Below are 57671 nucleotides of genomic sequence, written 5' to 3'. Positions count from 1 at the left end.
CAACAGTCTGACCCACGAGGAATGGGTGGAAGCCTATAAAAAATTGATCTATTGGGAACTATCACTGGAAAAATTGGAGGATGAAAGTATGCATGAAATTCTTACGACGCAAAAGTCAGAGGCCAACACGCTTTTTTCCAAATACATCGAGCGCAATTACCTGCAATGGATGAATGATCCGGAGACAGGTCCTATTCTTTCCCATCAGCTGTTCCGAAAGAAGGTGTTTCCCGATCTGAGTCCCGACTATCCGACATTCCTTTTTCTGGTCGACAATCTGCGTTATGACCAATGGAAACAGATAAACGATGTCATCACCGATTACTTCCATCTGGAAGAGGAGACCTGCTATTTCAGCATTCTGCCCACAGCAACGCAATATGCACGAAATGCTATTTTTAGTGGGATGACGCCCTTGGAAATGGAAAGAAGGTTCCCTGAACACTGGCAGAATGACGATGATGAAGGTGGAAAAAACATGTACGAAGACGTCTTCCTTGCGGATCAGATCAAGCGGCTCTACCGGCCGGAAATCAAACATAGCTACACGAAAATACTGACATTGGAGCAGGGAAAAGAAGTGCTTGATAATGCCAACAGATTGCTCAATAATGATCTGAATGTGCTGGTGTATAATTTTGTGGATATGCTTTCACATGCACGTACCGATATGGCTATGATTCGAGAACTGGCGAATGATGAGGCGGCCTATCGCTCGCTGACGCTCTCCTGGTTTGAACATTCGCCCCTGTTGGACCTCATTAAATGGTTATCACAGCGTCAGGTACGGGTGATCGTCACGACAGATCATGGCACTATCCGCGTAAAAAAACCTTCAAAAATTATCGGTGACCGCCACACCAATACGAATTTAAGGTACAAACAGGGCCGTAATCTCAACTATAATGATAAAGAGGTATTCGTTATAAAAAACCCACACGCTGCCCAGCTACCCAAAATCAACGTCAGTTCAACCTTTGTATTCAGCAAGGATGACTATTATTTTGTATACCCCAATAATTACAACCAGTTCGTCAACTATTACAACGGCACATTCCAGCATGGAGGCATATCATTGGAAGAAATGATTATTCCGTATGCAACTTATAGACCGAAATAGGTATTTTTGCTTTTATGACGTTAGTAGCAAAAAGTCTGTCCGACCTGCCTGATGTGGCGCAGGAAATTATCTCCACATTTCCGGAAGAACGAATCTTCTTATTTTACGGAAATATGGGGGCAGGCAAAACGACACTTATCCATGCATTATGTGTAACACTTGGTGTTCAGGAACAGACTTCCAGCCCAACCTTTTCCATTGTCAATGAATACAGCGCGGAAAAGGGCACACTTTATCATTTTGACTTCTACCGGCTGAAAAACGAATCGGAAGCATACGATCTGGGCTATGAAGAATATTTTTATTCCGGAAATTACTGTTTTGTCGAATGGCCGGAGAAAATCGCTAACCTCCTGCCGGAACAATACCTCAAAATAGCTGTGGAAGCTACAGAAAACCAACAACGGACGATCACTATCGAAACAAAAAAGTAGAGCTTATGAAACGACAAATTGCTGCCCTAACTTTCGGGATCATTTTTCTGCTCACCTACCGTGCCTCCGCACAGGAGGACAGTGTAAGCGTAGCTTATCCGCGGCTCTATGGCGGCCTTACTTTTTCCCGCATAGAATGGGGCTTCTCCAGACTGATGGATAATGGATCTTTCCAGCTGTCGGAGAACAATACATTTCTGTCTTACAAAAAAGCATCAAATTTCGGGTTTGACGTCCTACAGGCGGGTCTTCGCTTTACGGACAAATTCAAAACCTTTCTTTCTGCAGGCGTAGAATGGAACTATATCCGCCTGGAGAAAAACATCCTCTTTGATCGCAACACGTCGCCCCTGTCTTATCAAGATATTGATCCTGAAGAGATCGCTTACGAAAAGAACATACTCACTTCGACCTATTTACGGGTGCCGTTGACTTTTGAATGGCGAAGTCGGAAATATGCCAATGGCAATCGATCAAAAATCGCTTTCGGCCTCACGACGGGTGTATTATTAAAAGGTACACAACGTCTGAAAAGCGAAAAGGACGGTAAACAGAAATTCAAAAATGATTACAATTTAGCAACATTCCAATATGGACCGTTTATTCGGGTAGGATATGATAGGTTCGGCTTATTCGCCAAATATTACTTGAATGATATGTTCGAAAACAGTCCAGAGCTGAAAGGTCTGCAAAATATGGCCTTTGGGGCATCGCTTGGATTTTAACCGTGATATATTTATGAGTAATTCTTCCGCTTCCTGTACATCTATTTTTAATGACACACAACTTCAAGATGTGTCCTTAATCCATGGAAGGAATGTGACTGTGGCTTTTGAGGGAGCAAAAGAAACTGTAGCGGTCGATGGTATCGACTTTGACATAGCAGAAAATAAAATCACGGCCATCATCGGGGAGTCAGGTAGTGGCAAGAGCAGCCTGCTCCGGCTTATTTACGGTCTGCTGGAGCCCCAGTCGGGTGAGATAAGATACCGAGGGTGGTTGGTACCGACAAGAAAGGACAAACTCATTCCCGGCCACGATGCCATGAAACTGGTCTCTCAGGGGTTTGACGACCTCAATCATTATGCCAAGGTATGGGACAATATCGCGTCACAGCTCTCTAATACCGATATCGAAGGCAAAAACCGTAAAACACAAGAAGTACTGGACCGACTCCGCATTGCGCATTTGGCACAACATCGTGTGGCGGACCTGAGTGGCGGCGAGCGGCAGCGTGTAGCGATAGCGCGCGCACTTATCAACGAGCCGGAAGTGCTTTTGATGGACGAACCGTTTAATCAAGTGGATGCTGCCTTTCGGGATGCCCTACAACAGGATATCCGCAAAATAGTCGAAGACACCGGTCTTACCGTCATCTTAGTATCGCACGATCCTGCCGAAGTATTGGGTATGGCGGACGATCTGCTCGTCCTGAAAGACGGTCGGATTGTCGATTTTGGAAACCCCAAATCGCTTTATTTCCATCCCAAAAACCCATACACGGCACGTTTATTAGCTAAAAGCAATACACTCACACCTACACAGGCGAAAAAGATAGGGTTGTCTGTCAACAGTATTATCGCTGTGCATCAGGAGTGGATCAGCGTTCGTGAAAATCCACAGTCACCCTTTGAAATCAAAGATATCCGGTTTCGGGGATTCTATAGAGAGTACGTCATTGGGGACGACGAGATTGCCTTGCATGCCATCGCGCAGGAGACATCTACACTTGACCAGTATACTAAGGTAGACATCGTCGTCAAGGAATATATTTCTTTTTAGTACTCTCCAAGCGGCAGGTCATTTACCCACACCAGCATTGCATTAAACCAGTTATGGTTATCCGTTTTATTGTTTAGCCCAAATCCGTGCCCTCCCGTTTCGTATCGAAAAAGAGCAGCCGCAACACCGCTAGACTTGAGCTTATTTAGATAACGTTCGCTATTGGCGATAGGCACAGCCTTATCATCGGCTGCATGTATTAGGAATGCCGGAGGCGTATGTGAATTAATGTTCAACTCGTTGGAAAAACGACGCACATCGTCCTCCAGAAAATCGGGCCCGATAAGATTCTTTTTGGACCCCATATGAGTGATTTTATCATCCATTGAGATGACGGGATAGGCCAATATCGAAAAATCAGGACGTAAATTCATTTTTGCAGGTGCGCCTGTTCGGTAATCTGTCATAAAATGTGTCGACAACGTAGAGGCCAAATGTCCACCGGCCGAAAACCCGATAACACCGACATACCTTATATTTCCTAACTCTTCAGCATGCGCCCGGATATAAGCCAGTGCAGACTGCGCATCCTGAATGGGCGCGATACGCTTGTCTTCCTGTTGGTCTGCCTTTGGTAACCTGTATCGCAATACAAAAGAGGCGTAACCCAAATCCTGTAGCCTCTTGGCGACGTCATGCCCTTCGTGTTGTATAGCCACTTTGCCGTATCCCCCTCCCGGAATGATTAAAAAAGCAATATCGGAACTTACCTTAGCAGGTTGATAGCTATAAAATTCAGTTACGTTTTCACCCAATTCAATACCAGCCTTGTGGTTAATTACACCTCCTGGGTAGAGTTCGATTTTTTCCTGAGCTATTACTATACCTGACATACCGATACAAAGAAAGAAACAAATATACTTATACATAAAAAGGAATTTTATTGATTAGCAACGATCATTAAACTTAAATCTTTAAAAGACATGTTGAATTTTTCGGCAATATCTTTGTTCGTCAAACTTCCCTGGAAGAGATACACCGCATGACGGACTCCCTGATGTGTCCAGATCAGATTACGAAGCCCACCACAATCCCCGATCTGCAACAATATGGGCGTAAATATATTGGTCATCGCATAGGTGGCCGTACGCGCTACCCGCGATGCAATATTGGGCACGCAATAGTGTATGACATCATATTTCCGAAAGATCGGATTATCGTGTGAGGTAATTTCTGATGTTTCAAAACATCCCCCCTGATCAATGGAAACATCAATCAGCACAGAATTCGGTTTCATTCCCGACACGGTGTCTTCGGAGATTATACACGGCGAACGGCCATTCCGTGCACGCAAAGCACCAATGACGACATCACACGAACGTACGGCTTTATTGAGTATCAATGGCTGTATCACCGAGGTAAACACACGACTACCTACATTATTTTGCAGACGTCTCAATCGATAGACAGAACTATCGAACACTTTTACCTGCGCGCCTAACGCGATGGCTGTGCGTGCCGCAAACTCGCCTACAGTACCTGCTCCGATAATAACAATTTCTGTCGGTGGAACGCCGGTAACACCGCCCAGCATTAACCCCTTACCATCAAAAATGTTGGATAAATACTCCGCAGCAATCAAGATAGATGTCGCACCGACAATTTCGCTCATCGCCCGAACAACAGTGAGATGTCCACCTTCATCTTGTAAATATTCATAAGATAAAGCCGTAATTTGCTTCTTTATCATCGCCTGCAGGATACTTCTTTCCAATAAGGAAGGTTGCTGACTGGACAGCAAAATCTGCTTGTTCTTCATCAACCCCACTTCTTCCAAGGTCGGACTGGCAATCTTAATAATAATGTCCGCCTTAAATACGGCCTCGCGCTCATAAACAATCTGGGCACCCTGTTCGCTATAATGATGATCCATAAAGTTGGAAGCCGCGCCCGCCTGTGTTTCGATAATCACTTGATGTCCATGTTCGACCAACAGGGCTACAGACAAAGGCGTCAAGGCTATCCTATTTTCCTGAAAGACAATTTCTTTAGGGATTCCAATGATCAAACTATTCCTGGACGTAGCGATTGCTTGTCGCTCTTCCTTCGGCTCTCCTAGCACCTCTCCGGCCGCTTTTGACATATTATTCATGGTTACTGTAGTTACAAGACACTAAATTTACCGAATCCTATTGATATTATGGCAGATAAATCACTTCGAATAGCCAACTATTTAATTATTTCTATGTTTTTTATATTAACTTTGTTTAACAACCTTTTTTAAAACATGAAAATTCTAAAAGTTATTAACCATATAAAGATCGTCCCTCGATGGATAATCTTCGCACTAGACCTATGCATTGCGGCTGTCGCTTTTATATGTGCGTATCTTCTATTTCATAATTTTAGTTTTGTCCAATTCCGAACGCGGGACACTGCGATATTATTTTTATTCACCTTGAGTGCTACCGGAATTTCTTTTATCGCTTTTCGACTATACCGCGGCATTATCCGCTATACCAGCGCTGTAGATTCCATACGTATACTCTCCACCGTACTTTTTGCCCAGACATTACTATTTACCGCTAAATTAGTACTCGTTGCATTGGCCATCCCATCATTGATCAATACACAGTTTATCATCGTATATGGCCTACTTCTATTTTTAGCATTGATCACATATCGTACCTCTATTAAAGTTTTCTTCCAATACACGCGGACAATCAAGAAAACGAAGAAAAACGTGTTGGTATATGGGGCAGGCGATCTTGGAATAGCAGTGAAGCGAACTTTTGACCATGACCCGACTTCCAACAGAATTATTGTGGGATATCTCGATGATAATCATGATAAAATCGGCAAGTCCATTGACGGCATTAAAATTTTCAATTCCGACGAGTTGGGAAAAGTGATTAAAAAACTGGATGTAGACGAACTTATTTTTGCTTCCCATCATATCGCTCCGGACAAAAAGTCTACACTGATTGATCAGTGTCTCGAACATGATATCCATGTCCTGACCCTCCCTCCTATCAACAGAATAATGAATGGAGGATTGAACGTCAATCAAATTCAGAAGGTCAAGATTGAAGATTTACTGGAACGGTCGCAAATCATTATCAACAATGAGTGTATTCGGGAACAATTGGAAGGAAAACGCATATTAGTAACCGGTGCCGCAGGTTCGATCGGAAGTGAGATAGCTAAACAGCTGGGCAAGTACAATCCGAAGATGATCGTGTTATGTGATCAAGCCGAATCACCTTTACACAACCTACATCTCGATCTTCAGGACAACTTCAAGGATCAACTGTACCATTCCTATATCGCCGATGTTAAAAATATCGAGCGTATGAAAGCTCTTTTCGAGACATTCCGACCTCAGGTCGTTTTCCACGCTGCCGCTTACAAGCATGTGCCTATGATGGAGAATCATCCTATAGAGGGTGTCCAGACAAACGTTTGGGGGACCTATAATATAGCGACATTATCGGTAGAATATGGCGTTCAGAAATTTGTGCTGGTATCCACAGACAAAGCGGTAAATCCGACCAACATCATGGGTGCGACCAAACGGATTGCCGAAATCTATGTGCAAGCCTTAAACGCCAACCTGGCAACTACCTATGGTAAGAATGTCACCAAATTTATCACGACCCGATTTGGAAATGTATTAGGTTCCAATGGGTCGGTTATTCCCCGTTTCCGCGAACAGATTGAAAAAGGGGGACCGGTCACGGTCACTCACCCGGAAATTACCCGATATTTTATGACGATCCCCGAGGCATGCCAGCTGGTCGTCGAAGCCGGCTGCATGGGCAATGGCGGAGAGATCTATGTATTCGACATGGGGAAATCGGTCAAGATCGTCGATCTGGCCGAGAAGATGATAAAACTATCGGGGTATGTACCTTATCAGGACATCGATATTAAATTTACAGGTCTGCGACCCGGCGAAAAGTTGTATGAAGAGCTGCTGAATGATCTGGAGAACACATTGCCGACCTATCATGAAAAAATCATGGTGGCAAAAGTTCGGGAAAACGATTATAACCATGTGATGCAGCAGCTGGAAGAACTTTTCTCCTTATTGGCAACCCAGCATACCATCAACGTCGTGCGACATATGAAGTCAATAGTTCCGGAATTCAAAAGCCAAAATTCGGTTTACGAACAGCTCGACGAAGGACATATCATACAAAGCGATTCGAACGAAATAGCATAACGTTCCTTCTCATAAGCACATGTCATGGCATCACGCTACCACGCTATATGAAGTATTTTTATGCGAATAAAATATGGAAAGTATATAGAAAAGTGTATTTTTGCGTTCCGTAATTTACATTAAATATAAACTAATGCCAGCGACGAATAATAAAACAGAAAAAAAAGGCGCATTTTTCCAGGATAACCAAAAAAGCATTGTCTTTATCGTGGGGGGAATTATTGTTCTTATTTTACTCTATATCGGTTACCAGAAGCTTTATTTAGAACCGCGTGCCGGTAAAGCGGCTGATGCCATGTATAAAGCCGAGGAATTTGCTTTAATTGACTCTTTGCAGAATAAGGCCATTGAAGGCGACGGACCGTTTATCGGCTTTAAGGAAATCGCCGAGGAATACTCCAATACACCTTCTGCAAATATAGCAAACGCATACTTAGGCGGCCTTTACTTACGTCAGCAAAATTTTCAGGAAGCTATCAAATATTTGAAAAAATATAGCGATACGGGCAGTGAAATTTTAGATCCATTGGTCACTGGATTAATCGGCGACGCCTATTCGGAGAGCCAGGATTATAATAACGCAGCGAACTACTATAAAAAAGCTGTGGCTAAAGCTACAAACTCTTACACTACGCCGTTGTTCCTGAAAAAACTGGGATTAGTCTATGAGCAACTTGGTGAGCTGGATAAAGCGGAAGAAGCTTATGCACGTATAAAGAATGATTTCCCACAAAGCACAGAAGCTTCTACGATCGACGGTCCGTTAGGACGTGTACAAGCCAAGCGTTAAGGGGGGATAATATCTAAATAGCTTATTATTATGGCCAGTAGCTTAAAAAATCTATCGGACTTTTCTCATATTGATGTACAACGTGCTGCGGGTCTTAAGTTTGCAGTTGTTGTATCCCAATGGAATGCACAGGTAACTGGAGCACTCTTGAGTGGGGCCATTGATGGTCTTCTGCAGTACGGTGTTGCTGAAAATGATATTCAGGTTATTCACGTTCCAGGCAGTTACGAGCTGATATCTGGGGCAGATATGATTTTGCGCAATACGGCGTGGGATGCTGTTATATGCTTAGGTTGTGTGATCCAGGGAGAGACCAGACATTTTGACTTCATCTGTGAAGCGGTCGCCAATGGCATCGCGAATGTTTCTATAAAACATAATAAACCTGTAATTTTCGGCGTTCTAACGACAGATAACCTGCAGCAGGCTTTGGATAGAGCCGGGGGAAAACATGGCAATAAAGGTGAGGAAGCAGCCATCACAGCGATACAAATGGCGCATATCCATAAATCAAATTAATATGAGACGTTCGATCGTTCTTTTATGGTGTATATTGATTCTAGGAACAGCGATCCTCTCCTCTTGTACCCTACAGTCTGACTGCGCTGCATACAGCACCTATGTCAAGAAGAAAAGTAGAACAAAATAAATCATGAACTGGATTGATTTAAACTCATCGGCCCAATTAGATGCCATTTGGGAATCGGCAGAGATCGCGGTGATTTTCAAACACAGCACCCGATGTCCTGTAAGTGGTATGGCGAAACGGAGTCTCGAGTTCGAATCAGATCGCATTCCAAGTCATATCCCATTCTATTATCTCGACCTCCTTCAGCATCGTGATCTTTCAAACAAAATAACGGAGAAATGGCAGGTTGTTCACGAATCTCCACAGGTACTCGTTATACAGGGCAACCAATGCCTTTATCATGCGTCGCACGACAGGGTTGATATGATGGCTATCACTCCATTTTTGTCATAGCCTCTACTAAACGAGATAAACTCCTCTTATTTTTCCAAATTGTTTTGCCGTTATAAAAAAGAATTCTATATTTGCAGCACCAAATAAAAAGGCCCGTTCGTCTAGGGGTTAGGACGCAAGATTTTCATTCTTGAAACAGGGGTTCGATTCCCCTACGGGCTACAGAAAACGCATCAATCACACACGATTGGTGCTTTTTTTATGCCATAGGTCGCGAAATAGGGCGAATTAATTTGGTTTGATTTGGGCTGTTTTGGACAAAAAATAGCACAAATAATATAGACAAAGATTTAGTTTTTTACACACATTTCCCAGAATTAATCTTAAAGAAGTCGATCTGTATTTTGCTGCGCATTTTTAGTTGTAGAAGATTTATATATTTGTGAGTTCGCCCTCATTTTAAAATAAGACATAAAATATGACAACAAATCAGCAAATAATATTAAACACATTACTTGAACAGCAGAAAATATCTCTTGAATCATCGTTAAAAGAAGACGATTATTTTCATTTATTTGTCACTGAGCAAGTATTGAAAAATTTTGAACTATCGTATGATGAGCTAGAAGAAGGAATAGTTGACAATGGAGGAGATGGAGGCATAGATTCTATTTATACTTTTGTGAATACTGAATTAGTTCAAAGGGACTCAGACCTCATAGATGGCAAAAGAAATTCAATAATAGATGTTTATATCATTCAGTCAAAGAATACTAACGGATTTGGAGAGACACCTATTGAAAAATGTGTTTCATCTGCGAATGACTTATTTTGATTTGGCTTGAAATGGTCATTTTTTTAGACAAAAAATGGTGTTCGATTTTCCCTACGGGCTACAGAAAAGCAATAAAGTTGGTTTAAAGCGATACCGCTGAACACCAACTTTTTTTCGTTTAGGAGTATCATTGAGTATCGTCCAAATTAGAGGTTTTACTGGATCATTCCCGACCTTACCTTCTAATCACACCTCCCATCTGTCGTACAACTTTGTCCCTGAACAATATCCAATTTTACTTCAGGATTTGACTTCCTCCACTCCGTGAAAGATTTGGTCAATGTTTCAGAAAAAGCCTGTGTGGGCTGTGCACCTGAGACCGCGTACTTCCGGTCGAATACAAAGAAAGGCACACCCGTAACACCAAGATTACGCGCTTCCTGAATGTCTCGCTCCATGGCTTCATTGTACGTCGTATCTGTAAAAGCCTTCTGTAGTTCGCTTTCATCGAGACCGATGTCTTTACCTAATTGAGTTAGGGTCTCCAACTCAGCTATATTTTTTCCTTCGGTAAAAAATGCCTGGAATAACCGCTCTTCCGCCTGATCTCCCAAACCTTTCGTTTTGGCAAACTGTATCAGCTGATGAGCCTTCCTTGAATTAACCATAACCGATTTATCCAGATTATAATCCAGCCCTACGTGTTTAGCCGTTTGCGTCACATAAGCCAACATCTCCTTCACTTGTTCCCGACCCATCCCTTTACGCTTTATCAGATAGTCTTCCTGACTCTCTTCGGCAACTTCAGGAATTGAGGGATCCAACTGAAAGCTTTTCCAAATCACTTCAACATGATTCTTATCTACAAATTGCTCCAACGCCGTTTCAAAATTCCGTTTTCCGATGTAACAAAAAGGACACATCACATCGCTCCAGATTTCTATTTTCATATCATTTTCTTTTTAATTGTTTAATCCCACTTATGTATTGATGACAATGCGTATTTTCCAGCACCGGTAAAGGTCAGTCCTAATCCGCCGAAAAGGAATAAAGCTATCGTTTCATGGGCCCATGCACCCGATTTTCCGAGTTCAAAGAAGTTATCGAAATGTGCCATACCAAAGGCAACAATCATCACCAAGGTATACACCAACGATGCCAATTTAGTTCTATAGCCCAAAATCATCAATATCGGCGCAAGAGTCTCACCCATGTGCACGCCGTATGCCAAAAAGTGCGGTAAACCAATATCGGCCAACATCCCTTTGATGCCGCCTATACCGTTGATCAATTTATATACACCGTGAAAAAGCATCCACACACCAAAGTTCAACCGGAAAATTAACAATCCGATATTTAAATTACGTTGTTCCATTGCTTAAATAAACTATTTGACTATTATTAATCCCTTCATTCCTAATACGCTGCTGTAAACCGTTCCTGATGATGCTTCGGATTTTCAACTTCATCTAAAATCACTACGGCTACATCCTCACCCGACAATCGGGATACGTTGTTCGCGTCAAAAACCGGATGATCTTTCCCTAAACGATATTTTCCTGTTCGCCCGGTCGCGATACCGGCGTGCATTTCGATAGCAGGGCTAAAGAAGACCCAATCGAGTTCTTTTTCCTCCTTAAGAATGTTCAGATAATCCCTTGCCGCAGATGCGCCCGGTTTGTATTCCGCTGGAAAGTCAGGCGTATCTATCAATTGCAGGTCTTCGGCCACATACAGGCTGCCAGCACCACCGATAACGATCAATCGTTTGACGCCCGATTTTTTCACCGCTTGCTGAATAGCCTGAGATCCGGCAATGAAATCCCCATAGATATTCGGATTTGTCCAGCCTGCATTAAACGCACTCACGACAACATCATGTCCAGCCAAAGCCTCAGCAAGTTCATCTACATTGTTGACATCGAGAGATAGCTTGTTTACCTGATCACCTGCTACCTTATCGGCCTTACGGGCGATAGCTGTCACTTCCAAACCTCTGCTGCTGGCTTCTTTTACGAAATTGGAGCCTAAAAATCCTGTTGCTCCGATAATTGCTACTTTCATTTGTTTATATTTATATATATTTTTAATAGTTTCTTGTCACTGATTATACTTTTACTCCTATTTTGTAACAGTTTGTGTTACATTTTAGCTCAAAAAAATTAATCAAATTGCTCTACAAAACTTCTCAAAGTTCGATGTTGAAGTGCATCAAAAACAATATCGTCCGTTTCAGCAAACAAGCTTTCCAGTTCCTTGTTGATTTTTTTTCCGATCGAACATGCCGTGTTGGTACAAGGATTCTTCTTTCCCAAGATGTTCGAATTTTTTACCGCTTTGTATATATCTGCCAGCGAAATTTCACAACTTGAAACATCTAACATCGAACCACCTTCCTTTCCTTTCTTACTGATTACCCAACCCATTTCCTGCAGGACACTCAATTCCTTCCGAACAATAACCGGATTGATATGTATGCTCTGGGCAATCCAGTCCGAACTCACCCATTGACCTGGATTTTTGGCCAAAATCGTAAGGATATGTATCAACGTTGCAAATCTTGTATTGTTCATAACGGTACAAAGGTAGAAATAAATTTTAATTGTAACAAATATTATTACAATAAAGTCGCTGACTTAAAATTAATCAGCTAATTTTCATATTTTTATAACCGTGATCGAGACTTTCAAAATATTTCAGGTTGACGCCTCTGAAGCCGAAAAGATTATTGCTTCGGAAAACGAGCCCCATTACCATGATTTTGAAGAACTCATCATCAGCACGGAAGGACAACTTGAGCACTTTATAGATTTTAAGTCGACGGTGCTCCATGCACCATTTGTCAGTTTTGTAACGAAAGGGAAAGTACACCGGGTAAAACCCATTATAAAGGATGGTAAATGCCACATGTGGGTTATTCGCTTTAAAAGTGAATTTATTCCCGAGACAATTTTTCAGCTGTATTCCCTTTATCATGACAACGCCAGCATCGAACTATCCGAGAATGCCTGCTTCACGCGGTTGGATACACTCTGCGAAATGATGGATGAAGAAATCAAGCAATCCTCGCCTGATTATGCCATTATCCGGCAGCTCTTAGGAACAGTGTTTACTATGATCGAGTCTGAGCGGAGAAAATTAAAACCGGATAATGGTGACGACCAGCTCAGCACACAGAATATTACATTCAAAAACTTCTTAGCCATACTGGAAGAAAATTTTCGAAGAAATGTAGGTGTCGATTATTATGCCGAAAAACTGTTCATGTCGGCTCGCAATCTCAACAATATTTGCCACCATGTGCTGCAGCAAAGTGTGTCGGAAATCATTGAAACCCGAAAACTGATTGAAGCCAAAAACTTACTGTCCACGACAGATAAGACGGTATCCGAGATCGGTTTTGAACTGGGATACCGTGAGAAAGCCTATTTTACCAGAGTATTTAAAAAGAGAACTGGGCAGACTCCTACGGCCTTTCGTACCGAAATGAGGAGTCTCATTTCCTAAAACTACAACTCCTTTTCTGAATACTGTTACCTACTCTTCATCAATGAGGGTACCTTTGTAATAGATTATTTATTTACGCTGGCGTATCATTTATGAATCAGTTGGAATTTTTAAAAACACTAGCAGTATTACCATTAGCAGGAGCAGCAATGAAACTCAAAGAATTGAATAAAATGACTGCACCTTTAAACAGCACAGCGAAAATGCCCGTACTGTTTTTAGGTCACGGTAGCCCAATGAATGCCATTGAGGAAAACGAATTTGTAGAAGGCTTTAGAAAAATTGCCACCACCATACCTAAGCCTAATGCCATACTCTGTATTTCGGCACATTGGGAGACACGGGGTACTTTTGTGACTGCCATGCAAAATCCACCTACTATACACGATTTCGGTGGATTTCCCAAGGAATTGTTCGAGGTACAATACCCAGCACCCGGAAGCCCTGATCTGGCAAAAGCAACCCAGTCACTCATCCAGAAAACAGATGTCGGACTGGATGACAAATGGGGGCTCGACCACGGTGCCTGGTCAGTAATCCGGCACATGTATCCCCAGGCCGATATTCCGGTCATCCAGTTGAGCCTGGACTACTACCAAGGCCCGCAGTACCATTACGAGTTGGCAAAAGAATTGAAATCACTCCGCGAAAAAGGTGTGTTGATCATCGGTAGCGGGAATATGGTACACAACCTCCGCATGGTCGCCTGGCGACAATTAAACAAAACCTTTGGATTCGATTGGGCGTTAGAAGCCGACGAAAAGATGAAGCAGTTTATCTTGAACGACGACCACAAGTCCCTGATCCAATACGATCAACAAGGTAAGCCCTTTCATTTGGCCGTACCTACACCGGAGCATTACATGCCCTTACTATACGCCCTTGCCGTAAAAGACAAGAACGAAGAAACAATTTTATTTAACGACAAAGCCGTTGGCGGGTCACTGACAATGACATCCGTGAAGATCGGCTAAAATACAATCAGATTTACATTTTAAACAAAAAAAGATGAGTGAAAAAAGAGCACATGAATACGAAGTTACCTTCAAATACCTGAAGGACAACAAAGGCGAAACAGTAGATCAGGAACCTGCAGCATTTACGTTCCAAAATCACGATAATGTATTCAAGATCATTGATATCCTTACCGAAAAAGGCCTATTTAAAGAAAAAGAACAGACCCTACAATTTGCAATCGGACTCAAACTATTCGGCGATATCCTCATGAAAAACCGCGATATGGAATTATTTTCGGATCTGCAGCCCGCCTTTGTCCAGTTCATGAAGAAGTTGAAGGGGAAAAGCTCTTTAACATACTACAATAAATAATTTTTTATCACAAAAAAATGTCCGAGATTAGCTATGAAAACCAACATTAGCTTACATCCATGGACTGGATCTTATTTCTGCATGTCTTTACTGTAGTCAACAAGGTATTGCTATTCCCGTTATATTTCTTTCGGAAGAACAACTCCCGGGCCAACCGCATGCTGGCATGTTTAATCATTTTGCCAGCATTTCCGATCATATCAAACTATATCTTTTACACAAGACTTATAGCCGAGTTTCCCAATTCTCTGTTTGCCTCACAGATACTTTTTAGCTTTTTTGGGCCAATCTATTTATTCTACTGCCTAGAGATGCTGGGAAAACCCTTTACATTTACCTTTTCCAAGCTAGGACACGCTTTACCGTCCCTCTGCCTGCTGATCCTATGGTTAGTCTACATTTTTTCCAGCCCGGCGAGCCAGGTCGAATTTGCCCAATCTCTCACGAAGTATGATGATGTCACCTGGCAGATGGTCTTATCCTGCTGGATGCCTATTATACTGGTCCTTATCTACATATCTATAGCTAGCTGTAATTGTTTTCCGACATTTTAAGACCTTCAAAGAGGTATTCACCCACCTCGAAAACTTTAAGATGGGCTATATTACCGAATTTATCACCGTCATGATCGTACAGGTCCTCTTATTGTCATTCATATCCCTATTCACTTCCATGTGGTACCTCGAAATGGTATGGGTGCCCATATTTGGCAATCTGATGTATTTTTATGTGGTCTATAAAAGCTATAACTACGGGGTCATTTTTTCAGAAACCGATTATCAGAATTTTAAAAAAATGTATGCACCCCTCAACCAGTATATCGCAAACCAGGCGAATCAACGCTATGCCACATCGGGTTTATCAAGTGAGAAGCTAGAAGAGTATGCCAATTCACTGACGGAGGGTTTCGAAACCCACAAATGGTACCTTAATCCGGAATTAAACCTCCCGTTGCTTTCGCAAAAAACAACTATTCCCACTCATGTCCTTTCCCAGGTTATCAATCAACAATTTGAAAAAAACTTTTTCGATTTCGTTAACGCCTACCGTGTAGAGGCCCTTAAAATACATCTGCTCGACACACAGTATAATCATATTAAGATCGAAGAGCTTGCTTTTATGTGTGGCTTCAATTCGAAAGCTGCTTTCCAGCGGGCATTTAAAAAACATACGGGTACTACCCCGACGCTGTACCGTAAGCTGATGGAATCAGAAATGCACAATTTCACATAAAGCATTTATTATCAATACATTTACTTGTTGTCTCACTTTATAAAGTGAGCCTTTTTTATGTATACCGTCTTCTATCTTTGTTCATTATTAATCAACTCTATTATTTACACTAAATCTAGGTAACATGAAAAATTTTCTATTAACTGTATTAGGCCTATGTGGGATAACCTCACTCTCGTATTCCCAAGCCCAAAATTACAAACCCATTAAAGTCGACCTTGGCATAGGATATGCCATCCCTACCTCCGGCGGTGGAGGCACCAAAGGCGGTGTTGCTTTTGCCGTTGAGCCACATTACAGACTATCCGATGCGCTTGCTGTGGGTCTGCGCTTCGAGGGTGCGGCATTGGCGCGTGTCAGTGATCTGAATAATGAAGATGCTGATGCAAAAGTATCTATTCTGAGTTCTTACAGTGCTACGGGTGACTACTATTTTACCGATAAAGGTTTTCGGCCATTCGCCGGCGCCGGACTTGGCTTTTTCCGCTCTGCGTCCATAACCTTGGATGAAGAGACCGTACAAACGGGCAACACAGCAACGATACCTGGCGCGACCAATTTTGGTTTCTTTCCACGCATAGGTTTCGAAGCCGGACATTTCCGTGTATCCGGTGAGTACAACATCATTAAAGATGGCGGCTATATTGCTTTTAAAGTAGGTGCCTTCTTTGGCGGAGGAAGAAGAAAGTAATACACGATTAAACCACCAATTATTATATAAAGATGAACGGCATGGGCTGCCCTCCAAAACAAACTGTTGCGGCTCATGCCGGATTCATCATCAGAAACCAAGCGAACCTTATAGCTTTACTCACTACGGATATCTGTGATATTCCCGATTTCTTTCACACTAAGTTTCGATGAAAAATAAGCGACCAACAGCGACAAGATCGCCACCGTCAGGAATACCAATATAAAGTCTTCCCCACGAATGTCGATGGGGTACACATCGATCAATGAGCCGTCTTCGCTACCCGTCCGGATAAACCCATATGTTTCCTGGAGTTTACAAAAAACATACCCGACAATAATCCCCAGAATACCACCGATCAAGGCGATAAATATTCCTTCGATAAAAAAGATAGCTTCGATGGCGCGCCGCTCTGCGCCGAGACTCTGCAGTATCTTCATATCTTCTTTCTTGTCGATGACCAGCATGGTCAGCGATCCCACAATATTGAATATGGCGATGATACCGATGAACGTTAAAATAAAAAATACAATCCACTTTTCTGACTTGATCGTCTTGTACAATGTGGGATTTTGCTGCTGCCTGTTTTTTACATCGAAATCATCCCCCAGCTCCTTCTGCACCTTACGTTGAAATTTGGAGATAAGGTTTGGATCGCTCAGAAAAATCTCCACAGCCGATATACGTTCATCTTCCCCCAGGATATCGCGGACAAACGGCAACGGCGCCAACACCAGGTTATCGAATTCGGGCTGGTACGTCAGTACACCCACAGCATCGATACGCCGGATATTGAAGTCTTCGAGCGGATTGACATTATGAATAGAAACGTCTTTCCGCGGAAAATAAAGCTGCATCGTATTATAAAGCCCTGATATGGGTATTTTCAGGTTAGCCTGTATCTGGGCACCGATTAAAGCAAAAGCAGCGGTGTCTGACTGTATCATGTATCTCCCCGCTTGAAGGATATCCTCCTCACTGTAGTTGTCCAAACTCTGCGGTGTCACCCCTTTAATTAATCCCACAAACTGCTGGTTGTCATATTGCAGGAGGACCTTATCTTCGAGAACTTCCGAATAGCTTTTTATCAACGTATCGCGCTGCAACGCTGCGAAAGACGCCGTGTTCCCAGAAAACAATTTGCCCTTGACCGGTTCAATCCGCAGATGGGGCGTAAAGTTGCTGTACATGGAAAGTATAAATTTCTCCATGCCGTTGTAGAAAGAAAGAACAATAACTAATGCTGCGGTACTGACAAATACACCGACCACGCTGATCGTCGATATGATGTTGATCGCATTGACCGACTTCTTCGAAAAGAGGTACCGGGAGGCAAAGAGTAAAGGCAGACTTAGCTTTCTCATACACGGACAAAAGGATTGTTTTTCTTCTCCTCACCAACGGTTGTGGTCGGACCATGCCCAGGATAGACCAACGTCTCATCCGGTAGGGTGTATATTTTATGCCGGATACTGTCCAAAAGCGTGTCATGGTCCCCTCCCGGTAGATCGGTACGACCGATGCTGTTTCTAAAAAGCACATCCCCGCCAATCAGAAAGCCATCGGCTTCCGCATAGTAGCATAGATGCGCCGGTGAATGCCCGGGTGCCAAGATCGCTGTCAACGTATGTGCACCCAACGAGATCGTTTGTCCTTCCTCGATAAAGCTGTCTGGAATGGGCGACACTTCATAGCGGAAACCCATCTGCGGTGCATAGTTTTGCACCGAAACGAGGATGGGTACTTCTCCTTCATGAAACTGCGGCTTCAGCCCCCAACGGTCAAAGACATACCGATTGCCTAGCACATGATCAATGTGACAATGTGTATTATACAAGGCTATAGGTTTCAAAGCCTTCTCCTTGATAAAAGCAGCGAGACGCTCCTCCTCTACAGGAAGGTGCATACCCGGATCCACGATGATCGACTCGCGTGACAGCTCGTCATAGAGGACGTAGGTATTCTCCTGATAGGGGTTAAATACAAATGTCTTAATTTGAATCATAAGTCAAACTTACGGAATTATTTCCACCGAAAGGTACGAATCAAATGACGGATATCGTCTTCTATAAACTCCAATACCGGCTGTATAGAGTCCAGATTTGGTTTTTCGTTAAAATATAGCGCTCCTCGCAAGTAATGATCGGTGCTATCGGAGACATAAAACTGATAATTGGAAGCTGTATTACCGGAGATCGTATACTCCAAACCATATACCCGTGCTTCCGGTCGGTCGATCTGTTTTTGGTCAATGCCTGTTGCCTTTGCGGTATGTTTATATACAAAGGTCCGCGCATCTTCTGTCAACTGCCCGAAAGAGGCTGTCTTCCCGACGGGAAAATAGCTGATATGCAGACGCGCATTGAATTGTGGGAAATCGAGATTTTTCCAACAGGGTTGTGCATTTCGGTTCTTGTCGTCCAACATCACGCTGTATGTAGGTATCGCGAACACAAAAGGACAGCCGGTCAGCATAGTTTCCCTATAGCTTTTTTTGGGTAAGAGAATGCGATGATATCCCCGGGGTTTGGGACTATAATCAGCCTGTCGGCAAGAAAAGAGAAGGGCGGCACAAACAATCCCACCAAACACCACATTGACTATCCATCTGTTATTGCTCATTATTCCAGATCTCCCAATTTTTCTCAGCCTGAATGACCAGCATCTCAAAGCCGTTTTTGGTTGTCGCACCCCGTTCCCTACCCCGTCGCAAAAACAACGTCTCTTCAGGATTATAGATCAGGTCATAAAGCAGGTGATCTGCACCGATAAAGTCGTATGGAATATCCGGTGCCTCATCGACTTTGGGGAAGGTTCCCACCGGCGAGCAGTTGATCAAAATCTGATGTTCCCGCAGCACATCGCCACCCAGTTCCGAATAAGTGAGATCTCCCTTTTCTTTCGTGCGGCTTACCACCAAATAGGGGATATTCAGCTTCTGCAATACATAAAACACCGCCTTTGCAGCTCCACCATTTCCAAAAACAAGGGCCTTGTGGTGCTGAGGTTTTAGCAGAGGCTTTAAGGATTCTTCAAAACCAACCGTGTCTGTATTATAGCCCTTGAGGTAAGGCTTCCCATTCCGCCGGGCAACCGTGATGCAGTTTACCGCTTGTATCGCCTCTGCTTCTGCCGACAGCTCATCTAAAAAGGGCATGATAGCCTGCTTATGCGGTATGGTCACGTTGAACCCGTAGAATCGCTCATCATCCGTATACAAATGCTTGAAATCACGGACATCAGCGATGGCATATAAATCGTAATCTATATCCCGGATTTCTTCCTTCCGAAACTTATCAAGGTAATATTTTTTTGAAAAAGAATGGCCCAGCGGATAACCCAGCAACCCTAATTTTCTCATTTGTTATCCGTGTATTTGTTGATGATATCCACAATCATCCGATTGTCTTGCAGTTTGGGCAAATATTCAAATAAAATATCATGTTTGGCGGGGTCCATGGCTAAAGCTACATTCAGCATATTCAACGCATCGTTATACCGACCGTCTGCAAACAGGTATGCTACCATGCGGTAATAAAGTTCCGGCATATCGGGATTACATTTGATGGCCTCTGCTATAGTTTCTATCGCCTGTACATTATTCTTTTGCTCGTAATAGATGGTTGAAAAGTCCATCCAGGCATCCATATCGGTCGGGCTAAGTTCCACCAGCCGCAGATAAGCCTCTTCAGCCTCTTCATACTGCCCCAACTTACATCGGGCATCCGCAATGGCAAACCAATAATCGGGATTATCCTCGTCAAACTCCAACGCTTTTTTATAGAAATGAAGCGACTCGAAATAACGCTCTTCATAGCTCAACGTCACACCGATACCAAACCAGGCATCCGATAAGGTATGATCCAGCTTAACGGCTTTCTTGTAATAATCGCGTGCCGTATCCATGAGATTTAGCTTTTCATAACACTCGCCTATGGCACAGTATGTATCTGCACTTGGCTGTTCATATTCGAATGTCTGTTTATAGATTTCGATCGCCTCCGAAAAACGGTCCAGATTGACCAACGCATTGCCCTTGTTGAAATAGGCTGACGCAAAATTTTCTTTTATCAAAATGGCATAATCATACGCATCGATTGCTTCCTCATAACGCTCCATTTTATGATAAGCATTACCCAGATTATACCATGCTACAAAAGAATAAGGATCGTTGTCGATAAAATGCTTGTAAAAAGCAATACTTTCTTCTTGCTGACCTACGACGTCGAAACAAAAAGCCAATTCATACAAGGCATCCTGATTCTGTTGATTTAACTTCAGGCTCTTCTTGAAGTAATGAATAGCCATATGAAAATCGGCTTTCATCTCAAATAAACTGCCGAGTTGATAATACACATCTTCTTTATGATCGCTTGTTTCCAGCGCTTGCATCAGGTTTTCCTCCGCTTCGTCAAACCTGTCCATTGAGGAGTATATTGTACCCCGCAACAGGAGAATTTCAGCGTCGGAAGGTTCTAACATCTCCGCCTTATCCAATGCCGACAACGCCTCATCATAATTTTGAAGTGTTGCATGCAATTGCGCCTTTTTCAACAGAAATATGGTCTCAAAAGGATGTTGGTTGACCGCAAAGTCAACGACCTGTAAGGCCTTAACCGGATCGTTGTTAAATGTATAATAATCGATGATACCCTCAAATGCCAATGCATCAAAAAAATATTGATCATCATTACGTATCATCTCCTCGTAACGATCGACCGATTGTTTCTGCTCCTCCGGAGACCCGTATTCGAATTCCTCTTCCATAACACGACCATTTAATGAGACCATCGTGGCTCCATACATGAATGAAGGAAAATTAAAGCATTTTTTTGATATTACGCGGTTTTAATTTTCCACATTTAAACATAGGACACCTTTTTGGGGTTAAAGTTTAATAGTGCTCAAGCCGCAGGGCTCAAACTTTTGTCTTGGCAAAAGTTTGCAAAACCGCGTCGCTGTGCCGGCTCGCTACAATGTCTCTTCCTTCCTACCATCCGCGACCCAGCAAGGCGACATTTTTAGGTTTCTGTGCGGATCCTGCATTTTTCTCAAATCTCACTATCCTTATAACCCTATAACCTTGTCACTCCCCACTCCACCCCAAAACTACGAAAAAGCCGCTGCACAATGCAACGGCTTTTCCTCAACCAATAAGTTCAAAAAGAACCTATTTAAAATTATTTTTTGATTTCAACACGACGGTTTTGAACACGTCCGGCTTCCGTATCGTTTGATGCGATAGGGTTAGCCTCACCGTAACCGTTAGCGTTGATGCTTGATGCAGGAACACCTGCATTTACCAAGTATTGTTTTACTGCGTTTGAACGGTCTTTAGATAAGTTCAAGTTATACTCTTCCGTACCTTCAGCTGAAGCATAACCGTCTAAAGTAACTGACGCATTGTTGTCACGCAACTCTTTTGCCAATTTATCCAACGTAGAGTAAGATTCGGTTTTCAATACAGAGCTATCAAACTCAAATCCGATAGGAGCATAGTAAGCACCTTCAGTCAATTCTTGTTTTGGAGGCTCAGGGAATTTGATAGGACATCCGGCACCGTCTACTACACTACCTGCAGGCGTGTTCGGACATTTGTCGAATTTATCAGATACACCGTCACCGTCTGAATCTTTACCTAACTGATCAACAGTACCTTCCAAAGCAGAAACGCGTTGTTTCAAAGCTTCTACTTCATTACGCAATGAAGGATCCTTCAACTCGTCGTAAAGATTAGCTACCGGGTTAGCAAAAGTTAAGTTTTCTTTGTCGCGTGAACCTAAAGTAAACTCTAGACCGGCGTAGACGTTAGAAAAACGTTGTTTGTACTCTGCGTTTGAAGAAGGACCATATAACATACCTTCATCAGTAAAGTTCATGGTGTAACCCAAGTTCAAAGCAACAACTTCTGATAATTTGAACTTAGCACCCACACCTACCGGTACGTACATACCTAAACGGTAGTCACGGTCACCTACAGGCTCACGGTCACCGAAGATTTCATCACCCCAGTTACCCTTGTTGTCGAATACTACAGCACCATCAAAAGTGTTGTTATCATACTGTACTGGGTTGAAAGCCATTACACCTAAACCAACTTTTGCATAGAAGTTAACTGCATTTTCTCTTCTTAAGAAGTCAATGGTTCCCAATTGGAAAACACCATTCAAGCTACCTGCCCAGTTTACAGTAGTAACCGCAGAGTTTGCTTGACCGCTTCCATCACCTGAACCAACCTCAAAGCCAGCACCAGTTGCATCATTTACGTAAAGATCGTGATTGTACGTTTTGATACGGCCACGGTTACCTTCTAATTCCAAACCGAATAGGTGTGAGAATTGTTTACGAACAGTTAAACCGTAGTACTCACCAACTTTATTTTGGAAATAACCAACTTTCTTACCGAAAGCATTTTGACCGCCAATAATAACATTCGGTGTAGTGATACCACCTTGTACCCCAATAGACCAAGTTCTATATTGTGAACGGCCACCGAAGACTTGTGCCTGCGCCTGTGCATTCTCAGCAAAACCGATAGCGGCTACTAAAGATGCAGCAATTGCTGTTTTTTTAATTGTAGAATAGTTCATACTCTCTTTTTTTAAGGTTATTAAATTTTTAATTGTTCTCAATTTATTATCATTCATCAATAACAATGCCAAACTCAAATTTCCCAAATATTTTCTTTCCTCACACGACCTGTTATAGAACAATATGCGGTAAAAGTAACTAATAAGAAGAAATTTCCCAAATATTTCTCGCTTTTTAGCTGCAGTTCAATTAAATTATCCACTTTGTTACACGCCGCCTCCGGCTATAGAATATAATGCAATACCGCCAAGGTAATTCCACCCAATAGAGCACTGACGGGAATGGTCAGTACCCAAGCCCATAACAAGCTGATGGTTACTCCCCAACGTACCGCAGAAACCCGTTTTACTACACCTACACCAATGATAGACCCCGTAATGGTATGGGTGGTGGATGCCGGAATACCAAAATGTTCGGTAATTCCCAAGGTGATCGCTCCGGCAGTCTCTGCGCTCACACCCTCCAACGGTGTTACCTTGGTAATCTTGGTTCCCATAGTCTTGACGATCTTCCAGCCACCACTCATGGTTCCGGCAGCGATAGCGACATAACAGGAAAGCGGAACCCACTCGGGCATAGCTTCAAAATTGGGTATCAGCTTTTGCGCAATCAATGCGGTTGCTATGATACCCATAACTTTCTGCGCATCGTTGCCTCCATGAGCAAAGCTTAGTGCCGCAGAGGATATCAGTTGTAAAAATTTAAACCAGCGCTCCGCAATACGTGGCTTCGCCTTCTTACATATATTAATAATAAGGAGTGTAATGATGATCGATATCGTCATACCGATGACGGGTGCCAGCACAATAAAAGAAAGAATTTTCAAGGTAGCGCTCAGATTGATCGCAGCCAATGGATTAGCCCCCAAAAACAAGGCATACGCCATACCCGAACCTGCAAACCCGCCTATCAGCGTGTGGGAAGAACTGGATGGGATCCCGTAATACCAGGTAAATAAATTCCATGAAATGGCCGCCACTAGACCAGCAAAGATCACTTCAAGGTTAATATATTCTTCCAGCACCGTTTTGGCAATGGTATTGGCGACTTTATGATCGGTAAAGACAAAATAGGCCACAAAGTTGAAAAGGGCTGCCCAGAGCACCGCCATAAAGGGCGTAAGTACTTTGGTCGAGACTATGGTCGCAATAGAATTGGCTGCGTCGTGAAAACCGTTGATGTAATCAAACGCAATGGCCAAGACGATAACGACAACTAATAACGTGGTTATCATACGAAGAGAATTATGTATTTATTAGAGATGCAATTATGCATTCTTGACGAGGATACTTTCTAACACATTCGCTACGTCTTCACATTTGTCGGTAGCATCTTCCATCGCCGACAATACCTCTTTTTGCTTGATCAGCGAAATCGCATCGGTCTCAAACTCAAACAAATCGGCCACAGCTTTATCAAAGATATAGTCAGCTTTATTCTCCACGCTGTTTATGCGGACACAAGAGTCGGTGATATTCCGGATGTTCTTTAGATCTTTCAGCTCGAATAATGCTTTAGCTACATGTTCTGTCGCCTCCAAAATCAAGTCGGTCAGTTCCTTCATGGGCTCCGTCGGCTTCTCGACTTTATACAGCTCGATGCGGTTGGATGCACCATGGATAAAGTCTGCTACGTCATCTAGGGAACTTGCCAGTGAGTGGATATCCTCCCGATCGAAAGGTGTGATGAAGTTTTTTCCGAGCTCCAGATGGATCCGATGGGTAATCTCGTCGCCCACATGCTCAAAATCCTCCAGCTTCTTCGAAATTTCCTTTCGGCGCTCCAAATCATTGCTGTTCACGCTCTCTTGTAGCAACCTGGCCATTTCGATCAGATTGGCTCCCGCCTGCTCAAACAAGGGGAAGAATTTTTTGTCCTTCGGAACAAAGTATTGAAAAATGCTATTTAATGACATATAATCATGATTTGTTCACAAAGGTATGATGTTAATGTTAAGTTAATGTTAAGAATAACCTTAGGAGTTTCTTCTTACTTTTTTTTCCGCAAAAAAAGATAACAAAAAAACTCGTCGCTGTACCCAGATGCCACTAAGCTACTGCCTTCTCCTACAAACCGCATCTGGCTAAGGCGACACTTTAATTATTTGTACGGACTCTGCTTTTTTCTCAAATCTAACATCTCAATCGCAATACCTGCCTACCGTAGGCAGGCGCATATCGCAATACTCAAATCGCAACACCTTGCCATCCCATAAACTATGTAACCAATTGTAACTACGTAACCTCGTAACTAGATAACTTTGTAACCTCGTAACCTCAAAACATACACCACTATACAACCCAACAAGGCGAGCATCAGGACAATTGAGCCGGCGAGGGATACATTATTGCTGATTTTCATCGTTGTGGGATCGAAGACAAATTCGACGGTGTGGTTTCCGCCCGGTAGCTGTAAGCCCCGTAAAATATAATCGGCACGGATAATAGGTAATTCCTTACCGTCGATGTACGCCTTCCAGCCTTTGTTATAATATATTTCAGAGAATACGGCAAAGACGTCATTTGGCGCCGTGTACTCGTAGACCATTTTATCAGGATGATAGGATGTAAGTTTAATGGAGGCATTGACTGGTTCACCCAGCCGCGATAGATTCAGTTGATTCTTAAATTCGTCATGTACAAAGGCTTCTTTCGCCGGATTAAAGCTACTGATTGCCTGCATCTCCTGCGCGTTGTCCCGCACGAAGGTTACCTTGTCGACAAACCAGGCATTGCCTGCCGCCGTACTGCGCCTTTCGATACGCTCGGCTCCGTTTTTCGGATCTTTGGTAATCACATAGCGCACGTTAAACATATCCAGCACATCCTCGTTCATCGCACCGTTGAACTGATGTTCGAGCAATTCCTGAAACCGCATCAACTTCGCCGCGTGGTATCCGCCGAAGCTATGGTGATAGTAAGACGCCCGGGCATCCGAAAAAGGATTGGTCGTCATATCGAGTACCCGATAGTGTGGGTCTTTGTCCATACGGATCAGCTGATCGACCTCCCGTTCCTGAAAAGGTGTTTTCGACACGGTTTTGTCGACAAAAAGATCGCTATTCAGGTAGCGCTTATCAACCGTCCACAGATCGACAAGGGTCAAAACTCCCAAGCTTACAATCAAGACCGTCGCACTTGTCTTTTTCTTTAGGAAGAACCACACCAGCACAAAGGCTGTAGCGACAATAAAGAATGAACGCCATGCGTCTGCCGATGCTAAAGCGGATCGGTCTTTGAGCAAGGCCGCAGACAGCTGCTTACCCAGATTAGCGTCGCCAAACTGCTGTCCTAACATAGCCACAAAATCATTATAGTTCGACGGCTTGAAATCCAGAAACAAACCGGGCAAGAGAGCTACAACAAGACATACACCGCCGACACCGGCAAAGGTATACAGCACCTTCTTATCCAGATTAATGATCTCCTGCCTACGTGTCAGTAATTCCTGTACCGCCATAATCGCCAAAAGCGGTATGAAGATTGACGCAATCACCAGAATCGATTCGACCGCTCTAAACTTGTTGTACAACGGGAAATAATCAAAAAACAGGTCCGATATAAACGGAAAATGCTTCCCGAAGGCAAGCAGCAATACAAGCGCGCCTGCACCGACGATCCACCACTTCAGCCGATCCCGTACAATCACCAATCCCAGCACGAAAAGGAAAACCATACCTGCTCCGAAATACCAAGGGCCGGACGTAAACGGCTTTTCCCCCCAATAGGTAGGCAGGCTTTGGGCCATCTGTACCGCTTGGCCCCGGGGAACCTGTAGGTTCGTAAAAAACTTAACCACCTCGGACGACTCGTCCAACACCCCCTGTGATCGACCGCCGTAGGCATTGGGAATCAGGAAGGTGATATTCTCACCGATGCCCTGGCTCCAGTCGTAAGCATAACCTTTATCCAGGCCAGAAGATTTTCCTTGTTCTTCGACCTGCACAATATTCGCCTTACCTCGTGTCGTCAGCTTGCTGTACTCATACGTCGGAAACAATACGGAGGCATTTACCGCCACCGCGATAATGGCTGCGAGCACCTGTATGCCGGTAGCTTGGGCAAAGGGCTTTATCTTTTTATCCCGGATAGCGTAGTATAGCTCCAAACCACAAAGTACCAGTAAGGCGATAAACAAATAATATGTCATCTGTACGTGGTTGGCCCGTATTTCTAAAGATAGAGATAACGCTAATAGGACGCCGCCTAAATATTTATTCCCCCGATAGGTGAGTATAACCGAGCCGATAATGGGAGCCATATAGGCCAAAGCATAGACCTTGGTGATATGGCCTGCCTCGATGTAAATAAAGTTATACGATGAAAAAGAAATAGCAACCGCGCCTACAGCAGCGAGCCATGGCCGGATGCGGAGGACGCTCAGCAGAAAATAACTGCCCAACAGAAATAAAAGGATAATATCGGCCGGCTGCGGGAAGACAGACTTCAACAATGGCGTGATATATGTCGCTATATTATGGGTGTGTTTGTACCAGATCTGGTAGGTCGGCATCCCACCAAACATGGCATTAGTCCATTGGGGAGCATGACCATCTTTATCTTTATAGGCAAAGATTTCCTGCTGACTACCGGCGGCCTGCACGACATCATGTTGCGACAAGGTCTTACCTTGCCAGATCGGGGTGAAATAAAAAAACACCAGTACAAAAAAGATAGCTACAACGGCAATATGGGAAGCATTCTGCTTAAACCAGTTTTTCATCAGAATAAATTGTTTTTTGTTTCGCTATATAGCTTATTTACCGCCAAAAATATAGAAATGATTTTAATAATCCCCATGCCGGGATAATTAGTTTCCTTTTTCGATCAGTTTTTTGATATCCGACAGTTCGCCGAAGAGCACTAACAGATCATTCTCCTGTAATACGGTGTCCGATTTGGCAATACCGGAAGCTTCCTTGTAGACCACGCTGATTCCCTTTTCTTTCCGATCGGATACCGTCACCGTCGTCAGAACGATCACTTTATACTTATTTGTCAGGTCGGCGTCCCGCAGTGACATTCCCACATATTTTGTCGGCACACGTATCTCGATAATGCTATATCGCTCCGATACTTTGAAGGAATCTACGATATCGATATTGTCCAGCCGCATGGCCAGTCTTTCGGCAGCCTCTTCTTCGGGCATAATGTATTCATCAATCTGCATGGCCTCCAAGACCGCCTTCTGCAGGTCTGACACCACGCGTCCAATAATACGCTTCACCCCCATTTGCTTGATCAGGGCTGTCGTGAGCAGCGACGCCCCCTCATCTTCTCCTATGGCAATGATCACTGCATCACTATCGCGCAGCGGCAAAGCACTTACAGCCTCTTTATCAGTGGTATCCAAGCATACCGTGTGCGTAACCTTGTCCTTTAATTGTTCGACAATATGGATATTCCGATCGGCACCGATCACCTCGTGCCCAAGCTCTGTCAAATGTACAGCTAACGATTTACCAAAATGGCCTAAACCTAACACAATATACTTCATTCTTTTTTGGTTTATTTAAAACAACACCTTCTCCGTAGGATAAAGGTAACTTTTGTTTTTCGTATTCTTAATAAATGCGACCAGCAACGTCAGCATGCCGACACGACCGACAAACATGGTCGTAATAATGACCATCTTGCCCATCGGACTCAGCGAAGGCGTAATACCCAGGCTCAGGCCGCAGGTCGAATAGGCCGACACCGTTTCAAACAGCAGTTTTTTCATCGGCTGATGCGGATCAGAAAAATTAAGCAGCACAAATGACAATCCAATCGTCAGGATCGATAGCACAATGATGGCGAAAGCCTTGTGTACCGATTCCGGGGCAATGCGCCGTTTGTAAAACTCGATTGATTCCTTTCCACGCGCCAAGGCGACAATATTCATCAAAGCTATAGCCACAGTAGTCACCTTGACACCCCCTCCCGTAGAACCAGGAGAGGCACCCATCCACATCAGCGTTGTCACCATGATCAGTGTCGGCGTGCTGAGAAAATTGAGGTCGATCGAATTAAAACCCGCAGACCGAGAAGAGTTGGCCATGAAGAACGTCGTGACCCATTCGCCAAAGCTATGCCGATCAGGTATCAGGGTATACGACTGCTCCATGATAAAATACGATACCGTCGCCAGCACGATCACGACGATATTGCAACTGAGGATGAATTTTGAATTATAGCGAAAGGCTTGCGCCTTATAGGTATGCCTTTTCTTCAGGATATACTGACGAACAAACGCTATGGTCTTTGTCCGGAAGTACGTGTAAATATTGAGGATAGTACCAAATCCCAGCCCGCCCCATATAAAGATAAACGTCAACACCAACTGAAAGTTGTAATTATACCGATAGGCATCATTGCGTATCCCATCTTGCAAGATGGAAAAGCCCGAGTTACAAAAGGCAGATATTGTATGAAAGGCGGCAAAGAAGATACGTTCGCCCACCGTTTCAAAAGTTCGGGCATCGAGGGTAAAGTAAATAAACACTCCCCCGATAAACTCAAACAATAACGTCATGAAGATAATCTTCAACAACGTGGAAATAACGGAATTCAACTTCTTTTCACCGAGAATTTCACCAAACATAAGCTGATTTTTGAATGAAAATCCGCCCGAGAAGAAATACCCAAAAAAGCCTGTAAACGTCATGATACCCAACCCACCGAGCTGTATCAGCACCATAATGACGGACTGGCCAAAAAGTGTAAAATTTGTAGAAATATCCGTCACCGCCAGCCCGGTAATGCATACCGCACTTGTCGCCATGAAGAGCGCATCCAAAAAACTCAAGGGAGCGACTAACGTGGTACGAGGTAGCATCAGTAATAGGGTACCAATGAGGATTAGCCCGATAAAACTAATGACGAATAAAATCGTAGGGTTAAAATAAAAGTTGTCAAAAAAGAGACTACGCTTCGACAGCTCGGAGAGAAAGATCAGCGCAATCCCCAGATATACCCACTCTTCCTTGGTCAGAAATGCCAACATGTGCACATCCAGAAGCCGCACAACACCGATCAGCAAGAAATAGAAAATGACGATCAGGCCCGAATAATGGGTCACATCGATTTTATTCAGCGCAAAAATAGAGGACAGGGTGCGGAACAGTTCACATACAAATAGGCCATAAAACATGCTATGGATAGCCCTATCTGTATGTTCGGCTAACGCAGGATTGGTGATGTAGCCGACATGTACGATGACCGTCAATGCGCAGATCAGGCTCACATAAAACATAATCCGGTCTACAACCTCTTTGCGATATCGGAAGATGTATTTTAAAAAACCCGCGATAGCTTTCATCCTACAATAGTAGCAATTTTACTCCTTTTTATCCTTTTTCTTAAAAATGTTCTTAAAAAATCGGCCTGTATCCTTAACGACTTTTTTGGCACCTTTCACCGTTTCTTTCGCCGTATCGGCTGCTCCCATCAACCGGGCTTCCCGTTCGGGACTGATGCCTGCACACTGCTTGATACCATCTAATAAACTTTGCCACAGGGTCTTGAAAAAGGAGTGCTCAGGAACACGCGTATAATTGACTTTGGCTACGGTATATACACCTTTTGCATCTGGATTGCCGTTATTGATCAGCAGTTCATTGATTAAAAATGACACCAGTTTTTTGGCTTTCTTCTCCTCACCTTGAACAGGTTTGTTGAGCAGATTTATTTTCAGGTCCTTATAGTCGAACCGAAATTCACCCCAGTTTTTGTAATCATTTGCCTCCATATTGAAGGCGATCTTATCAATATGCCCTTCGGCGATCTCTACATTCAACAACGGTCTCAGAATGCGGTTAAAGGGCGTAGCTTTCATCGATCCCAACGTGCCACGATAGGTATGAAAACCCTCTTTGCTGAGCATATCAAACTCAAACTGCACATGAAGTTTGCCCGCATCCATGATCTTGGCCGATAGGTCGGCCCGCATGTACTTATCCTGCTGCAGCGCCAGCGTATCATTCGTCAGATTAGTCAGTGTACCCTGTGCGTGGTCGAAAGTAATAGATCCTTCCTTTTGGTATTTTGCACTGAATTCGTGGTAACCTACGGATATGTTGTCGACAAATAACGTATCTATCCGTAGCAGCTTCTTGAGCTGCATGAGCTGTTGGTGAGGCGAATGTCCGATTTTATTTGCCGTCTTTTTGGGATAGCGCTTATCCTGATAGAGATCGACCGCACCATTCTTGATCTGCACCTTCGCCGCAATCGTCTGTTGCTCTTCAATGAAGCGCCGGAAATCCAGTTGCTCAAAACGTAAGGTGTCAAACTTCAGCACGGCCATCGTGACATTCTGCTTCTTTCGCTTGTAAAACGAGGCCTTGTTCATCTTAGGCGCGTATTCCACCTTTGTAAACAACACATTCTGGTCGCGGGTATTAATCAACAGGTCTTTAAATTTTGCTGTATAGAAACCATCGGGCAGCTCGTACTCAAAAGCAGGGATGCGTACCTCCACCATCTTGGTATAAAAAAGACGTGTGGTATCCGACACGGACGCTTCGTCGACGAGCACATCATGGACATGGATATTCACCCGATCGAGGTCGATATCCGAACTTTTGCCCTCTTCGATTTTCGAATATTTGAACGCTACGTCGTCGATCCTGACATCTTTTACATTCACGGACGTAAAGATATCTTTAATACTTTCATAGAGCGTTTCCGGAGGTTTTTCGGCTATGGTATCATTGAAGGTGTGATACTCACTCATGAGATGAATCTCCGGTTTTTCGAAAATAATCGTCTTGATATTTAGCTTTTTGTCCGAGAGTGCGTCTTTTAGGCTAAACCGGCGCACCTTCAGTGCATCGATTTTGATATGGTACCGGTTGTTCGGAGCAATTTTCTCCAAGATCATCTTTTGGTAAACGGCCGAGTCCGGAATCAGCTCAGCATGATGTAGTGTGGCATTTCCCAAAGCAATATTGAGATCCAGACGATCGTATTTTAAGGTATACAGACCTCCGGTCGCGTTGTGTACCACTTCCTTTAACCGGGTTTCGACAATAGGTTGCCAATTACGCCCGTAATACCAAGTCAGACACACCAAGACCACTACGACAAAAAGTATAATGCCGATTATCCATTTCCAAGCTCGTTTCATGCAGACCTCCTGAGTTAATAACCACTGGGTCTAAAACAAGGTGTATAGGCAAATTGTTTTTTTCGCCTACTCGCCGATGGCATAATATTGGAAGCCCAAAGCTTCGAGTTCCCGCCGTTGGAGCAGTTTACGTCCGTCGAAGATAAAGGCCGGTTTGTTCATACCAGCTTTTATACGGGCCCAATCATAGGTTTTGAATTCATCCCATTCCGTTAGGATAGCGATAGCGTGGGCATCCTTACAGGCTTCATACGGATCACCATAGACTGAAACCTGTTGTTTATTTTCCTCCGCAGGGCGGCTGTTCAGCTGATCCAGATCCATAAAAACTTTCTCAGCGGGAACTTTCGGGTCGTAGGCGGCTATGTTGGCCTGCTCATTCAACAGGTGATCGGCCACGTAGATAGCTGCCGACTCCCGGGTATCATTCGTATCCTTTTTGAAGGCCCACCCTAATATGGCAATCCGCTTCCCCGAGACAGTATTAAAAAGGGTTTGCACGATTCGGTCCGCAAAGCGTTGCTTCTGATGATCGTTCATGATAATCACCTGTTCCCAATAATCCGCCACTTCGTGGAGATTATAGGAGCGTGCGATATAGACCAGATTCAGAATATCTTTTTGAAAGCAAGAGCCACCGAAGCCTACCGAGGCTTTCAGGAATTTCGGGCCTATACGGGAGTCCATGCCTATAGCTTTCGCTACTTCTTCCACATTGGCACCTGTTTTTTCGCAGAGTTCAGAGATGGCATTGATGGACGACACCCGCTGTGCCAGGAACGCATTGGCTGTCAGTTTGGACAGCTCAGACGACCACAGATTGGTCGTAAGGATGCGATCGCGAGACACCCAGCGTGCATAAATGTTAGCCAAGGCCTCAACAGCCTCGGGTTCTTCACCACCGATCAATACCCGATCGGGGTTGAGTAAATCTTGTACAGCTGTGCCCTCCGCCAGAAATTCCGGATTGGAGAGAATATGGAAGTTGACGCCGCTGTCGGTATGGTGCAGGATGCTTTTAAGCGCTGCCGCCGTGCGGACAGGAAGAGTAGATTTCTCGACAACAATTTTATCTGTACGGGCCACTTCGGCAATCTGACGGGCACAGAGCTCGATAAACTTGAGATCAGCCGCCATTCCCTTGCCTTTCCCATAATTTTTCGTTGGCGTATTGACCGAAATAAAGATCATATCGGCTTCGTCGATGGCTTCGCGGATAGCCGTAGAAAAAAATAAGTTCCTGCCCCGTGCCTCCGCGACAATTTCGGCAAGCCCCGGTTCGTAAATGGGTAGGTTATCCAGATTTTCATCGTTCCACGCCGCAATCCGCTGGGCATTCATGTCCACTAATGTAATCTGAATATCCGGGCATTGCCGGGCAATCACTGACATCGTAGGACCGCCGACATAACCGGCACCGATACAACATATTTTTTTCACTTGCATAGCTCTGTGCTGTACTTTTTTTCGCAACAAACTTAAATAAAATGCCTTGCTTTCACTAATGTTTTTTAGTCGCTAAAGCCGCGACAGGGCTTTTCTTTACTTTTTTTTCCGCAAAAAAAGTAACAAAAAAACTCGTCGCTATACCGGCTCGCTACAATGTTTCTTCCTTCCTGCTATCCGCGACCCACTAAGGCGACTTTTTAAGTGTTTGTACAGATTGTACTTATTTTATTATATTATTTCATTAAGGTATTGGTTTTTCTCGACAGTGCATAAATCACTTCGCGAAGTATATGGGTCTAATGCGTTGTTATGCTCTCGCAACGAAAGAGTAGTGGACACAGGATTACAAAATGACAGCATAACGAGAGTGGAGAGTCTTTGTGAAGGAGAGAATAGAGCAGCATCCGTACAACGAATAAAGAATGCCGCCTCAAAAGTTTTGACAATAGTAGAGGGAGGCACTATCCCGACCGTCAAAACTTTTCAGCGACGAGTTTTGCTTCCTTTTGCGGTCAAAAGGAAGAGAAAGTCCCCCTATGGCGCTAATTCCTTTAACAACCGTTCTACTTCTTCTTCGGAAGCGGTGAGCTTGGCCTGGCAGACGGCAATGAGCTGAGCGGCTTTATGGATTTTTTCCGCGAGGACATCCACCGTAACATCGCCGACTTCGATTTCCTTTACAATGGCCTGCAATTCCTGGAGGGCTTCGACATACGTATAATTCTGTTCCATATCAATTAGCTTTTGGTGGTGACTGTACTGGTTATTTTACCGTCGAACAAAAGGGTCTCGATCAGATCGCCTTCTTGCACCTGTTCGGCGTGTTGTAGGGCCTTACCGCGCACCTGTGTAATGCTATACCCTTTCTTTAGCAATAATTTGGGGTCGGCCATGTCGACTATTTTTTGAATATGTGCCAAGCTGGCCTGCTGTTCTTTTAAAAAATGGCGGCCAAAGAGCTGCAACCGCTGTGTGAGGAGGTGCAGCTGATGACGTTCTGTAGCCACCAGATTGCCACTGCTCCAGGAAAGCTGCTGGGCCAGCCGATGCAAAACCTCACGCTCCTGCACGAATGTTGCCGTTGCACTGCTGATCAGCTTTTCCCGGGCCTGGTCTACAGGTATCGCAAAATTGTGGAACTTCTGAATCAGAAAGTCCGCCAACTCACTCGGTGTTATTGCATTCTTGAAAGACACCATCTCGCTAACCGTTTCGTTGGTCGAGTGTCCTATACCCGTCAGCACCGGGATGGGGAAGATCGCTATCGCTTTGGCCAACGCATAGTTGTTGTAACTGGATAGCCCCACCTCACCACCACCACCACGGATAATGGCCACCGCATCATAGCGCTCCGACTGCTCGGCAATAACAGCAAGCTGTCGAATAATCGAGGGAATGGATTTATCACCTTGCAGCAAAGCCGGATACAACGTGGTTTCAAAGCGGTACCCCCAAGGATTTTGGCCGATAATTTTATAAAAATCCGATAGCCCTTTACTGGTTTCGACGGAGATAATGGCCAATCTTTTGGGAACGGGAGGAAAAGACAACCGTCTATTGGCATCGAAAAGACCTTCCTCCTGGAGACGCCGGATACTTTCTTTTTTTTCTTTCTCCAACTCGCCCAGCACAAAGGCCGGGTCGATGTCGACAATGCGTAAGCTCAATCCATGCAAAGGATCGTATGAAATTCCCGCCTGAAACAAGATGGAAATTCCATCCCGCAAGGGTTCGTTGAGCAAGGTGACAAACTGTTGGTTGATGCGTTCAAAGTCGCTTTTCCAGAGTATGGAACGGATTTCCGCCACAACCTTGCCCTCTCGCTTCTCTACCAATTCGGGGTAACAGTGTCCGGAATGCTTATAGTGGTTGAGCTTGTTCATCTCCGCCTTTACCCAATACAGACTTCGGTATCGGTCGGCAAGGGTCTTCTGAATGCTTTTCGCAACTTCCAACAAGGAATAGACGGTTCTATCTTGAATACTTTCAGGCACACCCAAACTTAGGTAATTTCGTTTTTATATGCAATATCGCTCAAGCCGCGATGGGGCTTTTTGTACTTTTTGACCGCAAAAAGTACCCAAAACTCGTCGCTGTACCGGATCGCTACAAAGTCTCTTCCTTCCTGCTATCCGCGACCCGCTTAGGCGACACCTATAGCTCTTGTGCGGATATTGCTTCCGTCTTCTCAAATCTCACGTCTCAATACGCTATACCTGCCTACCGCAGGCAGGCGCGTATCTAAAATACTATGTCCGTAGAAAAACGGCCTAGGATGCTGTAGCGTAAAAAAATAGAAGAAGTCCGATTAGAATGGATTTAAGAAGTGCAGCGAAGCGGAACGGCTCAAATACATTCCGGACTTCGAACTATTTTTAGCGTAACAGTATCCAAGCCTTGATTTGTTTGCTTCTTTATTCATCAAGGAATAAAGAAGGGCCTTGTAACCATTTGTTACTAAACACGGGTTGCCGTATATTTACCGCATATTTTCAGAAGCATGAAACGTTTAGCAAGACAGGGGATCTGCTGGTTTATCGGCTGGGTATTTTTTACAATACAGGCGCAGGGGCAAGCCGTGCGCTCCATAGACAACCACACTGTCCTCGTCTACAACCGTGGTGGCATTATTCCTTTTACACAGCTCGACAACCGAAGTATACTGGTCGTTACGCCACGGAAGACAAGCTATGCAAACTTTATCTCCAGGCTGGGCCGTTATACAGAAATTGCTGAAACGGACTTTTCCAGCTATACGGAAGATACGAAACCTTACAACACGATTATCCTCGCCGGGAAAACCGCCGAGCTTACAGCGGACATACTCCTGAAAGCACGGCAGTCGGCCAACCTCGGCAAGCAGGTCATCGTCTGTACCTTTGTGACTCGGCAACAGGAGGCGTTTTTGTCCAGCCCACGGTTCGGGGGACAACTTACAGAACTGCTAGCTGTGGGATGGGGCGCGGTGGAGCAACAAAATATGGCGATGAGCTTGTTTGGCGGGATGGCTATTACGCAGGGGCTGCCGGCCAACAAGACCACATATACCCGCATCCAGTATGCGCATGTTAACCCTACGGCTTGGGATATTGGGGGATTAACAAAAAAGATAGACGAGATCGCTGCGGAAGCCATACAACAACGGGCGACACCCGGCATGGTCGTCATGGCGCTGAAAAACAACCAGGTGATCTTTGAAAAAGCATATGGCTACCACACGTATGACAAAAAGGTACCCACCCGGCTGAGTGACATCTTCGACCTGGCCTCGGTCAGTAAGATCGCAGCAACGACACCGGTGGCGATGCACCTCTATGAATCGGGAAAAATTGATCTAGATAAAACTATAGGTGATTATTTAGCAGAGAGCCGGGAAACCAATAAAGCGGATATTACCGTGCGGCGTGTTCTTCTGCATGAAGCAGGGTTCATTCCTTATATTCCTTTTTACCGGGAATTGAAAACGGGCGATCTGCAAAGCTACCCTTCCCCAACCCATCAGGTGAAGGTGGCGGACCAGGCCTATCTGCTGACGGATTATTACCGGCAGGTGATGTGGCCGGAGATGCTGAAGTCTCCTGTCAAACCCGTCGGCAACTATGTGTATTCCGACATTAGCATGTATGTGATGAAAGAGATTATCGAACAGGTATCCGGGACAGCGCTCGATACTTATGTAGCACGTTGGCTATACAAGCCACTCGGCATGAAGACCGCAGGGTATAATCCACGTGAGCGATTCGATAAAGATCGGATCGTTCCCACCGAGCAGGATATGATCTTTCGCAAAACCTTGTTGACCGGCTATGTCCATGACCAGGGGGCAGCCATGGCCGGCGGTATAGCGGGTCATGCGGGACTGTTTGCCACGGCAAATGATCTGGCGATATACGGACAGCTGCTGCTCAACCGGGGAAAATATGGCGGTATACGTTATTTCCAAGGAGCTACGGTGGATCTGTTTACCTCCCGGCAGTCTGAAAAAAGTCGTCGCGGCCTAGGGTTTGATCGCTACGACCCGGACAGTAAAGACGGCTATCCTTCCCGCCTTAGCAACAACTCGGTGTATGGCCATACCGGCTATACGGGAACCTGCATCTGGATGGATCCGCAGAATCAGCTGGTCTATATTTTCTTGTCCAACCGTGTCCACCCACAGGTCACCTCGAAGTTGAGCGACCTGAATATCCGAAGTCGGATACAGGACGCTATCTATGAAACTATACTCCCTAAAATATGATATACAGAACATCCTTTTTATTTGTATTTGTCCTTTTTATGAACGCCATAAACCTTTGCGCGCAAGATGTCGAAAAACTGCATCGCGACCTGATTGTCGTCGACGGACATAACGATGTCCTCGCTACCGCTGTCATGCGGGGCCGGGATATCAGCAACAGCCTGGATACGGGGCATACGGATATCCCCCGTCTGCAAAAGGGCGGTGTCGATGTGCAGGTATTTGCGGTATGGTCCAATGACAAAAAATGGCCGACAGGAGCTTTTAAGCATGCCAACGAGCAGATCGATTCGTTGGAAAGTATTGTCGCCCGCAACGCACAGCGGATCGAGCTTGCAAAAAGTAGCCGGGATATCGATCGCATTGTTGCGGCGGGTAAAATTGCGGCTTTAATCGGTGTGGAAAGCGGACACATGATCGAAAACTCGATTGAAAATCTGCAAACGCTATATGATCGTGGGGCCAGGTATCTCACGTTGACGTGGAACTACAACTTACCTTGGGCAACCGCCGCGGCAGTAGAAGATGAAAAACCGGCTGCTGCACAACAAGGGTTGTCAGAGCACGGAAAAATGATCGTCCGCAAGATGAATGAACTGGGTATGATGGTGGATCTGTCCCATGCCAGCAAAAAGACCTTCTACGATGTCATGGCCATCACTTCCAAGCCCGTCTTGGTATCCCATAGCAACGCTGCTGCACTGACACAACATTTTCGGAATCTGGACGACCAACAGCTGGCTGCCCTCGTCAAAAATGGTGGCGTTGTAGGGGTCAATTTCTATTCCCTATTTTTGGACTCGACTTACGAAGACCGACTTCAAGCATTATATACACAACAAACGGGTCAGGCTCCCGATGCGAAGATGACGACACGGATGCAATACAATAAGCTCTCGAAAGAAAACCAGTATCTGGCCGACGCCCCCTTGTCGAATTTGCTGTATCACATCGATTATCTTGTCCAAAAGGTCGGCGCAGACCATGTCGCGATTGGCTCCGATTTTGATGGGATCGAGTCCGCACCGCAGGGTCTCGATGATGTATCGAAATTTCCGCTCTTGACAAAAGCGTTGCTGGAACGGGGGTATACGCCAGAAGATATCGCCAAAATTATGGGGCTGAATTTTCTACGTATCCTACGGGAGAACGAAAGTTGATCGATGTTTTTGCTATATTCGTATCATGGCTAAAGCGAAATCCGCATATTTCTGTCAGTCGTGTGGCTATGAGTCGCCTAAATGGCTAGGGCAGTGCCCGTCCTGTAAGCAGTGGAACTCTTTCGTGGAGGAGGTTGTCGAAAAAATCTCCTCCCGGGTACCCGAATGGCGCAGTGCCACCACGATGGGTGGCCAGAAACGGGTGAACAAAGCAGCGGTTATTCACGAGATCGTTTACAATGAAGAGCAGCGCATGCTCACGCCGGACAAAGAGTTTAACCGTGTACTGGGCGGAGGAATTGTTCCCGGTTCATTGGTGTTGATCGGCGGAGAACCTGGCATTGGCAAATCGACGCTGATGCTACAACTTGCCCTGTCGATGCCACAGGCCAAAGTACTGTACATCTCGGGGGAAGAGAGCGAGCAGCAAATCAAGATGCGGGCCGAGCGACTGGCGCAAAATGCCAAGGCCAACTGCTATATACTGACCGAAACTTCCACACAAAACATCTTTAAACAGCTGGAAGCAATCGCCCCGAATATCGTCGTCATCGATTCGATACAGACCTTGCATTCGGCGCAGATTGAATCGGCCCCGGGGTCGGTGTCACAGGTTCGGGAGTGTACAGCAGAACTGCTCCGCTTTGCCAAAGAAACCAACACACCGGTCTTCATCGTCGGCCATATCACCAAAGACGGGTCTATTGCCGGTCCCAAAGTGTTGGAGCACATGGTCGATACCGTGTTACAATTCGAGGGCGACCGCCACCATGTCTACCGCATCTTGCGGTCGGTCAAAAATAGGTTTGGCTCCTCATCCGAGCTGGGGATTTACGAGATGCAGGGCTCGGGGCTCCGCGAGGTATCCAATCCGTCAGAAATCATGATCTCCCAACGGGATGCACCAAGCAGTGGTGTGGCAATTGCTGCCATGCTGGAGGGTATGCGTCCGCTGTTGATCGAAGTGCAGGCACTGGTCTCCAACTCCGCCTTCGGCACACCGCAACGGAGTTCGACAGGTTTTGATACCAAACGGTTAAACATGTTGTTGGCCGTGCTGGAAAAGCGCTTTGGCTTCCGATTGAGTGCACAGGATGTCTTCCTGAACATTGCCGGGGGATTGCGGGTGGAGGACCCTGCTATCGATCTGGCGGTCATTGCGGCTATCATCTCCTCCCAGCAGGACATCCCTCTCCCCACACAACTGACTTTTGCAGGTGAGGTAGGGCTTTCGGGTGAAATCCGGGCTGTCAACCGTATCGAACAGCGTATCTCGGAGGCCGAAAAACTGGGGTTCGACTGTATATTTATATCCAAATACAATACGAAAGGCTTGGATGCCAAGAAGTACAATATTGCCATTCGCCCGGTAGCTACGTTGGAGGATGTTTTCCGGGCATTGTTTGGATAGCAGCATCTGTAGCACAGAATTTGCTATCTCTTTGTAGCTATAATAAATAAGGTTGATAAAATTGAGCGTATGATAAAACAATCGGTTCTGCTGGCATGGCCTGTACTGTTTTTTGGCGTCGTGGGATTATGGAGTGAAGGTCAGGCACAGGAGACCGGCGCGGATCCTTCGGGCTATATTCTCAAATACGATGAAGATTTTGACGGTATCGGTCCACGCGTTTATGTCCTTCCGGCACCTCGGACGAAGAAAGAAGTGCTCACAGACACCTACCAAGATATCGTTTCTTTTCAGGACTCTATAGCGGCGGCGTTGCAATATCAAAAATTCAAGGCCAACTTCAAGGCCACGTCTAATCAGGCGACCATACTGCTCCTGCTGGATCCTATGCCGATAACCGACGAAGCCTGGGAGACACTGGTACAGCGCTACCTCACCCAAAATAATCGAGATATCGTCTATGGCTTGCTCAATGAACAGGCCCGGCAAGCAACCGAAGCAGGTCGTATAAGCCAAGGTATCTCCCTATTGGAAAGAGCGCGGGAATATGCGTCGGTTGCTAACCTTCCGGCGGATATCGCAGTCATACAGGCCAACCTGGCTACGCTTCAGTTTTTGACGCATAACGCTGCAGAGGCACAGCAATATGAAGAAGCTTACTATGCGCAGGCGCGCAAAGATAAGGATCCGATTGAACAGGGCCGTTCACTGGTCAAGCTAGCCCGCATACAGGCTTTAGCAGAAAACTATAATACCGCGGAAAACACCATTATCCGCAAAGCTATACCACTCTTTAACAGGGCACGCTTCTACGAGGGTAAAGTTAGGGCCTGGGAGATGCTCGGCGATATTTACCAAGCGCAGAACAAACATATTCAAGCCCAATGGTTCCTGATCCAGGCCCGCGATCTCGCTCATGCCCGCAACCATAAAGATGATCTTGCTGAAATCGAATATATGCTGGGCTCTTCGAAATTCATCCAAAAGAAGTACGACCTCGCAAAAACCGAGTTTATTGAAGCATACGACCTCGCCGAACAGGAAGATAACGATGTGTTGAAACTCGCTATTGTCGAAAAATTAGGCACCATCTATCTGTTGCAGAACAACCTCAAACGAGCCGAAGAGCTCCTGAACGAATATTGGGAGTTAAGACGGGAAGTGTTTCGCTAAAGCTCTTTCTTGTTACTTTTTTTCCGCAAAAAAGTAACCAAAAAACTCGCCGCTGAACCGGCTCGCTACAATGTTTCTTCCTTCCTGCTATCCGCGACCCGCTTAGGCGGCATTTTAAGTATTTGTACGGATTGTTCATGGCTTATATTCCTCTTTCCGCATCTCTTTAAACTCCCTGTGTTTACTGCAGGATTTATGTAGTTGTAGCTTTGCTGTAGCTCCTCTGTTTTGTAAAACGCTGTAGCATTGTCAGTAACCTTGTAATCATAAAATCTGTAATTAAGCATGATCCGTACAGGCACCTCAAATACGTATAGTGAGCGACATGGAGATTTGAAAGGGCGATATAGGGATAAGGATATGATAGGAAAGAAGAAAGTACAATCCGTACAAGGAATCAAGAATGCTGCCAATGTTGCATCAGCCCCACTGCCACCAACGCAAACCCTGATGCCTGCTTACGCAGTAGCCAGATGCGGTTTGCAGGAAGAAGCAGTAGCTTAGTAGCATCTGGGTACAGCAGCGAGGCTTGGGCACTTGGCCGATACCAAGTGCCATGCCCGTCCGGCATAGAGGACAAAACTACCCTTTCTCCACCGTAAACCCAAAAGTCGTCCCGATACCTTCTGTGCTTCGCACATTGACGGTCTGCCGGTGTGCTTCGACGATATGTTTGACGATGGCCAGGCCGAGGCCGGAGCCTCCAATCTGCCGGGAGCGGCTGTCGTCTGTCCGGTAAAAACGTTCGAACACCCGGGACAGGTTCTTCTCTTCAATACCATGGCCGTTATCGGTGACCTCTACTAGGATCTGATCCAGTAACGGAAAAATAGAAATTTTCGTCTTCCCTCCCTGCTTGCCGTACTTAATGGAGTTGTTGATCAGATTGATAAGCACCTGCTGAATTTTCTGGCGATCGGCCTTGACCATCACCGGATTATTGCCTTTGGACGCAAAAACCAAATTAATATTGGCTTTGTTTGCTTTATCCACCAACTGATAGATCGTTTCATGGATCAGCTGTGTAATGTCAAACTTGGTAATATGCAGCGGTAGTTTCCCCGTTTCCAGTTTGGATATTTCGTCCAGATCAGCGATCAGGTACGTCAAACGATCGATATTCCGTGCCGCCTTGTCCAGAAATTGTTGCGCCATCTCGGGATCATCGTCCATCATACCGTCCTGCAGGGTTTCGATATACCCCTGCACGGCAAACAAGGGCGTTTTAAATTCGTGGGAAATATTGGACAAAAATTCACGACGGAATTTCTCTTGTGCCCGTAGCTGATCAATTTCACGTGCTTTCTGCACCGTCCACTCCTGCACCTCTTCTTCTACGCTGCGTATCGGATCGTCGCTGGCATGTTCGGCTAGCACTTCCTTCAGATCCTTACCCAACTTCAGGTTACGGATAAGCTTATAGATATTACTTATCCGTTCGTTGATAAAACGCTGAAAAATATTGGAAAGAATGATGTACACCACCGTACAGGCTACGACGAAAATCAGCATAAAGTGATTCCAGTTCCCTTCGTAAAAGAAACTCAGTAAGGCTAAAGCTGCTGCAATGCTTACCGAGATGTAAAAGACTAGTAGTTTAAAGTTCATTCTTCTTCCTTTTGACCGCAAAAGGAAGCAAAACTCGTCGCTGTACCGTCTCGCTACAACGTCTCTTCCTTCTTGCTATCCGCGACCCGCTAAGGCGACATTTATAGGTCTTTGTGCGGATTTTGCTTATCTTCTCTCGAAGACTTCATTCTCATCTCCAATTCTTCGCCTCTTAGTTACAATCATTCATTTCGTAACTCTATAACCTCATAACTCTATAACTTTGTAACCATGTCACTGTATAACCCTACAACCATGTAACCTCATAACTACGTAACCCTGTAACTTTGGCCCCCTACACCTTCGCGATCACCGTCTTCCCTCCTATGACCTTTTGTCCGAGCTGTACGTTTATGTCCGTACCTAAAGGCAGAAACAGATCCACGCGTGAGCCGAACTTAATGAACCCAAATTCATCACCCTGTGTCACGGCATCTCCTTCTTTAATATACCAGACGATACGGCGTGCCATGGCTCCGGCAATCTGCCGGAAAAGAACCTCCACACCACTGCTGGTCTTGACGACCACCGTCGTACGCTCATTGTCTGTCGAGGACTTTGGGTGCCAGGCCACCAGGTATTTGCCGGGATGGTACTTAAAGTAGGAAACGATACCTGAAATCGGATTTCGGTTGACATGCACATTGATCGGCGACATAAAGATAGACACTTGAATACGACGTTCCTTAAAATACTCCGTTTCGTCGGTCTCCTCAATGACCACCACCTTGCCATCTGCCGGGCACAGCACCGTCTTTTCATCGACGGTAACTTTTCGCACCGGACTCCGGAAAAACTGCAGAACAGTTATCAGCAGGAAAGCAGAAAAGAGATAAAGCATCCACTTTGCCGTGTCGCTGGCGTCGTAATAGTCTGCCAACGCATTGATGACAAAAATAAAAAGCACAACGACTGCTAAACTGGTGTACCCCTCTTTATGAAATTTCATAGCCTTGAATTTATGCAATGCAAACTTAGATAATTTTCTTATAACTTTAATGCGCTTCCAACCAATTCGTCCCTTCGCCTATTTCGACCTCAATAGGCACCCGCATCGGAATAGCATTTTTCATGCGGTCAACGATGATGGCTTTAAAGGTGTCGACCTCCGTTTTGGGAACATCAAACACCAGTTCATCGTGTACTTGCATAATCATCTTACCCGACAGCTTTTTAGCCACAATATCCTCCTGAATACGAATCATGGCCACCTTTATCATATCTGCTGCCGACCCTTGTATAGGGGCGTTAATGGCATTTCGCTCGGCGAAACCACGTACCGTCATATTTGCCGAGTTGATATCCCGCAGGTAACGTCTTCGCTTCAAGATGGTCTCCACATAACCACGCTCTTTGGCAAAGTCAATCGCTTTGGACATATAAGCCCGGATACCCTGATATTGTGTAAAATACTGATCGATAATCTCCGCCGCTTCCCGACGGGGGATGCCGAGACTCTGCGACAGTCCGAAGGCCGACTGCCCATAGATGATTCCGAAGTTTACCGCTTTCGCATTGCGCCGCTGGTCGGAAGTAACTTCGTCCAACGTCACCCCATACACCTTGGCCGCCGTTGCCCGGTGAATATCGTGTCCCAAGGTAAACGCCTCCAACATCTGCTCATCCTGGCTTAGCTCCGCCATAATCCGTAGTTCAATCTGCGAATAATCCGCCGAAAGCAGCACATGCGTGCTGTCCCGAGGGATAAAGGCTTTACGCACCTCCCGGCCCTTTTCCGTGCGGATAGGGATATTCTGCAAATTGGGGTTCGTCGAACTCAGTCTTCCTGTAGCCGCGACCGCCTGATTGTACGAGGTATGGATCAGGCCACTGTGTGGATTGATCAGTGTAGGCAGGGCATCCACATAAGTAGATTTTAGTTTCTGGTACTGGCGGTAGTCCAGGATATCCTGTACAATGTCCGATTTATGGGCCAACGCGAGCAAGACATCCTCACCGGTTTTATATTGTCCTGTTTTGGTTTTCTTCGCTTTCGGATCCAGCTGCAGCTTGTCAAATAGCACTTCACCGAGTTGCTTCGGCGAAGCGATGTTAAACCGCACCCCGGATTTCTCATAGATACGGGCTTCCATGGTCTGGATTTCTTTTTCCAGTTCCCCGGAAAACGTACGGAGTGTTCCTTCGTCAATCTTGACGCCATTTTTTTCCATTTCCGCCAGCACATACACCAACGGAAACTCCACGTCATCGGCCAGCTGCCGGGTATGCGTTTCCTCCAGCATAGGCGCAAAGCGTTCATACAATTGCCAGGTAATATCCGCATCTTCAGCAGCATATTCTTTGATCAGCTCCATATCCACGTCGCGCATATTGCCCTGGTTTTTGCCTTTCGCACCGATCAGTGACGTGATGGACACCGGCGTATAACCCAGGTAGGTCTCGGCGAGTATATCCATGCCATGGCGCATATCGGGTTCTATCAGGTAATGGGCGATCATCGTATCGAACAATGTTCCCCGAACCTCCACCCCGTAACGCGAGAGAATAAGGATATCATACTTCAGGTTTTGGCCAATCTTCGTAATCGCCGGATTTTCAAATATTGGTTTGAAAACCTGCACCACCTCCAGTGCCTGCTGGAAGTCCGGTTGCACAGGCACGTAGTAGGCTTTACCCGTTTCGGTAGAGAAGGAAAATCCCACCATCTCCGCCGTCATCGCATCCAAGCCCGTCGATTCGGTATCAAAACAGAAGCAGGCGGTCCGGGAAAGGGTTTCCGCCAAGGCGATCCGCTCTTCCGGCGTATCGACTAATATATATTCATGTTCCGTATTGCTCACATTTTTGGCCGGAACAGTCGGCTGTATGACCTCTTCTACCTGCACCTGTACCGACACTTCCACCGCCGTTGCAAAGAGGTCCATCTGTGCAGATGGGGATTTGCTCTGGTTTTCTACGACAGAAAAGTCATCACCAAACACCCGTTTCCCGAGCGTACGGAATTCCAGTTCCGCAAAGAGCGGTTCCAACACCTCTCTATTGGGTTCCTGTAATTCCAATTTATCTTCCTCCAAAGCGATCGGGACATCCAACAGGATCGTCGCCAATTTTTTCGATATCAGACCTTGCTCTGCAAAGTTAATGACATTCTCCTGCTGCTTCCCCTTCAGCTTGTCGGCGTTGGCAATCAAGGCTTCCACCGAGCCGTATTCCTGAATAAGCTTCTTGGCTGTTTTTTCCCCAATTCCCGGAATACCCGGAATATTATCCACAGCATCACCCCATAACCCCAGAATATCGATCACCTGACATACGTCCGTTACTTCCCATTTCGCCTGAATTTCCGGCACGCCCAACACTTCTGCACCATTGCCCATCCGCGCAGGCTTATAGATAAATATATTTTCCGACACCAGTTGCCCGAAATCTTTGTCCGGTGTCATACAAAATACCGTAAACCCCTCCTGTTCGGCTTTCTTGGCCAACGTACCGATGATATCGTCGGCTTCATAGCCATCCATCGTAATCAGCGGAATATTAAAACCTTCGATCAGTCTGAAAATATAAGGAATAGCATTGGATAAATCTTCAGGCATCTCCTGCCGATGCGCTTTATAAGCCTCAAATTCAAGATGCCTGTTGGTCGGCGCTGCCGTATCAAAGACCACTGCAATATGGGTAGGCTTCTGATTTTTCAGCACTTCCAATAAAGTATTTGTAAAACCGAGTACAGCACCTGTATTCAGTCCATAAGAGGTTAGTCGCGGAACTTTGCTTAAGGCAAAATAAGCTCTATAAATAAGAGCCATGCCATCTAATAGGAATAGTTTTTTCACAAAAGAATGTTTACGTCCTTGACAAAGGTAATAAACACAGAACAAAGTAACCAGTGCCAAAGTTATGGACTATGTCCAGCTGATGACAAGCTGCTGATCACCTGCGGGTTCGGCGGGATTGCCTGTTTGACGCAAAGGAATATGCTGGCCATCAGCCAACCGTAGCGTATATGGCTTTCCTTTGGTACCACACAGCCGTAACATACAAAAATAATCAGCCGACCCCAGCACCTGGATCGTTACGCTCCGGGTTGTTCGTTTACGGATAACAAAGGGATAACTGATGAAACAGGTATGGTTAGAACTGTCAAGTTCCAAAAAGTGAAAATGCAGCAACGAAAACAGACATCCGGCACCATACACCTCTTGACCCACTGCGCCGATAGCTTCCCATCCGTCGCCCAGGTCCTCTACGGGTATCCACGCTTTTTTGTGCAGGTAACCCGTTTTTACTTCTGTTGCCAGTGTATCCTCCGGCAGGAGAGGCGGAAAATAATACGGCAGCCGCGCAGATGCATATTTGATGTATTCGGGCAAGAAGACAGTGATTTCCCGCGACAAAGGCGCTCTACCGTCATAGGCCATACGCATAAAACGATGAAAGGAGGCCACACATTCCTGTTCTTCAAAGACTGCCGAATAGGGCGCATCTGGCAAGGGAAAGAGGGCAAAGAACGTAGGGTATGTTTTTGAATTTCCGTACCGTCTTTCCCACAACCCCGTATTCCGTATCAGATTACCCAGACACAGTTCGCTGAGCTGAAGATAAATATCCTCCTTCGTTAATGTCCATAGCTCCAGCAACGCTTCGGCTGCATAGGCGGTGTTATTGGATTGGTAAATTAAGTCAAAGCCATAGTCGCGTAATTTTTTGGCAGCGCGCTTGGCCTCGCTGAGGTATATCTCTTTTTTGCTCAGCTTATAAGCACGCAACATCAGAAAAGCATACATTCCGCCCACATCTTTTTCCCCTCCTGCTCCCGGCTCAGTTTCCTTTTTTTCCGCTTCTAAGGTATCCACATCATAAAAAACGGGCCAGGTATAATCGAAATGGTGGGCTTTTTTAGGGATCCAACGCACAAAACAGCCTAATTTCTCGTCAAAAAAGGCGGGAAATCCCTGTAATAGTTCTGTACAGATCCTTTGACACGCGCGGGCAGGATAGGTATGGCTGTACAGTAACAGGGGCGTCAGCACAGCGAGCTGGACCATACTTTCCACCGGATTATGGTAATCGTTCATGTATGCATTCAGATAGGCATGTGGGCCCACCTGCTGCCAGCAGCCGTGATGTCCATCCAATTCTTTCAAAACCTTGATCGCGTAACGTTGTAGCGGACGAACGGTCGGCCGAGGCCTCGTTATCCGTTGATACACGTTCTCCAACGCCGACAGATACTGCAGTGAAGCTTCCCAGGCATTTTCCGGACGGGCCGGATTAAAAATCAGATATCCCTCCCGAAAGCCATATTTTTTACCCTTCTGCAAGGGCAACGCTGACGGATTGGACGCCTTAAATCCCAATTCTGGCCAGGCGACCTGCACACTGTCACCCAAACTGATCTTCGTATCTTCCGCATAGCTGTTTAACGCAGTAAGATTTTGGAAATAAAACAATGTTCCCGGCGTGTCCTTGCCAAAATCCGTAAAACAAGTGCCGGAACGCAGTTGCTTCTGCTGTACATACACCTGCCCTTTAGGAGGAATTGCCAGCCCTTTTTCATGCAAGATCAACACTTCGCGAGGGGTATCTACTCCGCACAAAGCTGCAGAAGGCCGATAGTCGACCTTATATTGGATGTGCAGTAAATCATTTAGGGTCAAGGAAACACGTATATGAAAAGCGCCTATGGCACTATTTACTTTCAGTACAAAACGATCGTCACCCGCATGTACCCAGTCGCACGAAGCCAAAGAATCTCTTAAGTAAAGCAGTTTTACAAACAATATTCGCGTATTGGGCAGATGGACCTGTAGCAGAACCTCTTGTGCGGATGAACGTAAGGCGTAACGATAATGATCCGATGCCCCTTCATACAGGGTGTGATATTTATCTTCTATAGCATGTTGCCGGGTCACCTGCGCCGGGATCGAGATCGAACGTTCCATAATGATTTAATGTTATGCTTGTTGAACGGTTCTTTAGGAGCAAGGTTGTCGACATACAGCATTCAGGTGAAACTACGGTATATCGTCGGTTAGCAAACCGTATAAACACCTGAATACAGGGTGTTTTACAACCTAGGGGTACCTTCTACGTTTTTATAATAACGTAAAACACAACGATCATGGCAACAAAAAATGAAAACAGGCTCGTGGGCAAGGAGATGGAGAAGAAAAAGAAAGTAAGGATAGGAAAAGACGGCGAAGTAATCGAGGATGCCGACATCAAGCACGACGGCGACGCCGAAGCTGGTGTAGATCCACAGCAGGAACAGCTGAACGATACACCTAACGACCCTACAGACAGACCGCGGGAAAGAAAAAGCTAACCCCAACGTCCGCAATCGGCAACTATTCCCAATACGCATATCGCATGACGCAATACGATTATTGATTAAGATGATAGATTACACCGATTGCGGCGCTGAACATATAGGGAAAAGAGAAAGCTTCCAGGTTCTTGAAAAAATGGATCAGCTGCTTATCGGTTGTACCCAACTCGTAATACGCCCCAATATTTTTGTATTTGATTTCACTGCCGACAAAGACACCGATATTGAGACCCGGCCGAATCAGGTAATATCCGGGGCTATAATATTCGGGAAGCCGGACAAAATACCGATCTCCAAAGGCGTAGTTACCCCATAGGCCCACATTGATCCACTGTATATTGACGTTCTGACTGTAGCTACGGTCGAGTGTCCCGTATCTACCCTTTAACGTCAAAAGATGTAGAGTGGAGCCAGCGGCATATTTTGCTGGTACGAAACCGTACAGGATATCTCCTTTCCAGTGTTTCTGTGGTGATGCATAACCTATTCCCGTAGAAAGAAAACCGATATTGCCCGCAAACTGAAGCTTAATATTATCCGGTGTTAATTTTTGAAAAAAGTTTGCCGTATCTGTTGATTGACCTTCCGCAAAAAAAGCTAAAAGCATATATAGTATCGTCCATATAAAGCGTTTCATCAGTACGAGATAAGTTGGATATTTACGGTATGGTCTGCGACATCGACTTTGACATAGGATCGTGTATGTATCGCCGGAATGATAAGATAAGGTAAGTTGTCCTGAAATGGTGTCGTGAGGTGATAAGCATGGGCATGGCCGTTCATCACTAAACGGGCCTTATCCGAATCCGCAACAAGATGCGCAAAATCCTGACTCAACGCCGGATCAAAGTCCGACGATAGCGGATCGATATGCGACAGATAAAATATGTTGACCATTTCATCCAGATCTTCCTTATCCAACTGTTGACGGATCCAGCCTAAATCAGGTGTACTGCCGTCAAAAGCCCGCTCCCGCGAATTGGAATTGAACACGATAAATCTGTTTTTCCCAAAGTCAAACGTAAAATTCTCAGGTCCGAAAGCCTTACGGTATATAGCCGTACCATTTCCCAACATATCGTGGTTGCCTATGGTGGCCACGATCGGAAATTTCAGCCGTTCTGTAAACTTGAAATAATCGTTGTATTCATAGCTTGCCCCAAAGTCCGTGATGTCCCCACCATGTAGGACAAAGGCAATATCATCGGTGCTATAGGTCGTATTGGCATGTGTAACGAAGTCTTTCAGTTGCTTATACCCAATCTGCGTATCCGAGATCAACAAAAAGGAAAAGTTTTCCTCAACCGGCAGTTGACCAATCCTCGCGATAGCTTGTAGGTTCAACTGCTCAACTAGCGGACGCACCTCAAGCAGCGAAAACTGAAAGGGCTTTCGGCATTGCGCCATAAGCATGCATGCACTGAGAAATACATACAACAGCCACGATCTTTGCCTAAAAATCCTCACTCTGCTCCAAGTCTTCGTGGTTATCACCGCCAAGGCTGTAGTAGTTGTTTTCCTCGTCTTCCGAACCGATCTCTTCTAAATCGTCATCCAACTCAGCGCCCGGAACATCCAAACCTTCGTCCAGTGAACGCTCTTCCTCCTCCGATTCCGACAACTGACCGAGTCGCTCATCCGGCACTTTCTCTTCCTGTTTGTAAATATCTTCGTCTTTGGAATAATGTGGATAGCCAGGAAAATCTTTATCCTCTTCGGACTCTCTGTTATTTTTTTTTGGATCTTGCATCATCATCTTGTTTTATAATGAATAAACAAGTGAGATACAAAATAGTTGAGGTAGTGTGTTACTTACTTTTTCTTATTCCACCATACTAAGAATCCGGTGATAGGCAAACTGGCACATACTAAGCTAATCAAAAAAGCGAAAACTTTGCCGGACAATCCTCCTACCGACCCGATATGCAGGTCATAATTCATCATCGACAATTTATCCGCAAAGGATGCCTCCCGATACCGGCTGCCTTCCATTTCCAACGGCTCTAGCGTATAACGGTCGTAGAAATATTCACTGTGGTCGTACCAACTTCCTTTGTCATGATATACCGTGATATCGATCGGATCGTCATCATCAGCCGGATAGGGCGTCATATACATGCCATTGACCTCATCCGTCTTCTCCAAAGTCAGGTACCACGCTTTGTCCAACGGACTCACCTCGCTATTCCAAGCTATCTCTTTATTGGCGAGATCCGAATGCGGATGATGGTGTCCCACTTTTACCTCTCCGCCGGATGTTACATAATAAAGTGCGCGGTCAAACCAGGTAAAGCTCCACACTAAGCCGGTGAGACCCAATATCAGGGCGAACACCAAACTATAAAACCCCAACACATTATGCAGATCATAGTTTACACGTTTAAAGGATGCCCTCCACCGGATCTTAAAACTTTGGTCTTTATGCGTTTTATTCCAACGCCTGGGCCACCACATGACCAGACCCGTAATCAACAGTACGACAAAGATCAATGTCGCTACCCCCACAACAGGACGCCCGATGTTATAGGGCAACCAAAGAGCCCGATGTCCATCGATGATGAAGCGAAAAAAATCAAACTCACCGCCACCAATAGGGGTTTGTTTTTTAAGAAATTCTGCCGTATAAGGATTCATGAAGATAACCGAAAACGTCCGTTTGCCACCTACCATACCCCCATAACCAATAGCTGCGGCTCCCGTCGAATGGCTATACGTCAGCCCGGTAGGGTGCTGATCGGGCATATACTTGGCTGCCGTGTCCAGAAGCTGGCTCGGCGGAACTAATGGTGCGTTTCTTTCTTCGACGAAACGCCATGGTTCCACGGCGTCTTTGATTTCCTGCTGAAAGGCATAGAAGCAACCGGTTATACTCACGATGAATACGATGATTCCTGACACCAGCCCCAACCACAGGTGGAGCCAGTCATTGATACGTCGCATCAATCCTTTTTTCTTCGGTTTTCTATTCGCCATAAATTACACTAAACTGTTATTCCGACACAAATATACTAACACAAAATACATTTTCTATTTAAAATTAGTCTAAATTACCCTATATTTGTCACACAAAAAAGACGGAGGGTTATGCGTCCAAAAAATAATATTTTTCAAAAAGCGTACAATCTCACGATTGCGCTTCTCTTTATATGCTGTTTTTTTACGGTAAACGCACAGGACAAAGTCTCCGCTATCATGGCAGCTAAGGACACATTGGATCAACCGGACCCAAAAAACATCGACGAAGTCACGGTCCTCGGACAGACAGCGGGCAGAAAAGTGAAAGAAGAACCTTTTAACGTCAATGTTATCGAAACAGCAAAACATTTTAACTCGACGCAGGACCTCAACCAATTGCTGACCCGTACGACAGGTATCCGGGTTCGTGAAGATGGTGGCTTGGGTTCTGATTTTCGGTTTTCGTTGAATGGCTTTAGTGGCAAATCTGTCAAGTTCTTTATCGATGGGATGCCGATGGACAATTTTAGTTCGTCGCTGTCGCTGAACAACTTTCCGGCCACTATGGCGGAGCGCATTGAGATTTATAAAGGCGCTGTTCCCATGACTCTCGGTGCCGATGCACTGGGTGGGGCTATTAACATAGTCACCCGCAACAATCCCAACTACCTGGATGTATCTTATAGCATAGGTTCTTTCAATACCCACAAAGCCGGTCTTAACGGTGCTGTTACGAACCCCGAAAATGGACTATCTGTTCGTTTTAATGGTTTTTATAACTACTCGGACAACAACTATAAGGTGGATGTACGGCCGATCCGCAACAACACTTACCTTCCCGAACAAGAGGTAGAGCGGTTTCACGACAGCTATGCCTCAATAGGTGGACAAGCGGAAGTTGGCTTTCGGGACAAGTCTTTTGCAGACCAGCTTTTTATCGGGCTGATTGCATCAAAAAATGATAAAGATATCCAGACGGGCGTCGTCATGGAACAGGTTTATGGCGCACTGACAAGGCATAGCTCCTCTCTTATCCCTACACTCAAATACAAAAAAACAGACTTTTTTATCGAGGGACTGGACTTCAATCTCTACAGTGCCTACAACACGAGTAAGAACGCCCTTATAGACACTGTAGGTTTGGTGTACAACTGGCTACAGGAGACCACCCCCAACAGCATTACCGCCGAGCGTCAACGGACGCAACAGATGAACAACGATCGCGATGGGCTGATTACGGCTAACCTGTCCTATGCGTTGCATAAGCAGCATAACCTGTCTTTGAATTATGTGCTCACTGATTTTAAAAGAAAGACAAGCGATGTAGAAGACCCCGATAATGTCACCTATAAAATGCCTCAACGATTGCAAAAGCAAAATATCGGCCTCGGATTGGATAGCCGCTTTGGCAACCTGCGAACCAACATTTTCGCCAAATATTATAAACTTCATGCGGAATCGTTTGAAAATGTTTCGCAAAATAATATCGCTGAATATCAAAGCATATCGACTGACCGCAATAACCTCGGCTATGGCATTGCCGGCACCTATCACCTGTTGAGCAGTCTTCAATTCAAAGCTTCATACGAACATACCTATCGGCTTCCCGAACCCTCCGAATTGCTCGGTGACGGGCTTTTTACGATTCGGAATGAAAACATCAAGCCGGAAAAAAGCGATAATATCAATGTTGGGGCCTTATATGGCTTTCTACTAGGAGAAGACCATCGGTTTCAGACAGAAGCCAATTTTATTTACCGAAATTCCAAGGACTATATCCGCTTGGAACAGGCCCGAAATCAGCCTACAGGACGGAAGTTTATCAATGTCGGCGATGTAGAAACCACCGGCGCAGAGGCAGCGATCCGATACAGCTGGCGTGAGCTGTTGTTTGCCAACGCCAGCCTCAGCTATCAACATATCATTGACAAGACCGAATTTATTTATTCGACCAACTTAAGTGGTACTTCTCAGACGAAGAACCTGAACTATGGCTACAAGATTCCAAACACTCCGTACCTTTTCGGCAATCTCGATCTGGGTACGCGTATAGGCAACCTGGGCAAAACGGGCAACACACTGCACATCCATTACCTGGTTAACTTCATCGAGAAGTATTACCTGACGCCGCAACAGCTCGGGTTAAACAATACAGACATTATCCCCCGTCAATGGGCACATAGTATACTCGCTGATTACAGCCTTCGCGACGGAAAATACAATATCGCCGTTGAATGCCACAATCTCGCCGACAGCAAATTGTTCGACAACTACCGACTGCAGAAGCCGGGTCGTTCTTTTGCTGTGAAAATCAGATATTTTATAAATAAACACTCTTAAAATAATAATATGAAAACAATAAGACATCATTTTTATGCCGCTGTGGCCTTAAGCCTGGCCGTAGCCACAACATCTTGTAGCAAAGATCCGGTGCCGGATAATGGCAATGAAGGGCCACTGATTGAGGGCAACTCTACCTATGTATTAGGTGTAGGGGTTACCGATGCAGAAAACAATTCAACGAACTATATCGTACATACCAGCAATCTGCTGAGCGGCAAAATATCGCTCATCAACAATGGTATTCTACAGGAAGGTTACCGCGAATATATTACCGTCGGCAATAACTTCTACAGCATCGGTGGTCTGGGCGTAAACAATGTAGACGCGTATTATATCAATGATCAAAGCCGCTTGGTCGCAAAAACAGGGTTGGTTTTTGAAAATGGCGCCAGCGACTATCTTTCAGTAGACAACGGACAGGCCTTATTAGGCGTACAGGTAGCTACAGATGCCAATTACGACGGCAATGCCGAGTTTTTCTTTGTAGATGTCGCCTCCAACAGCATTGAAGATAAAGTAACTGTGCCTACAAAGGACATTTATGAAGCAGACGACAATGGTCACGGGTGGAACCATTCGGGCATTGCCATTCGCGGCAACCAGGCTTTTCAAACGATATTTCCCATCAGCAAAGCTTGGGCCACACCAGATGTAAGCCGCAACTATGTTGCCGTATACAGTTATCCCGACTTCGAATTCCAAAAGCTCATCACCGATACCCGCACTGGTCCTGCTGGCGCACCGCTGTTACGCTCGGGAATTTTTGCTACTGAATCCGGTGATCTATACACCATTTCACACGATGGATACGGGTTCGAACAAACCCAAGATATGAAAGACCCAGCTATCCTGAAGATCAAAGCCGGCACGGACGAATTTGATGAGGATTATTATTTCAAAACTACCGGTATTGCTAATGGGGGGCGCATCATTCGGGCTGTCTATGTAGGCAACAACAAATTGTTCGCACAAATCCATGACAAGGCGGAAACGACGCAATGGGACCAGACAGGCTTACGGTATGCCATCGTCGACGTTGTAGAGAAAAAGATTACCGCAGTGGCCAGCACACCTATTTATGACGGAGCTGAAGATATGTTCGTCGAAGGTAACAAAGTATATATTCCTGCTAAGGTTGGAAACACCCTGAATGTCTACGAAGTCGACGTGACGACAGCTACGGCTAAGAAGGGTGTCGAAATCGAAGCAACTTACATCAAAGGCCTCGGCAAATTAACAAAATAATAAGACCCCTAACTATTAAGGGAAAGAAACTGGTATGAACCGCTTCTTTCCCTTAATTTCATGCTACCATAAAAAACCTTTTTACTTCAGCTTTTCGATCTCTTCAACCGAGAGCCCGAGAATATCAGCAATCATTTCGACATTAAAATCACCTTTCAACATCTTTATAGCTGAAGTACGTTTCTCGGCTAATTTCTCTGCTTCTGCCTTGGCACGTTCCTCTTTTCTGCCTTTCGCCAGACCTTTTGCTAAACCCTGTTCCAAGCCCTGTGCCAAGCCTTGTTCCAAACCCTTCTCTATAGCTTCTTCCACCATCTGTTCTTGCGTTCGACGGATGGAATATTCATCCCATTTGTTTTTCAGACTTATATCGTACATCTCGCGCTCCTCCTTATTTAGTTTACTATATTCAGCAATACGGAATAACTTCTCAAATATAGGCTTTCGTAGATAAATCGGTAACTTATCCATCTTGGACATATTCTTCAGCACGTAAAGCCACCTATCCAGATCACTTTCCAATCCTAATTCATCTTTTACAAAGTTAACCAATTTATCATGAATATTTGTTTTTAATGGAATGATAGAGCCCTTCGGGGTTCCACATAAATAAATCCCAAATATTCATAGAAAACTTTTCCTGTATCTCTGTTACACAGACAAATATCATGCAGAAAATCACTCGTATCTCCGTCAGACATCATAAAACCATCCATCAAAACAATAACATAGACCTCGCTAATAGCATAATCCCATTCCCGACGCCTGCCCTTAGGAGCTTGGTCCGCTATCAGTTTACTCCCATAGTACAACATCCGGCGTTTGATATTTTTCTGATCACTGCGCTGTACTTCGATAATGAATTTCTCTCCGTTATCTGCCGTACAAGTCAGATCGAAAATAACAGCTCCTGTTTCCTCTGTTACACCAACATGTTCATTTTTATTATAGACCAGCTCTTTTATTTTCTTTCTCCCTCGAAATAAGTCGTTCAGAAACGCTATCAGTAAGTCCTTATTGACTTCTGATCCGAATATCCGCTTAAAACCGTAATCTGTAGTGGGGTCTATATATTTTGGTTGTCCTATCATATTTGAGTGATTTTGGTAACTCAAAGATAAGAAATACACACGATATATGCTAATATTATTAGTAATTAATTTCTTTTTATTCCGCCGTAGTAAGAATCTCCTGACAGGTAGACTATAACAACCCTACGCCGCCGACTCTATATCGCAGACCGATCTCATGGGTGTTGACGGAGATACGTTGGTCCAATGTACGGCTGTTCGGACTGAACTGGTAGCTATAGCCGATACCGAAGTCACCGAAGTTCAGCTGCAGCAAA

Annotated in this window: 55 protein-coding genes and 1 tRNA gene (1 of these 56 running past the window's edge); 24 read left to right on the top strand and 32 right to left on the bottom strand. The window is 45.1% G+C overall.

What is annotated here, in order from left to right; translation table 11 throughout:
- The 4 genes in view from G5B30_RS10610 to G5B30_RS10595 are tightly spaced (at most 14 nt apart) and all read left to right on the top strand, a layout consistent with a single transcriptional unit that may run on beyond the window.
- Positions 1-1120, top strand: partial view of a bifunctional response regulator/alkaline phosphatase family protein gene (locus G5B30_RS10610; RefSeq protein WP_165319973.1) — the 3' portion only. 434 nt of this gene lie to the left of the window's left edge; only the last 1120 of its 1554 coding nucleotides appear in the window; the start codon falls outside the window, past its left edge; the stop codon is at positions 1118-1120.
- Positions 1121-1134: 14 nt separating this feature from the next.
- Entirely contained in the window at positions 1135-1554 is a 420-nt protein-coding gene (gene tsaE / locus G5B30_RS10605) for a tRNA (adenosine(37)-N6)-threonylcarbamoyltransferase complex ATPase subunit type 1 TsaE (protein WP_165319972.1), read from the top strand.
- Positions 1555-1559: 5 nt separating this feature from the next.
- The gene (locus tag G5B30_RS10600) at positions 1560-2279 is read left to right on the top strand and encodes an outer membrane beta-barrel protein (RefSeq protein WP_165319971.1); all 720 of its coding nucleotides are present in this window, start codon (positions 1560-1562) and stop codon (positions 2277-2279) included.
- A 13-nt stretch (positions 2280-2292) separates the two neighbouring features.
- Positions 2293-3336, top strand: coding sequence for an ABC transporter ATP-binding protein (locus tag G5B30_RS10595; protein WP_165319970.1), 1044 nt, complete (start codon positions 2293-2295; stop codon positions 3334-3336).
- On the opposite strand, the gene G5B30_RS10590 is transcribed toward G5B30_RS10595, so the two are convergent.
- Positions 3333-4169 carry an alpha/beta hydrolase gene (locus tag G5B30_RS10590; RefSeq protein WP_240903183.1) on the bottom strand — a complete coding sequence of 279 codons (837 nt, stop codon included), beginning with the start codon at positions 4167-4169 and terminating at the stop codon, positions 3333-3335. The two genes, G5B30_RS10595 and G5B30_RS10590, sit on opposite strands and share 4 nt — an antisense overlap.
- 47 nt (positions 4170-4216) lie before the next feature.
- Complete coding sequence (locus G5B30_RS10585; protein ID WP_165319968.1) at positions 4217-5428, bottom strand: alanine dehydrogenase; 1212 nt, start codon at positions 5426-5428, stop codon at positions 4217-4219.
- A gap of 306 nt (positions 5429-5734) precedes the next feature.
- Here G5B30_RS10585 and G5B30_RS10580 point away from each other — a divergent pair, with 306 nt between their 5' ends.
- The 6 genes from G5B30_RS10580 to G5B30_RS10555 all read left to right on the top strand — a co-directional run bounded on the left by G5B30_RS10580 (position 5735) and on the right by G5B30_RS10555 (position 10048).
- Positions 5735-7501, top strand: a complete 1767-nt coding sequence (locus G5B30_RS10580) for a polysaccharide biosynthesis protein (protein ID WP_410528443.1) — start codon at positions 5735-5737, stop codon at positions 7499-7501.
- 133 nt (positions 7502-7634) lie between these two features.
- The gene (locus G5B30_RS10575) at positions 7635-8291 is read left to right on the top strand and encodes a tetratricopeptide repeat protein (protein ID WP_165319966.1); all 657 of its coding nucleotides are present in this window, start codon (positions 7635-7637) and stop codon (positions 8289-8291) included.
- A 30-nt stretch (positions 8292-8321) separates the two neighbouring features.
- Positions 8322-8810: a 6,7-dimethyl-8-ribityllumazine synthase gene (gene ribH, locus G5B30_RS10570; RefSeq protein ID WP_165319965.1), complete on the top strand. Its 489-nt coding sequence runs from the start codon at positions 8322-8324 to the stop codon at positions 8808-8810.
- A 133-nt stretch (positions 8811-8943) separates the two neighbouring features.
- Positions 8944-9273, top strand: a complete 330-nt coding sequence (gene ytxJ, locus G5B30_RS10565) for a bacillithiol system redox-active protein YtxJ (protein WP_165319964.1) — start codon at positions 8944-8946, stop codon at positions 9271-9273.
- A gap of 90 nt (positions 9274-9363) precedes the next feature.
- Positions 9364-9435: transfer RNA gene (locus G5B30_RS10560), tRNA-Glu, on the top strand.
- 256 nt (positions 9436-9691) lie between these two features.
- A complete protein-coding gene (locus G5B30_RS10555) occupies positions 9692-10048 on the top strand; it encodes a hypothetical protein (RefSeq protein WP_165319963.1) in 357 nt (118 codons plus the stop codon).
- Between the two features lie 182 nt (positions 10049-10230).
- Here G5B30_RS10555 and G5B30_RS10550 read toward each other — a convergent pair whose 3' ends face one another.
- The 4 genes from G5B30_RS10550 to G5B30_RS10535 all read right to left on the bottom strand — a co-directional run bounded on the left by G5B30_RS10550 (position 10231) and on the right by G5B30_RS10535 (position 12561).
- Positions 10231-10938, bottom strand: a complete 708-nt coding sequence (locus G5B30_RS10550; RefSeq protein ID WP_165319962.1) for a DsbA family protein — start codon at positions 10936-10938, stop codon at positions 10231-10233.
- A 20-nt stretch (positions 10939-10958) separates the two neighbouring features.
- Positions 10959-11363 (bottom strand): DoxX family protein, encoded by a 405-nt coding sequence (locus G5B30_RS10545; RefSeq protein WP_165319961.1) that lies wholly within the window; start codon positions 11361-11363, stop codon positions 10959-10961.
- A 41-nt stretch (positions 11364-11404) separates the two neighbouring features.
- Positions 11405-12052: an NAD(P)-dependent oxidoreductase gene (locus G5B30_RS10540; protein WP_165319960.1), complete on the bottom strand. Its 648-nt coding sequence runs from the start codon at positions 12050-12052 to the stop codon at positions 11405-11407.
- 98 nt (positions 12053-12150) lie between these two features.
- Positions 12151-12561: an Rrf2 family transcriptional regulator gene (locus G5B30_RS10535; RefSeq protein WP_165319959.1), complete on the bottom strand. Its 411-nt coding sequence runs from the start codon at positions 12559-12561 to the stop codon at positions 12151-12153.
- Between the two features lie 100 nt (positions 12562-12661).
- Here G5B30_RS10535 and G5B30_RS17560 point away from each other — a divergent pair, with 100 nt between their 5' ends.
- The 3 genes from G5B30_RS17560 (at position 12662) to G5B30_RS10520 (ending at position 14824) form a co-directional block, all read left to right on the top strand.
- Positions 12662-13495, top strand: a complete 834-nt coding sequence (locus tag G5B30_RS17560; RefSeq protein ID WP_165319958.1) for a helix-turn-helix domain-containing protein — start codon at positions 12662-12664, stop codon at positions 13493-13495.
- A gap of 173 nt (positions 13496-13668) precedes the next feature.
- Entirely contained in the window at positions 13669-14469 is an 801-nt protein-coding gene (gene ygiD, locus G5B30_RS10525; protein WP_240903182.1) for a 4,5-DOPA dioxygenase extradiol, read from the top strand.
- Positions 14470-14503: 34 nt separating this feature from the next.
- Positions 14504-14824 (top strand): DUF3861 domain-containing protein, encoded by a 321-nt coding sequence (locus G5B30_RS10520; RefSeq protein WP_165319956.1) that lies wholly within the window; start codon positions 14504-14506, stop codon positions 14822-14824.
- A gap of 46 nt (positions 14825-14870) precedes the next feature.
- On the opposite strand, the gene G5B30_RS10515 is transcribed toward G5B30_RS10520, so the two are convergent.
- A complete protein-coding gene (locus G5B30_RS10515; RefSeq protein ID WP_165319955.1) occupies positions 14871-15023 on the bottom strand; it encodes a hypothetical protein in 153 nt (50 codons plus the stop codon).
- 395 nt (positions 15024-15418) lie between these two features.
- Between G5B30_RS10515 and G5B30_RS10510 the strand changes: the two genes are divergently transcribed.
- Positions 15419-16057 (top strand): helix-turn-helix domain-containing protein, encoded by a 639-nt coding sequence (locus G5B30_RS10510; protein ID WP_165319954.1) that lies wholly within the window; start codon positions 15419-15421, stop codon positions 16055-16057.
- A 124-nt stretch (positions 16058-16181) separates the two neighbouring features.
- The gene (locus tag G5B30_RS10505; RefSeq protein WP_165319953.1) at positions 16182-16748 is read left to right on the top strand and encodes an outer membrane beta-barrel protein; all 567 of its coding nucleotides are present in this window, start codon (positions 16182-16184) and stop codon (positions 16746-16748) included.
- 116 nt (positions 16749-16864) lie between these two features.
- On the opposite strand, the gene G5B30_RS10500 is transcribed toward G5B30_RS10505, so the two are convergent.
- From G5B30_RS10500 to xseA, 15 genes are all read right to left on the bottom strand, one after another.
- Complete coding sequence (locus G5B30_RS10500) at positions 16865-18112, bottom strand: FtsX-like permease family protein (protein ID WP_165319952.1); 1248 nt, start codon at positions 18110-18112, stop codon at positions 16865-16867.
- A complete protein-coding gene (locus G5B30_RS10495) occupies positions 18109-18753 on the bottom strand; it encodes an MBL fold metallo-hydrolase (RefSeq protein WP_165319951.1) in 645 nt (214 codons plus the stop codon). The genes G5B30_RS10500 and G5B30_RS10495 overlap by 4 nt, the downstream gene beginning before the upstream one ends.
- A 17-nt stretch (positions 18754-18770) precedes the next feature.
- Complete coding sequence (locus G5B30_RS10490; protein WP_165319950.1) at positions 18771-19370, bottom strand: gliding motility lipoprotein GldD; 600 nt, start codon at positions 19368-19370, stop codon at positions 18771-18773.
- Positions 19360-20109: a shikimate dehydrogenase family protein gene (locus G5B30_RS10485; protein ID WP_165319949.1), complete on the bottom strand. Its 750-nt coding sequence runs from the start codon at positions 20107-20109 to the stop codon at positions 19360-19362. The genes G5B30_RS10490 and G5B30_RS10485 overlap by 11 nt, the downstream gene beginning before the upstream one ends.
- Complete coding sequence (locus G5B30_RS10480) at positions 20106-21515, bottom strand: tetratricopeptide repeat protein (protein ID WP_165319948.1); 1410 nt, start codon at positions 21513-21515, stop codon at positions 20106-20108. Before G5B30_RS10480 ends, G5B30_RS10485 begins: the two co-directional genes overlap by 4 nt.
- Before the next feature lie 413 nt (positions 21516-21928).
- Positions 21929-23425, bottom strand: a complete 1497-nt coding sequence (locus G5B30_RS10475; protein ID WP_410528442.1) for an OmpA family protein — start codon at positions 23423-23425, stop codon at positions 21929-21931.
- A 137-nt stretch (positions 23426-23562) separates the two neighbouring features.
- Entirely contained in the window at positions 23563-24573 is a 1011-nt protein-coding gene (locus G5B30_RS10470) for an inorganic phosphate transporter (protein WP_165319947.1), read from the bottom strand.
- A 33-nt stretch (positions 24574-24606) separates the two neighbouring features.
- Entirely contained in the window at positions 24607-25254 is a 648-nt protein-coding gene (locus G5B30_RS10465; RefSeq protein WP_165319946.1) for a DUF47 domain-containing protein, read from the bottom strand.
- 335 nt (positions 25255-25589) lie between these two features.
- Positions 25590-28061, bottom strand: a complete 2472-nt coding sequence (locus G5B30_RS10460) for a YfhO family protein (protein WP_165319945.1) — start codon at positions 28059-28061, stop codon at positions 25590-25592.
- An 87-nt stretch (positions 28062-28148) separates the two neighbouring features.
- Complete coding sequence (locus G5B30_RS10455; RefSeq protein ID WP_165319944.1) at positions 28149-28835, bottom strand: potassium channel family protein; 687 nt, start codon at positions 28833-28835, stop codon at positions 28149-28151.
- 15 nt (positions 28836-28850) lie between these two features.
- Positions 28851-30638 carry a TrkH family potassium uptake protein gene (locus tag G5B30_RS10450; protein WP_206367084.1) on the bottom strand — a complete coding sequence of 596 codons (1788 nt, stop codon included), beginning with the start codon at positions 30636-30638 and terminating at the stop codon, positions 28851-28853.
- An 18-nt stretch (positions 30639-30656) separates the two neighbouring features.
- Positions 30657-32447: a hypothetical protein gene (locus tag G5B30_RS10445; protein WP_165319943.1), complete on the bottom strand. Its 1791-nt coding sequence runs from the start codon at positions 32445-32447 to the stop codon at positions 30657-30659.
- Positions 32448-32513: 66 nt separating this feature from the next.
- Positions 32514-33893 carry a nucleotide sugar dehydrogenase gene (locus G5B30_RS10440; RefSeq protein ID WP_165319942.1) on the bottom strand — a complete coding sequence of 460 codons (1380 nt, stop codon included), beginning with the start codon at positions 33891-33893 and terminating at the stop codon, positions 32514-32516.
- Positions 33894-34430: 537 nt separating this feature from the next.
- On the bottom strand, positions 34431-34628 hold the full coding sequence (gene xseB, locus G5B30_RS10435) for an exodeoxyribonuclease VII small subunit (protein WP_165319941.1): 198 nt from the start codon (positions 34626-34628) through the stop codon (positions 34431-34433).
- 5 nt (positions 34629-34633) lie between these two features.
- Entirely contained in the window at positions 34634-35890 is a 1257-nt protein-coding gene (gene xseA / locus G5B30_RS10430) for an exodeoxyribonuclease VII large subunit (RefSeq protein WP_165319940.1), read from the bottom strand.
- 50 nt (positions 35891-35940) lie between these two features.
- Between xseA and G5B30_RS10425 the strand changes: the two genes are divergently transcribed.
- The 6 genes from G5B30_RS10425 (at position 35941) to G5B30_RS10400 (ending at position 42384) form a co-directional block, all read left to right on the top strand.
- Complete coding sequence (locus G5B30_RS10425; protein WP_165319939.1) at positions 35941-36141, top strand: hypothetical protein; 201 nt, start codon at positions 35941-35943, stop codon at positions 36139-36141.
- 255 nt (positions 36142-36396) lie between these two features.
- Entirely contained in the window at positions 36397-38136 is a 1740-nt protein-coding gene (locus tag G5B30_RS10420) for a serine hydrolase domain-containing protein (protein WP_165319938.1), read from the top strand.
- Between the two features lie 38 nt (positions 38137-38174).
- Complete coding sequence (locus G5B30_RS10415) at positions 38175-39296, top strand: dipeptidase (protein WP_240903181.1); 1122 nt, start codon at positions 38175-38177, stop codon at positions 39294-39296.
- A gap of 25 nt (positions 39297-39321) precedes the next feature.
- Positions 39322-40707, top strand: a complete 1386-nt coding sequence (gene radA, locus G5B30_RS10410; protein ID WP_165319936.1) for a DNA repair protein RadA — start codon at positions 39322-39324, stop codon at positions 40705-40707.
- A 69-nt stretch (positions 40708-40776) separates the two neighbouring features.
- Positions 40777-41880 carry a tetratricopeptide repeat protein gene (locus tag G5B30_RS10405; protein WP_165319935.1) on the top strand — a complete coding sequence of 368 codons (1104 nt, stop codon included), beginning with the start codon at positions 40777-40779 and terminating at the stop codon, positions 41878-41880.
- Between the two features lie 285 nt (positions 41881-42165).
- Positions 42166-42384: a hypothetical protein gene (locus tag G5B30_RS10400; RefSeq protein WP_165319934.1), complete on the top strand. Its 219-nt coding sequence runs from the start codon at positions 42166-42168 to the stop codon at positions 42382-42384.
- Between the two features lie 78 nt (positions 42385-42462).
- Here G5B30_RS10400 and G5B30_RS10395 read toward each other — a convergent pair whose 3' ends face one another.
- From G5B30_RS10395 to G5B30_RS10380, 4 genes are all read right to left on the bottom strand, one after another.
- Positions 42463-43488, bottom strand: coding sequence for a sensor histidine kinase (locus G5B30_RS10395; RefSeq protein ID WP_165319933.1), 1026 nt, complete (start codon positions 43486-43488; stop codon positions 42463-42465).
- Between the two features lie 295 nt (positions 43489-43783).
- Positions 43784-44437, bottom strand: a complete 654-nt coding sequence (locus tag G5B30_RS10390; RefSeq protein WP_165319932.1) for a phosphatidylserine decarboxylase family protein — start codon at positions 44435-44437, stop codon at positions 43784-43786.
- A 46-nt stretch (positions 44438-44483) separates the two neighbouring features.
- The gene (polA, locus tag G5B30_RS10385) at positions 44484-47285 is read right to left on the bottom strand and encodes a DNA polymerase I (protein WP_165319931.1); all 2802 of its coding nucleotides are present in this window, start codon (positions 47283-47285) and stop codon (positions 44484-44486) included.
- Positions 47286-47354: 69 nt separating this feature from the next.
- A complete protein-coding gene (locus G5B30_RS10380) occupies positions 47355-49394 on the bottom strand; it encodes a hypothetical protein (protein ID WP_165319930.1) in 2040 nt (679 codons plus the stop codon).
- A 179-nt stretch (positions 49395-49573) separates the two neighbouring features.
- Here G5B30_RS10380 and G5B30_RS10375 point away from each other — a divergent pair, with 179 nt between their 5' ends.
- Positions 49574-49777 carry a hypothetical protein gene (locus tag G5B30_RS10375; RefSeq protein ID WP_165319929.1) on the top strand — a complete coding sequence of 68 codons (204 nt, stop codon included), beginning with the start codon at positions 49574-49576 and terminating at the stop codon, positions 49775-49777.
- A 58-nt stretch (positions 49778-49835) separates the two neighbouring features.
- On the opposite strand, the gene G5B30_RS10370 is transcribed toward G5B30_RS10375, so the two are convergent.
- From G5B30_RS10370 to G5B30_RS10355, 4 genes are read right to left on the bottom strand one after another with little or no spacing between them, the layout of a single operon-like run.
- Entirely contained in the window at positions 49836-50417 is a 582-nt protein-coding gene (locus tag G5B30_RS10370) for a hypothetical protein (protein WP_165319928.1), read from the bottom strand.
- Positions 50417-51193 (bottom strand): metallophosphoesterase family protein, encoded by a 777-nt coding sequence (locus G5B30_RS10365; RefSeq protein ID WP_206367082.1) that lies wholly within the window; start codon positions 51191-51193, stop codon positions 50417-50419. The genes G5B30_RS10370 and G5B30_RS10365 overlap by 1 nt, the downstream gene beginning before the upstream one ends.
- A gap of 40 nt (positions 51194-51233) precedes the next feature.
- Positions 51234-51536, bottom strand: a complete 303-nt coding sequence (locus G5B30_RS10360; RefSeq protein WP_206367081.1) for a hypothetical protein — start codon at positions 51534-51536, stop codon at positions 51234-51236.
- A 56-nt stretch (positions 51537-51592) separates the two neighbouring features.
- Positions 51593-52753 carry a PepSY-associated TM helix domain-containing protein gene (locus G5B30_RS10355; RefSeq protein WP_165319926.1) on the bottom strand — a complete coding sequence of 387 codons (1161 nt, stop codon included), beginning with the start codon at positions 52751-52753 and terminating at the stop codon, positions 51593-51595.
- A gap of 111 nt (positions 52754-52864) precedes the next feature.
- Here G5B30_RS10355 and G5B30_RS10350 point away from each other — a divergent pair, with 111 nt between their 5' ends.
- On the top strand, positions 52865-55075 hold the full coding sequence (locus tag G5B30_RS10350; RefSeq protein ID WP_165319925.1) for a TonB-dependent receptor plug domain-containing protein: 2211 nt from the start codon (positions 52865-52867) through the stop codon (positions 55073-55075).
- A 9-nt stretch (positions 55076-55084) separates the two neighbouring features.
- A complete protein-coding gene (locus G5B30_RS10345) occupies positions 55085-56323 on the top strand; it encodes a DUF4374 domain-containing protein (RefSeq protein ID WP_165319924.1) in 1239 nt (412 codons plus the stop codon).
- A gap of 81 nt (positions 56324-56404) precedes the next feature.
- Here the strand turns inward: G5B30_RS10345 and G5B30_RS17490 are convergent, their stop codons facing one another.
- Positions 56405-56875 carry a PD-(D/E)XK nuclease family transposase gene (locus G5B30_RS17490; protein WP_262886598.1) on the bottom strand — a complete coding sequence of 157 codons (471 nt, stop codon included), beginning with the start codon at positions 56873-56875 and terminating at the stop codon, positions 56405-56407.
- A gap of 20 nt (positions 56876-56895) precedes the next feature.
- On the bottom strand, positions 56896-57414 hold the full coding sequence (locus G5B30_RS17485; protein WP_262886597.1) for an Rpn family recombination-promoting nuclease/putative transposase: 519 nt from the start codon (positions 57412-57414) through the stop codon (positions 56896-56898).
- Between the last annotated feature and the right edge of the window lie 257 nt (positions 57415-57671).

The sequence above is a fragment of the Sphingobacterium sp. SGG-5 genome, from assembly GCF_011043525.1.
GTDB lineage: Bacteria > Bacteroidota > Bacteroidia > Sphingobacteriales > Sphingobacteriaceae > Sphingobacterium.
The sequence above is the reverse complement of the archived record's forward strand: the minus strand, read 5'-3'. Positions and strand labels throughout refer to the sequence as shown.

Bases quoted from the DNA above. Each gene is read 5' to 3' on its own strand.
- G5B30_RS10555 (WP_165319963.1), top strand. From the start codon at position 9,692: ATGACAACAAATCAGCAAATAATATTAAACACATTACTTGAACAGCAG.
- G5B30_RS10355 (WP_165319926.1), bottom strand. From the start codon at position 52,753: ATGGCGAATAGAAAACCGAAGAAAAAAGGATTGATGCGACGTATCAAT.
- G5B30_RS10345 (WP_165319924.1), top strand. From the start codon at position 55,085: ATGAAAACAATAAGACATCATTTTTATGCCGCTGTGGCCTTAAGCCTG.
- tsaE (WP_165319972.1), top strand. From the start codon at position 1,135: ATGACGTTAGTAGCAAAAAGTCTGTCCGACCTGCCTGATGTGGCGCAG.
- xseB (WP_165319941.1), bottom strand. From the start codon at position 34,628: ATGGAACAGAATTATACGTATGTCGAAGCCCTCCAGGAATTGCAGGCC.
- G5B30_RS10500 (WP_165319952.1), bottom strand. From the start codon at position 18,112: ATGAGAAAGCTAAGTCTGCCTTTACTCTTTGCCTCCCGGTACCTCTTT.
- G5B30_RS10425 (WP_165319939.1), top strand. From the start codon at position 35,941: ATGGGGCTTTTTGTACTTTTTGACCGCAAAAAGTACCCAAAACTCGTC.
- G5B30_RS10405 (WP_165319935.1), top strand. From the start codon at position 40,777: ATGATAAAACAATCGGTTCTGCTGGCATGGCCTGTACTGTTTTTTGGC.
- G5B30_RS10520 (WP_165319956.1), top strand. From the start codon at position 14,504: ATGAGTGAAAAAAGAGCACATGAATACGAAGTTACCTTCAAATACCTG.
- ytxJ (WP_165319964.1), top strand. From the start codon at position 8,944: ATGAACTGGATTGATTTAAACTCATCGGCCCAATTAGATGCCATTTGG.
- ribH (WP_165319965.1), top strand. From the start codon at position 8,322: ATGGCCAGTAGCTTAAAAAATCTATCGGACTTTTCTCATATTGATGTA.
- G5B30_RS10485 (WP_165319949.1), bottom strand. From the start codon at position 20,109: ATGAGAAAATTAGGGTTGCTGGGTTATCCGCTGGGCCATTCTTTTTCA.
- G5B30_RS10415 (WP_240903181.1), top strand. From the start codon at position 38,175: ATGAACGCCATAAACCTTTGCGCGCAAGATGTCGAAAAACTGCATCGC.
- G5B30_RS10575 (WP_165319966.1), top strand. From the start codon at position 7,635: ATGCCAGCGACGAATAATAAAACAGAAAAAAAAGGCGCATTTTTCCAG.
- G5B30_RS10595 (WP_165319970.1), top strand. From the start codon at position 2,293: ATGAGTAATTCTTCCGCTTCCTGTACATCTATTTTTAATGACACACAA.
- G5B30_RS10420 (WP_165319938.1), top strand. From the start codon at position 36,397: ATGAAACGTTTAGCAAGACAGGGGATCTGCTGGTTTATCGGCTGGGTA.
- G5B30_RS10545 (WP_165319961.1), bottom strand. From the start codon at position 11,363: ATGGAACAACGTAATTTAAATATCGGATTGTTAATTTTCCGGTTGAAC.
- G5B30_RS10515 (WP_165319955.1), bottom strand. From the start codon at position 15,023: ATGATCGGAAATGCTGGCAAAATGATTAAACATGCCAGCATGCGGTTG.
- G5B30_RS10550 (WP_165319962.1), bottom strand. From the start codon at position 10,938: ATGAAAATAGAAATCTGGAGCGATGTGATGTGTCCTTTTTGTTACATC.
- G5B30_RS10460 (WP_165319945.1), bottom strand. From the start codon at position 28,061: ATGAAAAACTGGTTTAAGCAGAATGCTTCCCATATTGCCGTTGTAGCT.
- G5B30_RS10590 (WP_240903183.1), bottom strand. From the start codon at position 4,169: ATGTCAGGTATAGTAATAGCTCAGGAAAAAATCGAACTCTACCCAGGA.
- G5B30_RS10480 (WP_165319948.1), bottom strand. From the start codon at position 21,515: ATGGAAGAGGAATTCGAATACGGGTCTCCGGAGGAGCAGAAACAATCG.
- G5B30_RS10510 (WP_165319954.1), top strand. From the start codon at position 15,419: ATGGGCTATATTACCGAATTTATCACCGTCATGATCGTACAGGTCCTC.
- G5B30_RS10390 (WP_165319932.1), bottom strand. From the start codon at position 44,437: ATGAAATTTCATAAAGAGGGGTACACCAGTTTAGCAGTCGTTGTGCTT.
- G5B30_RS10395 (WP_165319933.1), bottom strand. From the start codon at position 43,488: ATGAACTTTAAACTACTAGTCTTTTACATCTCGGTAAGCATTGCAGCA.
- G5B30_RS10365 (WP_206367082.1), bottom strand. From the start codon at position 51,193: ATGCTTATGGCGCAATGCCGAAAGCCCTTTCAGTTTTCGCTGCTTGAG.
- ygiD (WP_240903182.1), top strand. From the start codon at position 13,669: ATGACTGCACCTTTAAACAGCACAGCGAAAATGCCCGTACTGTTTTTA.
- G5B30_RS10505 (WP_165319953.1), top strand. From the start codon at position 16,182: ATGAAAAATTTTCTATTAACTGTATTAGGCCTATGTGGGATAACCTCA.
- G5B30_RS10600 (WP_165319971.1), top strand. From the start codon at position 1,560: ATGAAACGACAAATTGCTGCCCTAACTTTCGGGATCATTTTTCTGCTC.
- G5B30_RS10540 (WP_165319960.1), bottom strand. From the start codon at position 12,052: ATGAAAGTAGCAATTATCGGAGCAACAGGATTTTTAGGCTCCAATTTC.
- G5B30_RS10535 (WP_165319959.1), bottom strand. From the start codon at position 12,561: ATGAACAATACAAGATTTGCAACGTTGATACATATCCTTACGATTTTG.
- G5B30_RS17485 (WP_262886597.1), bottom strand. From the start codon at position 57,414: ATGATAGGACAACCAAAATATATAGACCCCACTACAGATTACGGTTTT.
- G5B30_RS10400 (WP_165319934.1), top strand. From the start codon at position 42,166: ATGATCCGTACAGGCACCTCAAATACGTATAGTGAGCGACATGGAGAT.
- G5B30_RS10450 (WP_206367084.1), bottom strand. From the start codon at position 30,638: ATGAAAGCTATCGCGGGTTTTTTAAAATACATCTTCCGATATCGCAAA.
- G5B30_RS10445 (WP_165319943.1), bottom strand. From the start codon at position 32,447: ATGAAACGAGCTTGGAAATGGATAATCGGCATTATACTTTTTGTCGTA.
- G5B30_RS10350 (WP_165319925.1), top strand. From the start codon at position 52,865: ATGCGTCCAAAAAATAATATTTTTCAAAAAGCGTACAATCTCACGATT.
- G5B30_RS10380 (WP_165319930.1), bottom strand. From the start codon at position 49,394: ATGGAACGTTCGATCTCGATCCCGGCGCAGGTGACCCGGCAACATGCT.
- G5B30_RS10455 (WP_165319944.1), bottom strand. From the start codon at position 28,835: ATGAAGTATATTGTGTTAGGTTTAGGCCATTTTGGTAAATCGTTAGCT.
- G5B30_RS10495 (WP_165319951.1), bottom strand. From the start codon at position 18,753: ATGATTCAAATTAAGACATTTGTATTTAACCCCTATCAGGAGAATACC.
- G5B30_RS10375 (WP_165319929.1), top strand. From the start codon at position 49,574: ATGGCAACAAAAAATGAAAACAGGCTCGTGGGCAAGGAGATGGAGAAG.
- G5B30_RS10465 (WP_165319946.1), bottom strand. From the start codon at position 25,254: ATGTCATTAAATAGCATTTTTCAATACTTTGTTCCGAAGGACAAAAAA.
- G5B30_RS10585 (WP_165319968.1), bottom strand. From the start codon at position 5,428: ATGAATAATATGTCAAAAGCGGCCGGAGAGGTGCTAGGAGAGCCGAAG.
- G5B30_RS10360 (WP_206367081.1), bottom strand. From the start codon at position 51,536: ATGATGATGCAAGATCCAAAAAAAAATAACAGAGAGTCCGAAGAGGAT.
- radA (WP_165319936.1), top strand. From the start codon at position 39,322: ATGGCTAAAGCGAAATCCGCATATTTCTGTCAGTCGTGTGGCTATGAG.
- G5B30_RS10470 (WP_165319947.1), bottom strand. From the start codon at position 24,573: ATGATAACCACGTTATTAGTTGTCGTTATCGTCTTGGCCATTGCGTTT.
- G5B30_RS10370 (WP_165319928.1), bottom strand. From the start codon at position 50,417: ATGAAACGCTTTATATGGACGATACTATATATGCTTTTAGCTTTTTTT.
- G5B30_RS10440 (WP_165319942.1), bottom strand. From the start codon at position 33,893: ATGCAAGTGAAAAAAATATGTTGTATCGGTGCCGGTTATGTCGGCGGT.
- G5B30_RS10490 (WP_165319950.1), bottom strand. From the start codon at position 19,370: ATGAGCAATAACAGATGGATAGTCAATGTGGTGTTTGGTGGGATTGTT.